This is a genomic window from Sandarakinorhabdus sp., from assembly GCF_040398665.1.
Lineage (GTDB): Bacteria > Pseudomonadota > Alphaproteobacteria > Sphingomonadales > Sphingomonadaceae > Sandarakinorhabdus.
Genome location: NZ_JBBATQ010000001.1, coordinates 433,612 through 489,331, shown reverse-complemented (window position 1 = coordinate 489,331; position 55,720 = coordinate 433,612). Strand labels below are relative to the sequence as shown.

At 66.9% G+C, this 55,720-nt stretch carries 53 protein-coding genes and 2 tRNA genes (2 of these 55 running past the window's edge); 36 read left to right on the top strand and 19 right to left on the bottom strand.

Annotated elements, in window-relative coordinates:
* Nucleotides 1-962, top strand: partial view of an acyl-CoA dehydrogenase family protein gene (locus ABWP22_RS02335; protein WP_353198311.1) — the 3' portion only. Its footprint begins 220 nt before the window's first position; the window shows 962 of its 1,182 coding nt (coding positions 221-1,182); its start codon lies off the left edge, out of view; its stop codon occupies nt 960-962.
* Between the two features lie 79 nt (nt 963-1,041).
* The gene (locus ABWP22_RS02330; RefSeq protein WP_353198310.1) at nt 1,042-2,229 is read left to right on the top strand and encodes an acyl-CoA dehydrogenase family protein; all 1,188 of its coding nucleotides are present in this window, start codon (nt 1,042-1,044) and stop codon (nt 2,227-2,229) included.
* Here ABWP22_RS02330 and ABWP22_RS02325 read toward each other — a convergent pair.
* Nucleotides 2,224-2,823 carry a hypothetical protein gene (locus ABWP22_RS02325; protein WP_353198309.1) on the bottom strand — a complete coding sequence of 200 codons (600 nt, stop codon included), beginning with the start codon at nt 2,821-2,823 and terminating at the stop codon, nt 2,224-2,226. The two genes, ABWP22_RS02330 and ABWP22_RS02325, sit on opposite strands and share 6 nt — an antisense overlap.
* Nucleotides 2,824-2,991: 168 nt before the next feature.
* On the opposite strand from ABWP22_RS02325, the gene serS reads away from it, so the two are divergent.
* The 6 genes from serS to ABWP22_RS02295 are packed head-to-tail and all read left to right on the top strand — an operon-like array spanning nt 2,992 to nt 9,557.
* A complete protein-coding gene (serS, locus tag ABWP22_RS02320; protein ID WP_353198308.1) occupies nt 2,992-4,269 on the top strand; it encodes a serine--tRNA ligase in 1,278 nt (425 codons plus the stop codon).
* A 2-nt stretch (nt 4,270-4,271) separates the two neighbouring features.
* Nucleotides 4,272-5,048: a 5'/3'-nucleotidase SurE gene (surE, locus tag ABWP22_RS02315; RefSeq protein WP_353198307.1), complete on the top strand. Its 777-nt coding sequence runs from the start codon at nt 4,272-4,274 to the stop codon at nt 5,046-5,048.
* A complete protein-coding gene (locus tag ABWP22_RS02310) occupies nt 5,048-5,950 on the top strand; it encodes a peptidoglycan DD-metalloendopeptidase family protein (protein ID WP_353198306.1) in 903 nt (300 codons plus the stop codon). The genes surE and ABWP22_RS02310 overlap by 1 nt, the downstream gene beginning before the upstream one ends.
* Before the next feature lie 60 nt (nt 5,951-6,010).
* A complete protein-coding gene (rimO, locus tag ABWP22_RS02305; RefSeq protein WP_353198305.1) occupies nt 6,011-7,339 on the top strand; it encodes a 30S ribosomal protein S12 methylthiotransferase RimO in 1,329 nt (442 codons plus the stop codon).
* Entirely contained in the window at nt 7,336-8,724 is a 1,389-nt protein-coding gene (locus ABWP22_RS02300; RefSeq protein ID WP_353198304.1) for a leucyl aminopeptidase family protein, read from the top strand. Before rimO ends, ABWP22_RS02300 begins: the two co-directional genes overlap by 4 nt.
* Nucleotides 8,721-9,557: a C40 family peptidase gene (locus ABWP22_RS02295; protein WP_353198303.1), complete on the top strand. Its 837-nt coding sequence runs from the start codon at nt 8,721-8,723 to the stop codon at nt 9,555-9,557. Before ABWP22_RS02300 ends, ABWP22_RS02295 begins: the two co-directional genes overlap by 4 nt.
* 31 nt (nt 9,558-9,588) lie before the next feature.
* On the opposite strand, the gene ABWP22_RS02290 is transcribed toward ABWP22_RS02295, so the two are convergent.
* Nucleotides 9,589-10,380, bottom strand: a complete 792-nt coding sequence (locus ABWP22_RS02290; RefSeq protein WP_353198302.1) for a class I SAM-dependent methyltransferase — start codon at nt 10,378-10,380, stop codon at nt 9,589-9,591.
* A gap of 102 nt (nt 10,381-10,482) precedes the next feature.
* Between ABWP22_RS02290 and ABWP22_RS02285 the strand changes: the two genes are divergently transcribed.
* Nucleotides 10,483-10,680 (top strand): hypothetical protein, encoded by a 198-nt coding sequence (locus ABWP22_RS02285; protein ID WP_353198301.1) that lies wholly within the window; start codon nt 10,483-10,485, stop codon nt 10,678-10,680.
* On the opposite strand, the gene ABWP22_RS02280 is transcribed toward ABWP22_RS02285, so the two are convergent.
* Complete coding sequence (locus ABWP22_RS02280) at nt 10,658-11,077, bottom strand: acyl-CoA thioesterase (RefSeq protein ID WP_353198300.1); 420 nt, start codon at nt 11,075-11,077, stop codon at nt 10,658-10,660. The genes ABWP22_RS02285 and ABWP22_RS02280 overlap by 23 nt on opposite strands.
* Nucleotides 11,061-13,118 carry a S9 family peptidase gene (locus ABWP22_RS02275; RefSeq protein ID WP_353198299.1) on the bottom strand — a complete coding sequence of 686 codons (2,058 nt, stop codon included), beginning with the start codon at nt 13,116-13,118 and terminating at the stop codon, nt 11,061-11,063. The genes ABWP22_RS02280 and ABWP22_RS02275 overlap by 17 nt, the downstream gene beginning before the upstream one ends.
* Nucleotides 13,119-13,233: 115 nt before the next feature.
* Here ABWP22_RS02275 and ABWP22_RS02270 point away from each other — a divergent pair, with 115 nt between their 5' ends.
* The 4 genes from ABWP22_RS02270 (at nt 13,234) to ABWP22_RS02255 (ending at nt 16,655) form a co-directional block, all read left to right on the top strand.
* Complete coding sequence (locus tag ABWP22_RS02270) at nt 13,234-15,051, top strand: aminopeptidase P family protein (protein ID WP_353198298.1); 1,818 nt, start codon at nt 13,234-13,236, stop codon at nt 15,049-15,051.
* A gap of 76 nt (nt 15,052-15,127) precedes the next feature.
* Nucleotides 15,128-15,679, top strand: coding sequence for a glutathione peroxidase (locus tag ABWP22_RS02265; protein ID WP_353198297.1), 552 nt, complete (start codon nt 15,128-15,130; stop codon nt 15,677-15,679).
* Between the two features lie 390 nt (nt 15,680-16,069).
* A tRNA-Thr gene (locus tag ABWP22_RS02260) sits at nt 16,070-16,144 on the top strand.
* A gap of 76 nt (nt 16,145-16,220) precedes the next feature.
* Nucleotides 16,221-16,655, top strand: a complete 435-nt coding sequence (locus ABWP22_RS02255) for a hypothetical protein (protein ID WP_353198296.1) — start codon at nt 16,221-16,223, stop codon at nt 16,653-16,655.
* A 49-nt stretch (nt 16,656-16,704) separates the two neighbouring features.
* Here the strand turns inward: ABWP22_RS02255 and ABWP22_RS02250 are convergent, their stop codons facing one another.
* Nucleotides 16,705-17,841 carry an NAD(P)/FAD-dependent oxidoreductase gene (locus ABWP22_RS02250; RefSeq protein WP_353198295.1) on the bottom strand — a complete coding sequence of 379 codons (1,137 nt, stop codon included), beginning with the start codon at nt 17,839-17,841 and terminating at the stop codon, nt 16,705-16,707.
* Nucleotides 17,842-17,915: 74 nt separating this feature from the next.
* Here ABWP22_RS02250 and ABWP22_RS02245 point away from each other — a divergent pair, with 74 nt between their 5' ends.
* On the top strand, nt 17,916-18,809 hold the full coding sequence (locus tag ABWP22_RS02245; protein WP_353198294.1) for a polysaccharide deacetylase family protein: 894 nt from the start codon (nt 17,916-17,918) through the stop codon (nt 18,807-18,809).
* 39 nt (nt 18,810-18,848) lie between these two features.
* On the opposite strand, the gene ABWP22_RS02240 is transcribed toward ABWP22_RS02245, so the two are convergent.
* From ABWP22_RS02240 to ABWP22_RS02230, 3 genes are all read right to left on the bottom strand, one after another.
* Complete coding sequence (locus ABWP22_RS02240; RefSeq protein ID WP_353198293.1) at nt 18,849-19,619, bottom strand: IclR family transcriptional regulator domain-containing protein; 771 nt, start codon at nt 19,617-19,619, stop codon at nt 18,849-18,851.
* A gap of 101 nt (nt 19,620-19,720) precedes the next feature.
* Nucleotides 19,721-21,241: an aminomethyl-transferring glycine dehydrogenase subunit GcvPB gene (gene gcvPB / locus ABWP22_RS02235; RefSeq protein WP_353198292.1), complete on the bottom strand. Its 1,521-nt coding sequence runs from the start codon at nt 21,239-21,241 to the stop codon at nt 19,721-19,723.
* Nucleotides 21,238-22,620, bottom strand: a complete 1,383-nt coding sequence (locus ABWP22_RS02230) for a PLP-dependent aminotransferase family protein (RefSeq protein WP_353198291.1) — start codon at nt 22,618-22,620, stop codon at nt 21,238-21,240. Before ABWP22_RS02230 ends, gcvPB begins: the two co-directional genes overlap by 4 nt.
* A 98-nt stretch (nt 22,621-22,718) precedes the next feature.
* On the opposite strand from ABWP22_RS02230, the gene ABWP22_RS02225 reads away from it, so the two are divergent.
* The 10 genes from ABWP22_RS02225 to ABWP22_RS02180 all read left to right on the top strand — a co-directional run bounded on the left by ABWP22_RS02225 (nt 22,719) and on the right by ABWP22_RS02180 (nt 34,186).
* The gene (locus tag ABWP22_RS02225) at nt 22,719-24,179 is read left to right on the top strand and encodes a class I adenylate-forming enzyme family protein (protein WP_353198290.1); all 1,461 of its coding nucleotides are present in this window, start codon (nt 22,719-22,721) and stop codon (nt 24,177-24,179) included.
* A 49-nt stretch (nt 24,180-24,228) separates the two neighbouring features.
* Nucleotides 24,229-25,341, top strand: a complete 1,113-nt coding sequence (gene ald, locus ABWP22_RS02220; protein ID WP_353198289.1) for an alanine dehydrogenase — start codon at nt 24,229-24,231, stop codon at nt 25,339-25,341.
* A gap of 3 nt (nt 25,342-25,344) precedes the next feature.
* Nucleotides 25,345-26,136 (top strand): SDR family NAD(P)-dependent oxidoreductase, encoded by a 792-nt coding sequence (locus ABWP22_RS02215; RefSeq protein ID WP_353198288.1) that lies wholly within the window; start codon nt 25,345-25,347, stop codon nt 26,134-26,136.
* 5 nt (nt 26,137-26,141) lie between these two features.
* The gene (locus tag ABWP22_RS02210) at nt 26,142-27,827 is read left to right on the top strand and encodes an FAD-dependent oxidoreductase (protein ID WP_353198287.1); all 1,686 of its coding nucleotides are present in this window, start codon (nt 26,142-26,144) and stop codon (nt 27,825-27,827) included.
* 3 nt (nt 27,828-27,830) lie between these two features.
* Nucleotides 27,831-29,309, top strand: coding sequence for an ABC transporter substrate-binding protein/permease (locus ABWP22_RS02205; RefSeq protein ID WP_353198286.1), 1,479 nt, complete (start codon nt 27,831-27,833; stop codon nt 29,307-29,309).
* Nucleotides 29,309-29,995, top strand: coding sequence for an amino acid ABC transporter permease (locus ABWP22_RS02200; RefSeq protein ID WP_353198285.1), 687 nt, complete (start codon nt 29,309-29,311; stop codon nt 29,993-29,995). The genes ABWP22_RS02205 and ABWP22_RS02200 overlap by 1 nt, the downstream gene beginning before the upstream one ends.
* Nucleotides 29,973-30,710 carry an amino acid ABC transporter ATP-binding protein gene (locus ABWP22_RS02195; RefSeq protein ID WP_353198284.1) on the top strand — a complete coding sequence of 246 codons (738 nt, stop codon included), beginning with the start codon at nt 29,973-29,975 and terminating at the stop codon, nt 30,708-30,710. Before ABWP22_RS02200 ends, ABWP22_RS02195 begins: the two co-directional genes overlap by 23 nt.
* A gap of 97 nt (nt 30,711-30,807) precedes the next feature.
* Nucleotides 30,808-31,752: a dihydrodipicolinate synthase family protein gene (locus ABWP22_RS02190; RefSeq protein ID WP_353198283.1), complete on the top strand. Its 945-nt coding sequence runs from the start codon at nt 30,808-30,810 to the stop codon at nt 31,750-31,752.
* Complete coding sequence (locus ABWP22_RS02185; protein WP_353198282.1) at nt 31,749-32,858, top strand: oxidoreductase; 1,110 nt, start codon at nt 31,749-31,751, stop codon at nt 32,856-32,858. The genes ABWP22_RS02190 and ABWP22_RS02185 overlap by 4 nt, the downstream gene beginning before the upstream one ends.
* Nucleotides 32,855-34,186 carry a M24 family metallopeptidase gene (locus ABWP22_RS02180; protein ID WP_353198281.1) on the top strand — a complete coding sequence of 444 codons (1,332 nt, stop codon included), beginning with the start codon at nt 32,855-32,857 and terminating at the stop codon, nt 34,184-34,186. The genes ABWP22_RS02185 and ABWP22_RS02180 overlap by 4 nt, the downstream gene beginning before the upstream one ends.
* 66 nt (nt 34,187-34,252) lie before the next feature.
* On the opposite strand, the gene ABWP22_RS02175 is transcribed toward ABWP22_RS02180, so the two are convergent.
* Nucleotides 34,253-35,887: a DUF885 family protein gene (locus ABWP22_RS02175; protein WP_353198280.1), complete on the bottom strand. Its 1,635-nt coding sequence runs from the start codon at nt 35,885-35,887 to the stop codon at nt 34,253-34,255.
* Nucleotides 35,884-37,506, bottom strand: a complete 1,623-nt coding sequence (locus ABWP22_RS02170) for a DUF885 family protein (RefSeq protein ID WP_353198279.1) — start codon at nt 37,504-37,506, stop codon at nt 35,884-35,886. The genes ABWP22_RS02175 and ABWP22_RS02170 overlap by 4 nt, the downstream gene beginning before the upstream one ends.
* Nucleotides 37,507-37,655: 149 nt before the next feature.
* Between ABWP22_RS02170 and ABWP22_RS02165 the strand changes: the two genes are divergently transcribed.
* Nucleotides 37,656-39,332, top strand: a complete 1,677-nt coding sequence (locus ABWP22_RS02165) for a DUF885 family protein (protein WP_353198278.1) — start codon at nt 37,656-37,658, stop codon at nt 39,330-39,332.
* A gap of 14 nt (nt 39,333-39,346) precedes the next feature.
* Here the strand turns inward: ABWP22_RS02165 and ABWP22_RS02160 are convergent, their stop codons facing one another.
* Entirely contained in the window at nt 39,347-40,198 is an 852-nt protein-coding gene (locus tag ABWP22_RS02160) for a transporter (RefSeq protein ID WP_353198277.1), read from the bottom strand.
* A 116-nt stretch (nt 40,199-40,314) separates the two neighbouring features.
* On the opposite strand from ABWP22_RS02160, the gene ABWP22_RS02155 reads away from it, so the two are divergent.
* Entirely contained in the window at nt 40,315-41,721 is a 1,407-nt protein-coding gene (locus tag ABWP22_RS02155) for an aminotransferase (RefSeq protein ID WP_353198276.1), read from the top strand.
* Between the two features lie 141 nt (nt 41,722-41,862).
* On the opposite strand, the gene ABWP22_RS02150 is transcribed toward ABWP22_RS02155, so the two are convergent.
* Nucleotides 41,863-43,386 carry an ABC transporter permease/substrate-binding protein gene (locus ABWP22_RS02150; protein WP_353198275.1) on the bottom strand — a complete coding sequence of 508 codons (1,524 nt, stop codon included), beginning with the start codon at nt 43,384-43,386 and terminating at the stop codon, nt 41,863-41,865.
* Nucleotides 43,383-44,132 carry an ATP-binding cassette domain-containing protein gene (locus ABWP22_RS02145; RefSeq protein ID WP_353198274.1) on the bottom strand — a complete coding sequence of 250 codons (750 nt, stop codon included), beginning with the start codon at nt 44,130-44,132 and terminating at the stop codon, nt 43,383-43,385. Before ABWP22_RS02145 ends, ABWP22_RS02150 begins: the two co-directional genes overlap by 4 nt.
* Nucleotides 44,133-44,288: 156 nt before the next feature.
* On the opposite strand from ABWP22_RS02145, the gene lnt reads away from it, so the two are divergent.
* Together lnt and metK are read left to right on the top strand one after the other, a co-directional pair.
* A complete protein-coding gene (gene lnt, locus ABWP22_RS02140) occupies nt 44,289-46,091 on the top strand; it encodes an apolipoprotein N-acyltransferase (protein ID WP_353198273.1) in 1,803 nt (600 codons plus the stop codon).
* Nucleotides 46,092-46,188: 97 nt separating this feature from the next.
* Nucleotides 46,189-47,439: a methionine adenosyltransferase gene (gene metK / locus ABWP22_RS02135; RefSeq protein ID WP_353198272.1), complete on the top strand. Its 1,251-nt coding sequence runs from the start codon at nt 46,189-46,191 to the stop codon at nt 47,437-47,439.
* A gap of 94 nt (nt 47,440-47,533) precedes the next feature.
* Here the strand turns inward: metK and ABWP22_RS02130 are convergent, their stop codons facing one another.
* Nucleotides 47,534-47,824 (bottom strand): putative quinol monooxygenase, encoded by a 291-nt coding sequence (locus ABWP22_RS02130; protein ID WP_353198271.1) that lies wholly within the window; start codon nt 47,822-47,824, stop codon nt 47,534-47,536.
* Nucleotides 47,825-47,945: 121 nt separating this feature from the next.
* Here ABWP22_RS02130 and ABWP22_RS02125 point away from each other — a divergent pair, with 121 nt between their 5' ends.
* Entirely contained in the window at nt 47,946-48,713 is a 768-nt protein-coding gene (locus ABWP22_RS02125; protein WP_353198270.1) for a hypothetical protein, read from the top strand.
* A gap of 167 nt (nt 48,714-48,880) precedes the next feature.
* On the opposite strand, the gene ABWP22_RS02120 is transcribed toward ABWP22_RS02125, so the two are convergent.
* From ABWP22_RS02120 to ABWP22_RS02105, 4 genes are all read right to left on the bottom strand, one after another.
* Nucleotides 48,881-49,300, bottom strand: a complete 420-nt coding sequence (locus ABWP22_RS02120; protein WP_353198269.1) for a DUF423 domain-containing protein — start codon at nt 49,298-49,300, stop codon at nt 48,881-48,883.
* Nucleotides 49,301-49,435: 135 nt separating this feature from the next.
* Complete coding sequence (locus tag ABWP22_RS02115) at nt 49,436-49,963, bottom strand: PEPxxWA-CTERM sorting domain-containing protein (RefSeq protein WP_353198268.1); 528 nt, start codon at nt 49,961-49,963, stop codon at nt 49,436-49,438.
* Between the two features lie 227 nt (nt 49,964-50,190).
* Complete coding sequence (locus ABWP22_RS02110) at nt 50,191-50,904, bottom strand: NAD-dependent deacylase (protein WP_353198267.1); 714 nt, start codon at nt 50,902-50,904, stop codon at nt 50,191-50,193.
* Nucleotides 50,901-51,431: a GNAT family N-acetyltransferase gene (locus ABWP22_RS02105; RefSeq protein WP_353198266.1), complete on the bottom strand. Its 531-nt coding sequence runs from the start codon at nt 51,429-51,431 to the stop codon at nt 50,901-50,903. Before ABWP22_RS02105 ends, ABWP22_RS02110 begins: the two co-directional genes overlap by 4 nt.
* A gap of 141 nt (nt 51,432-51,572) precedes the next feature.
* On the opposite strand from ABWP22_RS02105, the gene ABWP22_RS02100 reads away from it, so the two are divergent.
* The 3 genes from ABWP22_RS02100 (at nt 51,573) to dapB (ending at nt 53,875) form a co-directional block, all read left to right on the top strand.
* Nucleotides 51,573-52,160 carry a hypothetical protein gene (locus ABWP22_RS02100; protein ID WP_353198265.1) on the top strand — a complete coding sequence of 196 codons (588 nt, stop codon included), beginning with the start codon at nt 51,573-51,575 and terminating at the stop codon, nt 52,158-52,160.
* Nucleotides 52,160-52,891 carry a cytochrome c3 family protein gene (locus ABWP22_RS02095; protein WP_353198422.1) on the top strand — a complete coding sequence of 244 codons (732 nt, stop codon included), beginning with the start codon at nt 52,160-52,162 and terminating at the stop codon, nt 52,889-52,891. The genes ABWP22_RS02100 and ABWP22_RS02095 overlap by 1 nt, the downstream gene beginning before the upstream one ends.
* A gap of 162 nt (nt 52,892-53,053) precedes the next feature.
* Nucleotides 53,054-53,875 carry a 4-hydroxy-tetrahydrodipicolinate reductase gene (gene dapB / locus ABWP22_RS02090; RefSeq protein WP_353198264.1) on the top strand — a complete coding sequence of 274 codons (822 nt, stop codon included), beginning with the start codon at nt 53,054-53,056 and terminating at the stop codon, nt 53,873-53,875.
* Here the strand turns inward: dapB and ABWP22_RS02085 are convergent.
* Nucleotides 53,845-54,324 (bottom strand): DUF2244 domain-containing protein, encoded by a 480-nt coding sequence (locus ABWP22_RS02085; RefSeq protein WP_353198263.1) that lies wholly within the window; start codon nt 54,322-54,324, stop codon nt 53,845-53,847. The two genes, dapB and ABWP22_RS02085, sit on opposite strands and share 31 nt — an antisense overlap.
* 85 nt (nt 54,325-54,409) lie before the next feature.
* On the opposite strand from ABWP22_RS02085, the gene nth reads away from it, so the two are divergent.
* The 4 genes from nth to ABWP22_RS02065 form a co-directional block, all read left to right on the top strand.
* Nucleotides 54,410-55,057 (top strand): endonuclease III, encoded by a 648-nt coding sequence (nth, locus tag ABWP22_RS02080; RefSeq protein WP_353198421.1) that lies wholly within the window; start codon nt 54,410-54,412, stop codon nt 55,055-55,057.
* 36 nt (nt 55,058-55,093) lie between these two features.
* Nucleotides 55,094-55,465, top strand: a complete 372-nt coding sequence (locus tag ABWP22_RS02075) for a hypothetical protein (protein WP_353198262.1) — start codon at nt 55,094-55,096, stop codon at nt 55,463-55,465.
* 46 nt (nt 55,466-55,511) lie between these two features.
* Nucleotides 55,512-55,588 (top strand) — tRNA-Arg (locus ABWP22_RS02070).
* Between the two features lie 116 nt (nt 55,589-55,704).
* Nucleotides 55,705-55,720, top strand: partial view of a glycosyltransferase family 2 protein gene (locus ABWP22_RS02065; protein ID WP_353198261.1) — the 5' portion only. 872 nt of this gene lie beyond the right edge of the window; only the first 16 of its 888 coding nucleotides appear in the window; its start codon is at nt 55,705-55,707; the stop codon falls past the right edge of the window.

Below are 55,720 nucleotides of genomic sequence, written 5' to 3'. Positions count from 1 at the left end.
AGGATCTGGTTGCCGCCATCGCGGTGATCGAGGAGCTGGCGCAGGTGGGCCCATGCCTCGCGGGGCCGTTCATCCACACGGCCTTTTATGGCGGCATGAATCTGTCGGAGAACGGCAGCGCCGAGCAGAAAGCCGAATTTCTGCCACGCCTGGCGCGCGGCGAACTCTTTTTCGCCTATGGCCTGTCCGAACCCGACGTGGGCGGCGATCTCGCCAGCGTCACCACCCGCGCGCGGCTGGAGGGCGACGAGGTGGTGATCGACGGCGCCAAGCGCTGGTGCACCGGGGCGGACTGGTGCCATTATATCTACACGCTGGTGCGTTCCGGCCCTGCCGAGGATCGCTATCGCAACCTGTCCTTCGTGCTGATCCCCACCGATGCGCCGGGCGTGCGCATGCAGGATATCCACCACAGCAACCTGCGCTACACCGCCAGCCAGGATGTCTATTTCGATGGCGTGCGCGTGCCGGCGGCCAATATCGTCGGCGGGCCGGCGATGTGGAACCAGGGCTGGAAGTTGCTGGCGGGCCGCGCGCTGGATGTGGAGAAGCTGGAAATCACGGCGGTGGCCTTCGGCATCATGCGTGCTGCGCTCGATGAGGCGTGGGATTATGCCCAAAGTCGTGTGCAGTTCGGCAAGGCGATCAGCCAGCATCAGGCGGTGCGGCACAAGCTTGTCGTGGCGCGCACCAAATTGCAGGCGGCGCGGCACATGCTCTATCACGCTGCCTGGCTGGCCAACGAAGGCCGGCCGTGCAGCACCGAAACCAGCATGGCGAAATTGTTCGTCGCCGATGTCGGCGTGGAGATCGCACTGGCCTGCCAGCAGGTGATGGGTGCCTATGCACTGTCTGACGCCTTCGACATGGAGCGCCACGTGCGCGATCTGCTCGGCATGCCGATCGTGGGGGGATCGTCCGACATGCAGAAGAACAATCTCGCGGGATTGTGGAAATTGTGAACCAGTCTCCCCTCCCGCTTGCGGGAGGGGCCCGGGGTGGGGTGTGGCATAAAGGCAAACTTGAAAATTGAAGGTGTCCATGACGGAACAACCCACCCCCAGCCCCTCCCGCGAGCGGGAGGGGCGCAGTTTGGCACCCGCTGCCCTGCTGGCCACCATCGCCACGCGCGCGCCTGATACCGAAGCGGCCCGCCGCCTGCCCGCCGATCTCGCCGCCGAACTGGCGCAGGCCGGCCTGTTCCGCATGTTGGTGCCGCGCGCGCTCGGCGGCAGCGAAACCGATGTCGCCACCATGTTTGCCACGCTGGAAACGCTGGGCCGCGCCGATGCCGCCACCGGCTGGTGCGTGATGATCGGCGGCACCACCGCGCTGCTGTCGGCCTGGCTGCCCGACGAACATGCCCGCACCATCTGGGCCGATCCGCACGTGATCACCGGCGGCGTGTTCGCGCCGATGGGCAAGGCTGCGGTGGACGGCGATGACTATGTGGTCAGTGGGCGCTGGCCCTGGGCATCGGGCAGCGCCAATTGCAGCTGGCTGCTCGGCGGCGCGCTGATCCTGGAGGATGGCAAGCCGCGCCGGCTGGCGAACGGCGCGCCTGACCACCGCATGATGGTGATGCGCCGCGCGGATGTCGAACTGATCGACACCTGGGATGCGCTGGGCATGCGCGGCACCGGTTCGGGCGACATGGCCGCGCGCGACGTGCGCGTGCCGCAGGATCGCAGCGCCTCGTTTTTCACCGACACGCCGCGCCATGATGGCCCGCTCTATCGCTTTGCGCCGTTCGGGCTGCTGGCGCTGGGCATCGCGGCGGTGGCCAGCGGCAATGCGCTGGGCGCGCTCGATGATCTGAAAGCACTGGCCAGCGCCAAGAAGGGCCAGGGATCAAGCCGCAGCCTGGCCGAGCGCAGCGTGGTGCAGGCGGATTTCGCCGTGGCGCAGGCCGATCTCGATGCCGCACGCGCCCTGGTCCATTCCGAGGTCGCCAGCGCCTGGGCGACAGTGCTGGCCGGCGACCCGCTGGATCTGCCGACCCGCGCCCGGCTGCGCCTCGCGGCCACAAGGCTCACGCAAGTTTCCGCGCGCGTGGCGGCGAAAATGCATGAGCTGGCCGGCGGCAGCTCGGTCTATGCCAGCCACCCGCTGAACCGCCGCTTTCGCGACGCGCATGTCGCCACGCAGCATGTCATGGTCGCGCCGCCCACGCTGGAACTGGCCGGGCGCGTGCTGCTCGGCCTGGAAACCGACGCCATGCTGCTATAGCCGGTTGCGTGCGAACCGCATCTGCACGGTCACCGGCCCGGCCGGGACATCGGTTAGGGTGCTGGCAAAGGCGAGGGATTGGCCTGCTGCAATCGTCGCGGCGGGTGGCTGGATCGTCCAGTCACGCACCGCAAGTCCGCCGGCCATCAGGCTGGCGTTCAGGGGCGGCACGGCGACCGTGGCGCGGCCGGGATTGGCAATGCGGCCGGTCACTTCCAGGATGGCGCCGCCGCCCGGCAGCCGCGTGACCCGGGCGGAAACATTGACGTCCAGCCGCGACGGCGGCGGCGCGACACGCGCCAGCACATCGCCCACGCCCGGCAGCGCTTCAGGCGCGATGCGGCCGATCCACAGCCCGACCGAGGCGGTGGTGAAGGCGGTGCCCAGCACCATCGCCAGCAGCCATTTGCCCCAGCGAATCTGCCCCGCATCAGGCTGCGCCATCATGTTCGGCGGCTGCGGCGACGGCGGCGGTGGATTGCGGGCGGCGCGGACCTCCTCCTGCACGGCGGCGACGGCTTCATCCTCGTCAATCTCTTCGTCCGGCACCCAGCGCAGGCCGCAATCGGCGCATTTCAGCTTTGGACGGCGCATGACCACGTCGATCGCCAGCCGATATCTGGCGGTGCATTGGGGGCAGGTGACGATCACGTGGCCACCATAGGCCAAAGCCGCGCCAATACGGAAGCGCCGGCTTGCAGGCGCGCTTGAACACAAACCGCCGACTTGCAGGCGGCGTGCCGGCAGGGCAAAGGCTGCGACATGCACGACATCAAATATCTGCGCGCTGATCCGGATGGCTTTGCGGCGGCCCTGGCCCGGCGCGGGGTGAGCGATGCCGCTGGCGCCTTGCTGGCCGCCGACACGGCGTGGCGCGCGGCCGAAACCGCCCTGCAGGAGGCGCTGGCCCGCCGCAACGCGGTATCCAAGGACATCGGCGCCGCGATGGCCGCCAAGGACAGCGTGCGCGCCGACGCGCTGAAAGCCGAAGTGGCGGCCTTGAAGGACCAGACCGTCGGGCTGGAGGAGGCTGCGCGCGCCGCCGCAGCGGTCGCCGAAGCCGGTTTGACGTCGCTGCCCAATCTGCCGACCGCCGATGTGCCCGACGGCGTGGACGCGCATGACAATGTTGAGGTGCTGCGCTGGGGTGCCCTGCGCGCCTTCGATTTCCCGCCGCTGGAACATGATATTGTGGCCGCCAAGCTGGGCTATGATCCCGAAGCCGCAGCCCGCGTGGCGGGCGCGCGCTTTGCCGTGCTGAAAGGCCCGCTCGCCCGGCTGCAGCGCGCGCTCGGCCAATACATGATCGACGTGCAGACGGGACGGAACGGCTTTCAGGAGACGTTCACCCCCTATCTGGTCAAACCCGAAGCCGCCTTCGGCACCGGCAACTTGCCGAAGTTCGCTGATGATCTGTTCCAGACCACCGACGGCCGCTACCTGATCCCCACCGCCGAAATGAGCCTGACCAATCTGGTCGCCGGCCAGATCGTCGATGCCGCCGATCTGCCGATCCGCATGACCGCGCTGACCCCCTGTTTCCGCAGCGAGGCGGGCAGCGCCGGGCGCGACACGCGCGGCCTGATCCGCCAGCACCAGTTCGAAAAATGCGAACTGGTGACGATCTGCACGCCCGAGCAGGCCGAGGCCGAGCATGAACATATGCTGGCCAGCGCCGAAGCGATCCTGCAGGCGCTCGACTTGCCCTATCGCCGCATGCTGCTCTGCGCTGGCGACATGGGCTTTTCGGCGCGGAAAACCTATGATCTGGAAGTCTGGTTGCCCGGCCAGGGCGCGTACCGGGAAATTTCCTCGATCTCCGATTGTGGCCAGTTCCAGGGCCGCCGCATGGACGCGCGCTGGAAAGTGGCTGGCGAGAAAGGCTCGCGCGGCCCGGTCAACACCTTGAACGGCAGCGGGCTGGCGGTTGGCCGCACCTTGGTGGCGGTGATCGAAAATTATCAGCAGGCCGATGGCAGTGTCATCATTCCCGCCGTGCTGCTGCCCTACATGGCCGGCATCACCCGGCTGGAGCCCTGAACATGCGCATATTGGTTACAAACGATGACGGCATCAATGCGCCGGGCCTGGTGGCGCTGGAAGCCATTGCCGCCGAATTGTCCGATGATGTGTGGGTGGTGGCCCCGGCCGAGGAACAGTCCGGCGCCGGGCACAGCCTGACGCTGAGCCAGCCGGTGCGGCTGCGCGAAATCTCCCCGCGGCGCTTTGCGGTGCGCGGCACGCCCACCGATTGCGTCATGCTGGCGCTGGGCGCGGTGCTGGCGGATCACAAGCCCGATCTGATCCTGTCCGGCGTCAATCGCGGCGGCAATCTCGCCGAAGATGTCACCTACAGCGGCACGGTCTCGGCGGCGATGGAGGGCTGTCTGGCCGGCATAAGATCGATCGCGCTGAGCCAGGTGATGATGGATTACACCGCCGGCATGGAGGATTTTTCCACCGCCGCCGCGCACGGTGCCGGCATCATCCGCCGCATCATTGATACCGAATGGCCGGACGGTGTGCTGATCAACATCAATTTCCCGCCGGTGCTGGCGAGCGATGTGGCCGGCGTGCGGGTGACCGAGCAGGGCTTCCGCGATTATGGCAATATCCATCTGGTGAAGCGCATCGATCCGCGCGGCTTTCCCTATTATTGGCATGGTTTCGGCAAGGAAAAGCCGGCGCCGGGCCACGAAACCGATCTGAAGGCCATGCACGAAGCCTGCATCTCGGTGACGCCGCTGCATCTGGACATGACGCATTACCAGTCCCTGGCCCGGTTGAAGGCCGCATTGGCGGATCTGGCGGAAGGCTGATGCGCGCCCGCAACGCCCCGGCCTTGCTGTTGGCGGCGCTGCTGGTGCTGGCGGGCTGTTCGGGCGGTGAGCGGGCGCCGCCGCTGCGCGCCAGCATCGGGAGCCCGGCTCCGGCCGCCCCGGCACCGCGCCCCGCCCCGCCCCGCACAGATTGGGTGGCGCGCAAGGTGGTGCCGGGCGCCGTGGTGACGGCGCAGGGGCGGGTTCACATCGTCAAGCCGGGCGAGACCGGCATTGCCATCGCGCGCGCCTATGGCGTGCCATGGCGCGAGGTGGTCACGCTCAATCGCCTGAACGAGCCTTATGTGATCGCGGTCGGCCAGCGCTTGTTGCTGCCCGCCGCGGCCGCTGCGCCCAGGCCAGCCGTCACTCTGGAGGAGCGCGCCCGCGCCTTCACCATCACCATCGATGATGTGGTGACCGGCGGCCAGCCCGCCACGGCCAGGCCGGCGCGACCGGCACCTGCCTCTGCACCCACCACGGTCGACCAGCCCATGCCGCTGCCCGCCGTCACCGGCGGTGCCCCGGCGTTCCGCTGGCCGTTGCCGGGGCGGATCATCTCCGGCTTTGGGCCCAAGGCCGGCGGGCGGTTCAATGATGGCGTCAATCTGAAGGCCAGCCCCGGTGAGCCGGTGCGCGCCGCGGGTGATGGCGTCGTTGCCTATGCCGGCGATGCGATTGCCGGTTTCGGGCAGTTGGTGCTGGTGAAGCATGCCGGCGGCTGGGTGTCGGCCTATGGCCACAACGAAGCCTTGCTGGTGGCGCGCGGCGCGCGCGTGAAGGCCGGCGAAGTCATCGCCCGCGCCGGCCAGACCGGCGCCGTGGCGGAACCGCAATTGCATTTCGAATTGCGCCGCGGTCGCGCGCCGGTTGATCCGGCCAGGCTGATCGGTGGGCGCTGAGTTGCCACATTCGGTGCGCGCCTCTTGCATCGCGCCGGATTCCGGTTCATCCGCCGCGCGATGAACGAAAGCCTCGCTACGGCGCCGCGCGTCGGCATGGTGTCGTTGGGTTGTCCCAAGGCGCTGGTCGATTCCGAACGCATCCTCACCCAGTTGCGCAGCGATGGCTATGCGCTGTCGGGGGACTATGCCGGCGCCGATGTGGTGATCGTCAACACCTGCGGATTCCTCGATTCGGCCAAGGCCGAAAGCCTGGAAGCGATCGGTGAAGCCATCGCCGAGAACGGCCGGGTGATCGTGACCGGCTGCATGGGCCATGAAGCCGACGCCATCCGCGCCCGTTTCCCGGCAGTGCTCGCCGTCACCGGGCCGCAGCAATATGATCAGGTGGTCAGCGCCGTGCACGATGCGGCACCGCCCGTCCGCTCCGCCTATATCGATCTGGTGCCCGATGCCGGCCTGAAGCTGACGCCGCGCCATTATGGCTACATCAAGATTTCCGAAGGCTGCAACCACACATGCGCCTTCTGCATCATCCCCGATCTGCGTGGGCGCCTGGTCAGCCGCCCGCCAGCGGCCATCGTCCGTGAAGCTGCCGCGCTGGTGAAGAACGGCGCAAAAGAGCTGCTGGTGATCAGTCAGGACACCTCGGCCTATGGTGTCGATCTGAAACATACCACGTCGGCGCTGGGCGGGGTGGAGCGGCGCGCGCACATCACCGATCTGGCGCGCGCGCTGGGCAGTCTCGGCGCCTGGGTGCGGCTGCACTATGTTTATCCCTATCCGCACGTCGATGATCTGGTGCCGCTGATGGTGCAGGGTTTGGTGCTGCCCTATCTCGACATCCCGTTCCAGCATGCCGCGCCCGCCGTGCTGAAGGCGATGAAGCGCCCGGCCAACGAAGCCAAGGTGCTGGAACGCATTGCCAAATGGCGCGGCCTGGTGCCTGATCTGGCCATCCGCTCCACCTTCATCGTCGGCTTCCCCGGCGAGACGGAAGACGATTTCCAATATCTGCTCGATTGGTTGCAGCACGCGCAGATCGATCGCGCCGGCTGTTTCAAATATGAAGCGGTGGACGGCGCGCGGGCCAATGCGCTGCCGGGCGCCGTGCCGGAAGCGATAAAGGAAGAGCGCTGGCACCGCTTCATGGCCGTGCAGGCCGCCATTTCCGAAGCGCGGCTGGCGCAGAAGATCGGCCGCACCATCGACGTGCTGATCGACGAAGTCGACGATGAAGGCGGCGCATCGGGCCGCAGCAAATATGACGCGCCGGAAATCGACGGCATGGTGCACCTGCGCGATTGCGGCGGCGTGGCCCCCGGCGACATCATCGCCGCCACGATCGAGGATGCCGACGAGACCGATTTGTTCGGGGTACCGGCATGACGGATTTTGCCGCGCTGATCCTGGCCGCCGATGGCCAGCCGGCGGTGCCGCTGATCCCGCTGTCCACCGCCAGCCTGCCCGCGTGGCTGGCCGGCCAGGGCGAGCGGGTGCGCACCGGTGTGGCGGCGCAAGGCTTCAAGGGCGCGCCAGATACGGTGGCGATGATTGCCGGCGATGGCCCGGCCGATTGGCTGGTGCTGGCCGGGGTGCCGGAAGGGCCGCTGCGGGCACCGTTGGGCCCTTGGGCACTGGCGGCAGCCGCGCAGAAATTGCCGGGCGGCCGTTATGCGCTGGCGGGTGAACTGGGCCAGGCCGGGCTGGGCTGGGCGCTGGCGCAGCATCGCTTCACCCGTTATCGCCGCGCCGAACCATCTGCCCCGCGCGTGCTGACCACCACCAGTCTGGCCGCGATCAGTGGCGCCGTGATCGAGGCCGATGCGGTGGCCCTGGTGCGCGACCTGATCGACACGCCGGCGTGTGACCTGACGCCGGCCGATCTGGCACAGGCGGTGATCGACGTGGCGCGGCCCGTTGGTGCGGACGTGCGGGTGGTCACCGGCGAGGCGTTGCTGTCGGAGAATTTCCCCGCCATCCACGCCGTCGGTCGCGCTGCCACCGCCGCGCCGCGCCTGATCGAGCTGCATTGGGGTGATCCGGCGCACCCGCGCCTCGCCCTCATCGGCAAGGGCGTCACCTTCGATTCGGGCGGTCTGAACATCAAGCCGGGCAACGGCATGGCGCACATGAAGAAGGACATGGGCGGCGCGGCGCATGCGCTGGCGCTGGCGCGGTTGGTGATGCAGGCCAATTTGCGCGTCCGCCTGCATCTGGTGATCCCGGCCGCCGAAAATGCCATTTCCGGCAATGCGCTGCGGCCCGGCGACGTGATTGCGACGCGTGCCGGCAAGACGGTGGAGATCACCAACACCGATGCCGAAGGCCGGCTGGTGCTGTGCGATGCCATCGCGCTGGCGGCCGAGCAGAATCCGGCACTGATCATCGATTTCGCCACGCTCACCGGCGCGGCGCGGGTGGCGCTGGGGCCGCAATTGCCGGCGATGTTCGCCAATGATGATGCCCTGGCCAGCGAATATCTTGCCGCTGGCGCCAGCGTTGGCGATCCGCTGTGGCGGTTGCCGCTGTGGGCCCCCTATCACGACATGCTGAAATCCGAGGTGGCAGACATGGTCAACAGTGCCGAGGGCGGTTTTGCCGGGGCGATCACCGCCGCCTTGTTTCTGGAACGCTTCGTGCCGGCCGGTGTGCCATGGCTGCATCTCGATACCTTCGCCTGGACCCCGTCGGCCAAGCCTGGCCGGCCCAAGGGCGGCGAGGCGCTGGGCCTGCGTGCGGCCTGGGCCATGCTGCGGAGCCGCTTCGCATGAGCTGGGTACTCAAAGGGCCAGCGCAGCGCTTCGAGCCGCGCGAATGGTTCGCCGGGCCGGAGCATGTCGAACTGGCACTGGCCGGCGATGTTGCTTCGATGCGTTTCATCGAACCGCGCCAACTGGTCTGCACGGCGCCGCGGGTGATGCTGCGCGCCGCGCCGGGCGCGCAGGCTGAATCGGCAAGCGAGCTGCTGCTGGGCGAGATGTTCGAGATTGTTGATGTGAAGGATGGCTTTGCCCTGGGGCGTTGCGGCCATGATCGCTACATCGGCTGGGCACCGTTCAACGCGCTGGCGCTGCCAGGCGCGCCGGCGACGCATCGCATCACCGCCCGGCGCGCACCGCTGTTTGCCGATGCGGACATCAAGGCGGCCGTGCTTGCGGAACTGCCGTATGGCGCCCGCCTGTCCGGCCAGATCGACGGCGATTTCCTCGGCGTCGATGGCGGCGGCTTCGTGCACCGCCGGCATGTGGAAAGCCCGCCGCTGGGCCGCTTCGCAGCGGCCGCATTGTTCATGGGCGCGCCCTATCTTTGGGGCGGGCGCACGCCTGACGGCGTCGATTGCTCCGGCCTGGTCCAGGCGGTGATGGCGGCGGAAGGCATCAGCCTGCGCCGCGACACCGATCTGCAGCTTGAACAAGGCGAGAAGCTGACCTTCGCCGCCCGCGCAGCCGGCGATCTGGTCTATTTCCCCGGCCATGTCGGGCTGCTGCTGGATGGCGATCTTCTGTGCCACGCCAATGCCCACTGGATGGCGGTGGTCACCGAGCCGCTGCGCGATGTGATCGCGCGGGGCAGCGAAGTGATCGGGGTCCTGCGGTTCCGCTAACCCCTCTGCCCTTGCGGGAGAGGGGATCAGGTTACGGTTTCACGAACTTCAGGGTCATGCGGTCGCTTTCGCCGATGGCGGCGTATTTGGCGCGATCGACATCGCCCTTTTGAAAGGTGGGCGGCAGGGTCCACACACCGTCCGGATAATCCTTGCTATCCTTGGGGTTGGCGTTGATTTCCGACGATCCCGCCAGCTTGAAGCCGGCCTTTTCCGCCAGCATCGTCACATAGCTGACCTTCATGTAGCCGCTTTTCTTCATGTCGGCGTCATTGCGCGCTTCGGGCAGGCGATGTTCGACGACGCCCAGCGTGCCGCCCTTCTTCAGCGCCTTGAAGAAGGCATTGAAGGCTTCCTGATCCCAGCCGCCCATGTGCCAATTGTGCACATTGCGGAAGGTCAGCACGACATCGGCGCTGCCCGGCGCCACGATGTCGGCAACGCCTTTGCCGAAGGTGCCGATGGCAATATCGCCATGGATTGCCTTGTCGGCAAATTTCGCCTTGAACGCCTCGACGCCCTTGGCGGCATTCACCGACGCCAGCGGGTTGGCAAGGCCGGCGACATAGAGGCCATTGCCCTTCAGGCCCGGGGCAAGGATTTCGGTGTACCAGCCGCCGCCGGGTGATACTTCCACCACGGTCTGGCCGGGCTTCACCCCGAAGAAGGCCAGAGTCTGGGCTGGGTGGCGATAGGTGTCGCGGGCCTTGTTCTCGGCGCTGCGCCACGGGCCGGCGATGGCCGCATCGAACGGGGCGGCGATGGCCGGCGCCGAAATGGCGGCGACCGCAAGGGCCGTGGCAAGCGTGATGGTACGGATCATGATACGTCTCCCCTTGGATGTGAACATTGGGTAATCTTGCAGGCCACACCCTGCAAGGCGCCAGATTGCGCTGCGCTGAACAGGCTGGCAAAGACGCCACCGATGGACGCGGAAACGACATGGATGATGCTCGCCGCCGGGCTGGCGATGACGGTGATCGGCGCCATCGGCGGCGTGCTGCGGGACCGGGCGCCGCTGGCCTGGCATGCGCATCTGCCGTGGAACGGGCTGGCGTTCGGCGGCGTGGGCTGCGCGCTGGTCGCGGCGGCGCATCTGTTCACCCTGCTGCGGGCTGGATGAACGGCGCGGCAATTTCGGGCCGCACCCGCGCCAGCCGCCCGGTGGCGCGGTCAACAATGGCCCAGGTCGTCAGCGCCTTGACGCGGAGCTGACCATCCGCGCCGCTGATCTCCACATATCGATCAAAGCGCGCCCCCTTCGGCTCGCCGACCCAGGTGGTCAGGGTGAGCGTCTCGCCCAGCAGCGTGGGGCGCAGATAATCGATCTCGTGGCGCGTCACGACCCACACATAGGTGTCGCGATGGTCCGGCGGCGCCACCGCATTCCAGTGCGACGTCGCCACATCCTGGATCCAGCGCAGATAGATCGCATTATTGACATGGCCGAGCTCATCGATGTCGGCCGCGGATGCCGTCACCGTGATCGCATGGCCGCGCCGGTCAGCGGGGGGCGGCATCAGCAAGTCCGAACTGTGCGAGGATGAAGGCATATTCCTCGGCCAGCTCCTCCAGGGCCGCAAAACGCCCGGATTTGCCGCCGTGGCCGGCGCCCATGTTGGTCTTGAAGATCAGCAGATTGTTATCGGTTTTGGTGGCACGCAGCTTGGCCACCCACTTCGCCGGCTCCCAATAGGTCACGCGCGGATCGTTCAGGCCGGCGGTGACCATCAGCGGCGGATAGGCCTGGGCGGTCACCTGATCATAAGGCGAATAGCTGCGGATCAGCTCGAAATCCGCCAGCGAAGTGATCGGATTGCCCCATTCCGGCCATTCGCCGGGCGTCAGCGGCAGGCTTTCATCCAGCATGGTGTTCAGCACATCGACGAACGGCACATGCGCCACCACCGCCCGGAACAGCGCGGGCGCCTGGTTGATCACCGCCCCCATCAACTCACCGCCCGCCGAACCGCCGCTGGCCGAGATCTGGCCCGGCGCCGCCCAGCCGGCTTGATTCAATCCGCGCGCCACATCGACGAAATCGTTGAACGTGTTGGTGCGCTTGGCCAGCTTGCCATCCAGATACCATTGATAGCCCAGATCATCGCCGCCCCTGATCTGCGCGATGGCAAAGGCCATGCCGCGGTCGAGCAGGCTGAGCCGGTTGGCGGAAAAGCCCGGCGTCATGGCGATGCCATAGGCACCATAGGCATAAAGATGCAGCTTGCCGGTCCCGTCCGCCCGGAAGCCCTTGCGATGGACGATGCTCACCGGCACCTGTGCGCCATCGCGCGCGGTCACCCAGATACGCTGGCTTTCATATTGGCTGGCGTCATAGCCTGACGGCACCGCCTGCATCTTGCGGGTGATCAGCGTGCCGTTGGCGACATCATAATCATACACGGTGGCCGGCGTGACCATCGAGGCATAGCTGAGCCGCAACAGCGGTGCGTCGGCTTCCAGATTGGTGCCCAGCGAGGCGGTGTAGGCGGCCTCTGCAAACGGGATGGTGGTTTCGCTGCCATCGTCCCGGCGCAGCACGATGCGGTCCAGCCCGTCGCGGCGGCCCTGCACGGCCAGATAAGAGGCGAAGGCCGCGATGCCGGTGATGTAATCCTGATCCGATCCGGCAATCAGCGTCTGCCAGTTGCCGGGCGCGGCAATGCTGGCGGTGGCAACGCGGAAATTCACATGGGTGTCGTTGGTGCGGATGAACACGGCGTCGCTGCGCACATCGATTTCATAGGCCACGCCAGCCCGCCGCGCCCGCACCAGCAACGGCGGTGCCAGCGGATCGGCGGCTGGCACCAGGCGCACTTCGCTGGTGACGTGATCGGATGTGGTGATGATGATCCACTGGCCATCCTGGCTCTTGCCGACGCTGACCCCGAAGCCCTTGTCCTCGGTTTCTTCATACAGCACCCGGTCTTCGCCGCTGTGGCCGATCACGTGCAGCCGCGCCTTGATGCGCCGCCAATTGTCGTTGACCTCGGTCCACACGATGGCGCGCGAATCGGCGGTCCAGGTGATGGCGCCGACGCTGACCTTGGTGACGGTTTCGATGTCCGTGGCTGTGGCGATGTCGCGGATGCGGATGGTGAAGCGCTCGCTGCCATCGCTGTCGGCGGCATAGGCGATCAATCTTCCATCCGGGCTGACGCTCTGGGCGCCGAGCCGGAAATAATCATGGCCCTCGGCCAGCGCCGGTTCCGACAGCAGCAGTTCCTCCACCCCGCCGGCTTTCCCCCGTCTTAGCCAGGTGCGATACTGGTCGCCGGATCGGAACTGCCACCAATATTCGAAATCGCCATCGGGCACCGGCACAGAGGCATCATCCGGCTGCACCCGGCCCTTCAACTCGTCGTAGATGCGCTCCTTCAGGCCAGCCAACGGCGCCATCGCGGCTTCGAACCAGCCATTCTCGGCCGTGAGGTACGCCAACACATCGGCATCATCGACCTTGGGATAGTTCGGGTCTTTCAGCCAGTGATAGGGATCCGCCACGGTGATGCCGTGGTGGGTGAAACGGTGCGGGCGGGTTTCGGCGATGGGGGGCTGCATCTGGGCAAGTCTTCCGGAACGCGAGGCGGGCGGCGGGCGGCGGGCGCGCGCCCAAGCTTGAGGTGCAGGCGGCACGCGCCTATCAGAACCGGCATAGATAAAGGGTTGAACTGCCATGTCCACTGTCACCCCCCCAGCCGCTGTCATTGCCGCCCGCCTTGCCGCGCTGCGCGCCCAGCTTGCCCATGATGGCCTCGCCGGTTTTGTCGTGCCGCTGACCGACGAGCATATGAGCGAATATGTCGGCGAATATGCGCAGCGGCTGGCCTGGCTGACCGGCTTTGGCGGTTCGGCCGGCAGTGCCGCCGTGCTGCACGCGCGCGCTGCGATGTTCACCGATGGCCGCTACACGGTGCAGGTGCGCGGGCAGGTGCCGGGCGAGTTGTTCGAATATCAGGATGTCCCCGCCACCAGCGCGGCGCAGTGGTTGGCCGAGCATGCCTTGGCCGGGCAACGCATCGGTTATGATGCATGGCTGCACACGCGGGCGTGGGCGGCCGGCACCCAGACGCTGCTGGCCGCCAAGGGCGCCGAACTGGTTGCGGTGACCGCCAACCCCATCGATGCGGTGTGGCGCGACCGCCCCGCGCCGTCGCTGGCGCCAATCGAGCTGCACGAAGATGCCTATGCGGGGCGCAGCCACGCCGACAAGCGCGCCGATGTCGCTGCCTGGCTGCAGGCGCGCCATGCCGACGCGGTGGTGATCGCCGCGCTCGATTCCATCGCCTGGCTGCTCAATATCCGCGGCCGCGATGTGGCGCGCACGCCGGTGGCGCTGGCCTTTGTCGTGGTGCATGCCGATGCCAGCGTCGATCTGTTCACCGCGCCGGAAAAGATCACCGCGGCGGTGCGGGCGCATCTGAGTGCGCAGGTCCGCATCCACGCCCGCGACCAGTTCGAGCCGACCTTGCGCGCCATGGCCGGCAAGGCGGTGGTCGCCGATCCGCAAAGCTGCGTGGCGGCGATCTTCGGCGCGCTGGCGGCCGGCGGCGCCCGCATCAGCGAAGCGCGCGATCCGTGCGTGCTGCCGCGCGCCATCAAGAACCCGGTCGAAATCGCCGGCACCACCGCCGCGCATGTCCGCGATGGTGCGGCGCTCACCCGCTTTCTGGCCTGGTTCGACCGCGAAGCCCCCAGGGGCGGCCTTGATGAATTGAACGCGGCGGAGCGCTTGCGCCAGTTCCGCGCCGAAACCAACAGCCTGGAGGACCTGTCGTTCGATACCATCTCGGCGGCTGGCCCCAACGCCGCGCTGCCGCATTACCGGGTAAGCGACGACACCAACCTGCCGATCGGCCAGGACAGCATCTATCTGGTCGATTCGGGCGGCCAATATCGTGACGGCACCACCGACGTGACCCGCACTTTGGTGGTCGGCACGCCGACGCCTGAAATGCAGGATCGTTTCACGCGCGTGCTGAAGGGCCATATCGCGCTGGCACAGGCGATCTTCCCGGCCGGCACCAGGGGCGTGCAGCTCGATGCGCTGGCGCGCCAGCATCTGTGGCAGGCCGGGCTGGATTATGCGCATGGCACCGGCCACGGCGTCGGCAGCTATCTGTCGGTGCACGAAGGCCCGCAACGCATCGCCGCGGCCTGGTCGGCGCAGCCGGGCGGCGACGAACCGCTGCAACCGGGCATGATCCTGTCGAACGAGCCGGGCTATTACAAGCAGGGCGCCTATGGCATCCGCATTGAAAATCTCGTGCTGGTGGAACAGCGTGACGTGCCCGGCGCCGAGCGCGCGATGATGGGCTTCAAGGCGTTGACGCTGGCGCCCATCGATCGCCGGTTGGTGGACGTGGGCTTGCTCACCCACGATGAACGCGCCTGGTGGAATGACTATCATGCGCGTGTTGCGGCCGAAATCGGGCCGTTGCTCACCGATGATGCCGATCAGGCGTGGCTGGCCCAGGCCTGCGCGTCGCTGTAACCCTGCGTCACCCTACGCCTTCGCGGGGCTGCGACAACATGCTATGGCGCATGTGGAATTGGATGGGAGAACCGAAATGATGAAGCAGATTGCCCTTGCCGCCGCCGCCCTGACCGCGCTGGTTGCCGCCGCACCCGGCCCGCAGAGCCTGCACGAATTCAACCTGAAGACCATCGATGGCAAGCCGATGCCGATGGCGCAGTACAAGGGCAAGGTTGTGCTGCTGGTCAACACCGCATCGATGTGCGGCTTCACCCCGCAGTACGAAGGCCTGCAGCAGTTGCACGACAGCTACAAGGCGAAGGGCTTCACCGTGATCGGCGTGCCGTCGGGCGATTTCGGCGATCAGGAATATGGCAGCAACAGCGAAGTGAAGCAGTTCTGCGAAAGCAAGTTCGGCATCAAGTTCCCGATGACCGAAAAGGCCGTGGTGAAGGGCGCCAAGGCCATTCCGGTGTACAAGTGGGCGGCGAACACGCTGGGTGAATCGCAGACGCCGCAGTGGAATTTCCACAAATATCTGATCGGCAAGGATGGCAAGCTGATCGCCGCCTTCGGCACCAAGACCACGCCGACCTCGCCGGAAGTGATGGCGGCCGTCGCCAAGGCACTGACCGCCAAGAGCTAATCGACGGATTGTTCAGGGGCTGGGTGCTGATTGCGGGCCGGATCGCCCGCATCCCCCAGCCCTTTGCGTTTCCGCAAATTCGCCCGCAGCGCCGCTGCCAGCCTGTCGGCGCGGGCCTTTGCCTGTCGTTCGCTTTCCGTTGTCATCGCCGCGTTCCAGACTCAATTGCGTGTTGATACACCCGCGCGGGCTGCGCTTGTCGGATCCGGCTCGCGAGGACCGGATTCGACAGGCTGAGCCCGAGCGGGCTCTTTAAGACCTCATGTGAATGCAATCGAGTCCAGCCGATCGCAGCGCCGCATTTGGTGCCAGTGCTTGACACTGTGGCGGGGCTTGGCCATAGGGCCGCTTCCTGACGGGCGAGCCCGGCAGGCACAAGCGTGGGGCCGTGCTGCCGTAGCTCAGTGGTAGAGCGCATCCTTGGTAAGGCTGAGGTCGGGAGTTCAATCCTCCCCGGCAGCACCACCCCCCGCTCCGTCATGTCGCGTGCGTTCGCGTTTTGCCCGTTCACGTTTTGCTGGCCCATGGCATGGTGTCCGACATGTACGATCCCGCTGCCATCACCCGGATCGGTGAAGGTCTGATCGCCGCCACCTTGCCCAGGCCGGAATGGACCCATGCCGCGCACGTGGCAGCCGCTGCCCATGTGATCGCCGCGCGCCGCGATCTGGACGCCGAAGCCGACATGCCCGGCCTGATCCGCCGTTACAACGAAGCCTGTGGCGCCGCGAACAGCGACACCATGGGCTATCATCATTCGATCACGATCGCATCCATCGCTGCGGTGCGGGCCGGGCTCACGCTGGCCCCCTCGGGCGACCTGGCCACCCAGCTGGCCTGGCTGATGACCGGCATGCTGGGCGACAAATATTGGCCGGAACGGTTCTGGCGCCACGACACGCTGTTCAGCGTCACCGCCCGGCGCGGCTGGGTCGCGCCGGATCTGGTGCCCTTGCCTTTCAGTGTGCGGACTTGAACGCACGCCAACAAGCAATTCGCGGACTTGAACGCACGCCAACAAGCAATCAGCATCCGGGTCTGAACGCCGCCCAATCGACGCCCGTTGGCGGTGCCTGCCCCTGCACCAGTGCTGCCACGGCCAGGCTGGCCGCCGGGCCGCCGGAAAAGCCCAGCCACGGCACATAGTTGATGAACACGCCTGGTGCCTGCGGCAGTTCGCCGATGATCGGCAGCCAATCTTCGGTGCCGTTCACATACGCCGCCCAACTGCGCACCAGATGCAACCCCGCCAGCGCCGGCACCACCCGCGCCGCCACACCCAGGTTGCGGCTGAGATTGTCCATGTCCACCTGCGGCCGTCCGCGCGCATCAATCCGCGCGTCCCAGCCGCCGCCGATCAGCAGCGTGCCGTTCTTCGCCTGCTTCAAGGTGAGCTTGGCACCGGCGCAATAGACAAGATGCGGCACCAGCGGCGCGGCCGGCTCGGTCACGCTCACCTGGATGGGGAAGGCCTGGATCGGCAGCGTCGCGCCCACGCCCGCCGCCAGCGTGCCCGTGGCGCTGCCTGCGGCCAGCACCAGGCGGCCCGCGCGCCAGCGCCGCGCCCCGGCGACCACAGCATGACCACCGCCATCGCGGGCGATCGTCACCGCGCCGGTGCCCGCTTCGATGATCGCACCGGCCGCGACGGCGGCGCGGGCGATTGCCGGCGTCACCACCAGCGGATTGGCCTTGCCCTCGCCGGCGCAAAACGCCCCGCCCACCGCATCATGGCCCAGATAGGGCGCCAACGCCCGCAGGGCCGGTTGATCCAGCAGGTCGATCTCCAGCCCGGCGGCGCGCTCGATGGCGACCTTGGCGCGGATTTCGGCCATTTCGGCTTCGTTGTGCGCCACCAGCAGGCCGCCGCCGAAATGCACCTCCAGGTCCGCGCCGACCAGCGCTTCCAGATCGCGCCACAGCAACAGCGATTCCTTGAGCATGGTCACGGCCGGGGCGAAGCGCCTGGCCCAATCTGCCCCCAGATTGCGGAACGGATCATGCGGAATCTGCGCGTGCAGACTGCCGGCATTGGCGCTGCTGGCCTGGCCGCCGATCACGCCGGCTTCGATCAGGCGGACACCCACGCCGGCGCGGGCGAGGTGCAGCGCGGTCAGGCAGCCGGCCAGACCGCCACCGATCACGATTACTTCATCTGGCATCGCCCATGGCGGTCCTGTGCAAGAACGGCAGAGTGTTGCATCAAGCACGGACGCACACGCGGGGGAAGCGCGAGATGATCGATCAGCCCTGGAACCAAAGCGAGGCCGAGGTGCGCCGCCTGATCGGCCGGGTGCGCGCCGGCCGGTCGCTGGCGCCGGCGCAGTGGCCCGGCGGCGCCCGCGCGGCGGTGGCGCTCAGCTTTGACTGTGATCATGAATGTTTTGAACTGGGCGGCGGCGGCAGCGCCACCGGCCGGCTGGCGTGGGGCGAATTTGGCCGCCGCGTCGGCGTGCCGCGCATCCTTGATGTGCTGGCCCGCCACGATGTGCCGGCGAGTTTCTTCATGCCGGCCATGTGCGCGCTGATCGACGCGCAAGAAAGCCGGCGCATCGTCGGCGCCGGCCACGAACTCGGCCTGCACGGCTGGATTCACGAAAACAACAGCCAGCTCGATGCCGCCACCGAACGCGATCTGATGCTGCGCGCCCGCGATGTGATCGCGCCGCTGGCCGGCGGCGGCCCGCTGGGGTTCCGATCGGCGAACTGGGATCTGTCCCCGAACACCATCGAAATCGTCGCCGAAATGGGCCTGGCCTATGATAGCTCGCTGATGGCCGACGACGATCCGTATGAACTGCTGATCGACGGCCGGCCCAGCGGCATCGTCGAAATTCCGGTGGAATGGCTGCGCGATGATGCGGTCTATCTGCTGTTCAACCGCAATCCCGCCACGCGGCCGTGGACACCACCGGATCAGGTGTTCGAGATTTTCGCCCGCGAACTGGATGGCGCGATCGCCGATGGCGGCCTGTTCCAGTTGGTGATGCATCCGTTCGTCATCGGCTATCGCAGCCGCATCTGGATTCTCGAGGCCCTGATCGAACGCGCGCAGGGCCAGGTGTGGTTTGCCACGCATGCGCAAGTGGCGGCCTGGGTGGCCGGACAAGCCGGTTTGCGCAACTCTTGACTCCCTCCCCGCGAGGGGGAGGGAGCTGAAGTGCTGCAATCACAGCCCGCGGGTGATCGCCTGCGAGGCCGCCAGCAACTGCGGCAGGATCTGTTTGCGCATCTCATCCTGCGTCATGCGTGAAGAGGGGCAGCAGACGTTGAGCGCTGCCAGTACCCGGCCTTCATCGCTGCGGATCGGCACCGAAATCGATCCCAGGCCGATTTCCAGTTCCTGATCGACAATGCTGTGGCCTTCGCGCGCTGCCCGCTCGATTTCGGCGCGCAGCTTGGCCTTCGATGTCAGCGTGTGCGGCGTGAACGCCCGCAGGGTCACGCGATCGAGATAGCGCTCCAGTGCCTCGGCCGGTTCCGCCGCCAGCAGCACCCGCCCGGTGGACACGGCATGCGCCGACGCGCGCCCCCCCACCGCGATGGAGACATTGACATAGCGATCGGACCGGGCGCGGGCGATGTAGGTGACATCCGCGCCGGTCAGCACGGCGCAGAACACCGATTCATTCAACGTGCGGGCCAGCTCGTTCATCACCGGCTGCGCCACATCCAAGATGCCCATCGACGACAGCGCCGAATAGCCCAGATCCAGCACCTTGGGCTTCAGGCTGAAGATCTTCTCGTCCTTTTCGGCATAGCCTTCGCGCACCAGGGTGAGCAGCAGCCGGCGGACCGTGGCGCGCGTCAGCCCGGTTTCCTGCGCCACTTCGCTCAACGTCATGCGCGGGCGGGTGCGGGTGAAGGCGCAGATGACTTCCAGCCCGCGCGCCAGCGAATTCACATAGTCACGATCGGTCAGATCATCGATTTCGGCCACGGCCATTGCAATTCTGCCCTTCGCCCCTTGCATAGGTTGACTGCATCTTACCGGGCAATGGCCCCGCATGCCTATTGATTTCAACAATCACGGGTTTGCCGTCATTCGCCCGGCAGGCGATCCCCCTGTTTGCGCCGCCACGCTGCCCAGGTCGTGGCCCAATTCGCCGGATCATCCAGATCGCTGGCATCCAGCTTGCCCACCACCTGGTTGTGCGGTGCGCCCAGCACGCGCGCCGGATCGGCATAGGCTTCGGCGATCACGGCTTCGAGCCCGTCGATCCAGTAATCGATATCCTCTTTCGACCACATCTCGCCGGCTTCGGGGGTGAACGGCTGCGGCACGATCCATGGTTCATGGCTCAGCCAGAAGGCATCGATGCCGAAATCCGCCATGCGGTTCTGCACGTCGACCGCGCTCACCCCCGTCTCTTCGAACAAGGTCCCCAGGCTGTAGCGGGTCATCTCCAGACGCGGCAGCGCCTGTTCGGGATGCGATCGTGTGACCCCGCGCAAGCCCAGCAATCGGGTTTCCATGTAATTGTTGAGCAGCACCGACATGTCGGACGCATCGGCAAGCCCCTGCGCGCCCATCGACCTTGTCCACGCCCAGGCCTTCACCACCTGCTGCAGATTGCCCATATATTCGCGCACGCGCGCTGCCATGTGCACCGGCGTTTCCAGCGCATAGGCGCCGCCCTGCCGCGTCACCAGCGGGCCGGGCAGGAACGGCGCCAGTTCCGCCGTGCAGCCATAGGCCCCCACTGCCGGGCCGCCGCCGCCCTTGGACACGCCGAACGTCTTGTGCAGCATGAACATGCAGGCATCAAAGCCGAGATCACGCGCGCGGATTTTCGTCATCACGCCGTTGAAATTGGCATGATCATAGAATGCCAGCGCGCCGGCTGCCTTGGTCAGCCGCACCCATTCGGTGATCTCTGGATTATAAACCCCCATGTCGTCGGGATTGTTGATCATCAGCGCCGCCGTGTTCGGCCCCAGCGCCGCCTTCAGCGCATCGAGGCTGGGATAGCCATTGGCACCCAGCGGCAGGGTGATGATCCCATAACCGGCGGTCGCTGCGGTGGCGGGGTTGCACGGGTGGCTTTGCAGGCTGGTGATGATCTGCGTGCGCGTGTTTCCCTCCCCGCGCGCCGCATGCCAGGCGCGGGTGATCACCGCCTGCGTCCACGCCGCATCCGCCCCGCCGGCCGCCTGAAAGGTGAAGCGATCCATGCCCGACAGCGCCCGCAACGCCAGATCAAGGCCATGCACGCATTCGAGCAGGCCTTGCAGGGTTTCCGGCGGTTGCTGCGGATGCACGCCGGCCAGCGCGCGCGCCGCCAGTTCGCCGGCACGCGGATTATATTTCATCGTGCAGGTGCCGAACAGGCTGACCCCCAGCATGCCCATGGTTTCCTGGGACAGCCGCAGATAATGGTGCAGCACTTCCGGCTCGCTCAGCTCGGGCAGATCGGGCGGCGCGCTGCGGGCAAGACCAGCCGGCACCAACCCGTTTGCGTCGGCCAGCGGGAAATGCTGGCCGCGCCGGCCGGGCGCGCCGATGCGGTGGATCAGCGGCTCGTCCCAGCGGGCGGCGTGGAAGCGGCGCAGGCGGCTCATGCGAGCACCGCCTGCAGCGCTGCGCCCAGCCGGGCAATGTCGGCTTCGCTGTGGCATTCGGTGACGGCAAAGATCGCGCGGTGGGTGTCGATGGCGATGCCGCCGAACATGTCGTGCCGGTCGAGCAGGGCGGCATTGATGCTGGCGACATCGCGGCCCGTGCCCGCGAAGTCCGCCACCACCTCCTTGAACAGCCCGCGCGTCACCGGCACCGTCACGCCCGGCACCGCGGCCAGCGTATCGGCCAGCAGGGCGGTGCGCGCGAGGATCAGCCGGCCCAGCTCGGCAAAGCCTTCCGGCCCCAGCAGCGCCATGTAGGCGGTGGCGGCGATCGCCCACAAATAGGTGCTGTTGCCGGTCCAGTCCTTGCCCAGCTCGCGGCTGCCATAGCTGGATTGGTGGAACAGCATCAGGCCAAACCCCATCCGGCCATCCACCGTGGTCGCCAGGCTGTTGAGCAGGGTGGGATATTCCGCCGCGATGCGCGGATCATCGGCGCTGGCGATGAAGCCGCCCACCCCGCCGCCGGCATGCATGTGGATGCCCAGCGGCTGGATGGTGCCCACGGCGAGATCGGCGCCCAACGCGCCGGGCGGCGCAATCACGCCCAGGCAGGACGGATCGACCCCGGCAATCACCAGCGCGCCGGCCGCATGGGCCAGTTCGGCCAGCGCGGCGGCACTGGTCTCCAGACCGCCCATCCACGCCGGATTTTCATAATAGACTGCCGCGACATCTGCCCCGATCATCCCGGCCAGCGCCGCCAGATCGATGCGCCCGACCGCGTCACACGGCACCGCCTCCACCACCAGATGCAGGGCGGGATCAGCGGACCCGGCATAGCCATCGAGCACGGCGCGGCGCTGCGGACACATGGCGGCCGGCACCAGCAGGCGCTGCCGTCCCGTCAGCCGCAGCGCCATGCGCGCCGCTTGGCCCAGCGCTGCACCCCAACTGTAGACCGGCAGGCCGACCAGCTCCATTTGCAGCAGCGCGCCCAACTGGCTGGTGAATTCGAACCAGGCCTGGTTGCGGCCGAAATCACTGCTCGGCGTGCCCCAGACGGGCGTGAGAAATTCGCTGCGGCCGACGATTTCATCGACCACCGCCGGCACATGATGCTGCCAGATGCCGCCACCCAGAAAGCTCAAGCTGTCCGTTGCGGGGCGGTTGCGCGCCAATGTTTGCTTCAGATAGCGCGCCAGCTCGACCTCGCTGGTCAGCGCCGGCGGCAGATCGGGCAGCGCGCTCTGGCGGTGTGCGGCGGGGATCTGGGCAAACAACGGCTCGACATTGTCCAGCCCCAGCGTGGCCAGCAATTCGGCTTGGCGCGCGGCTGTGTCGTTGGGCATGAACGGGTGCGCGCGGCGGCTGGTCATCGGTCCCTCTCGCGCAGCAAATTTCTTGGCATTGGTGCGCATGTCGCACAATATGGTCTTCTTGCGCACAAGGGAAGCCGGTGTAGAATGTGGATCGCATGATGTTGCCAGACCAGTTCACGCCCTTCTCCGATCTGATTCGCGCCGGCGCCCGGCAGGGTGCCAAGCCGGCGATCCTCTGCGGCGATACCGTTCTCAGTTGGGCGGCACTCGATGCGCGCATTGACAGGGTGGCGGCAGCGCTGGGGCGCGAAGGCCTGGGCAAGGGTGACTGCATCGCCATTTCCGCCACCATGCAGCCGGATTATCTGGTGCTGTGGCTGGGTGCGCTGCGTGCCGGGCTGGCGGTCGCGCCGCTGCCGCAATCCGCCACAGCCGATACCATCGCCGCCATGGTGGTCGATGCCGATGCCGCGCTATTCTTCGACGATGCCGCACTGGCCGACCTTGATGCCTGGCTGCCGCCGCCCGGCACCGCGCCGCCAGACGTGGCGATCGGCCCCGATGATCCGTTCAACCTGATCTACAGCAGCGGCACCACCGGCCGGCCGAAAGGCATCGTGCAACCGCACCGCCAGCGCTGGGCGCATGTGCAGCGCGGGGTGACGCAAGGCTATGGCGCGGATAGCATCACGCTGGTGGCGACCCCGCTGTACAGCAACACCACGCTGGTCAGCGTGATCCCCACGCTCGGCCTGGGCGGCACCCTGGTGCTGCTGCCGAAATTCTCCGTCACGGAATTTCTCGATCTCGGCCAGCGCCATCGCGCCACCCACACCATGCTGGTGCCGGTGCAGTATCAGCGGATCATGGACCATCCCGACTTCGACCGTTTCGATGTTTCCAGTTGGCAACGCAAATTCTGCACGTCCGCGCCCTTCTCTGCCGCCTTGAAGGCGCGAGTGCTGGCGCGCTGGCCCGGCGGCCTCACCGAATATTATGGCATGACCGAGGGCGGTGGCACCTGCATCCTGCAATGCCACGCGCATCCCGACAAATTGGCCAGCGTCGGCCAGCCGGCGGCAGGCAGCGACATCCGCATCATCGATGAACAGGGCCTGGAATTGCCGCCAGGCGCCACCGGCGAAGTCGTCGGCCGTTCCCCGGCGATGATGACCGGATATCACAAGCTGCCAGACGCGACACGCGCCGCCTTATGGTACAGCGGGCAAGGCGAGCGTTTCATCCGCACCGGCGATATCGGGCGCTTTGATGCGGACGGTTTCCTCACCCTGCTCGATCGCGCCAAGGATGTGGTGATTTCCGGCGGCTTCAACATCTATCCCATCGATCTGGAACAGGTGCTGATGGCGCACCCGGCGGTGCAGGATGCCGCCGTGGTGGGCGTGCCGTCCGCGGCGTGGGGCGAATCGCCGGTGGCGTTCGTGGTGTTGCGTGAAGCCGTTGATCCGCAAGCGCTGCTCGAATGGGCCAACGCCCGGCTTGGCAAGACGCAACGTTTGGTTGGCATTGAAGTATCGACCGAGCTGCCGCGCAGCGAGATCGGCAAGGTGCTGAAACGCCAGTTGCGTGATGGCTGGCGCGGTGCCCCGGTCTAGGCCCATACTCCCCCATACCCCCTGTGCCCCATAGTCAGGACCTTTCATCATGCTCATCGGTGTCCCCCGCGAAATCAAGCGCCACGAATATCGGGTCGGGCTGACCCCCGGCAGCGTGCGCGAGTGTGTGGTGCACGGCCATCAGGTGCTGATCGAAACCGGCGCTGGTGCGGGCATCGGCGCCGATGATGCGGCCTATGTGGCCGCTGGCGCCGAAATCGCAGCGGACGCCGCCAGCGTCTTCGCCCGTGCCGACATGATCGTGAAGGTGAAGGAGCCGCAAGCCAGCGAATGGGCGCAACTGCGCGATGGGCAGATCTTGTTCACCTATCTCCATCTCGCCCCCGATCCCGATCAGGCCCACGGTCTGATCGCCTCGCGCTGCACCGCCATCGCCTATGAAACGGTCACCGATGGGGCTGGCCATTTGCCGCTGCTCGCGCCGATGAGCGAAGTGGCCGGCCGGCTGGCCATCGAAGCCGCGGGCCAGGCGCTGCGTCGCCATGCCGGCGGCATGGGTCTTCTGCTGGGCGGGGTGCCCGGCGTGAAGCCGGCGCGGGTGGTGATCATCGGCGGCGGCGTGGTCGGCACCCAGGCGGCGCGCATGGCGGTAGGGCTGGGCGCGGAAGTCACCATCATCGATCGCTCCTTGCCGCAACTGCGTCGGCTGGATGATCTGTTCGGCGGCCGCGTGCGCACCCGCACCGGCAGCCGCGCCGTGCTGGAGGAGGAACTGGCCGCGGCCGACGTGGTGGTGGGCGCGGCGCTGATCCCCGGCGCCAGCGCGCCCAAGCTGATCACCCGCGCTGATCTGAAGCTGATGATCCCCGGCGCCGTGATTGTCGATGTTGCCATCGATCAGGGCGGTTGCGCCGAAACCAGCCGGCCGACCACCCACGACGATCCGACCTATGATGTGGGTGGCATCATCCATTATTGCGTCGCCAACATGCCCGGCGCGGTGCCGAAAACCAGCAGCGCCGCGCTGAACAATGCCACCTTGCCCTATGTGCTGGCGCTGGCGGCCCAAGGCCTGGGCGCGCTCCACACCGATGCGGGCCTGCGCGCCGGGCTGAATGTGCATCGCGGGCAGATCACCAACGCCGCGGTGGCGGCGGCGCTGGGGCTGGTCCATCACGACCCGCTGTCGGTGCTGGTCTGAACCATGCATCCCGCAGTTGATCTGACCGGCAAGACCATCCTGCTCACCGGCGCGTCCAAGGGCATCGGCGCGGCCACCGCGGCGATCCTGGGCGCTTCGGGCGCGCATCTGGTGGCGCATTATGGCAGTGACCGCGCCGGGGCCGAAGCCGCCACCGCCGCCATCCCGGCCGACCGCCTGTTGCTGGTTCAGGCCGATCTGGCCGATCTGAATGCGGTCGAATCGCTGTGGGATGCGGCGCTGGCCTGGCGCGGCCGCATCGATGTGCTGGTCAACAACGCGGCGGTGATGGATTTTTCCGGTGGCATTGATGCACCGGTCGATCATTGGGACGCGGTGTGGGATGCGGCGCTCACCGTGAACGTGAAGGCCCCGGCCCGGCTGATGCGCCGCGCCGTGCAGCATTATCTTGAAGCCGATGGCGGCAAGGATCAGGGGGGCGCGATCATCTCCATCGGCAGTTGGGCGGCGCAGCGCGGGGTCACCAACCCCGCCACCATAGCCTATGGCGCATCAAAGGCGGCGATCCGCGCCGCCACCCAGTCCATCGCCCGCGCCTATGCACGGCAGAAAATCCTGGCCTATGTCATCACGCCGGGCGTCGTGCGCACCCGCCTGTCCGAACAGTTCGCGGCCACCAATGGCGGGGAAGCCGCGGTATCCGCCACGCTGGCCAGCGGCGAATGGGTGACGCCGGATGAGCTCGGCCGACTGGTGGCCTTCCTGGCGTCGGGTGCGGTGCCGCAGCTTTCGGGCGCGACGCTCGATGTCAACGGCGCGAGCTATATCCGCTGATGCGGGTGAGCCTGCCTGGGGTGGAGCGCGCCGGCGCCGGCTTTGGCCTGCAATTTGCTGGCCGCACCATCCAGGCCTTTCCCGGCGAGACGCTGGCCGCGGCGCTGCTGGCGGCGGGTGAACTGGCGCTGCGCCGTACAGCCGGTGGCGATGATCGGGGCATTTATTGCGGCATGGGCGTGTGCGGCGAATGCAGCGTGCTGGTCGATGGGGCGCCGCGCCGCGCCTGCATGACGGCGGCCGAACCGGGGCAGCAGGTGGAACCGCTGCCGGCGCGCGTGGTGGCCCAGCCGCAACCCATACAGACGCTCACCCATCACAGCTGCGATCTGCTGGTGGTGGGGGCCGGCCCGGCCGGATTGGCGGCCACGCTGGCGGCGCGCGCGGCCGGCCTGTCGGTTATTCTGGCCGATGAACGCGCCAAGCCCGGCGGCCAATATTTCAAGCAGCCCGGTGAGGGCCTGACCATCGATGCGACCGCCATCGACCGGCAGTTCGCCGCTGGCCGCACGCTGATCGAACAAGCAGTCGCCAGCGGCGCGGCGATCTGGCGCGGCTGCATGGCCTGGCACGCCGCGCAGGATGGCGATGGCGATGGCGTGGCGGTGGCGGTCACCACGCCGGATGGCCCGGCGCAGGTGCGTGCCCGCCGGCTGGTGGTCGCGGCCGGCGCCATGGAACGGCCGTGGCCGGTGCCGGGCTGGACGCTGCCCGGCGTGATGACCACCGGCGCGGCGCAAACCCTGCTGCGCGGCAGTGCGGTGGCGCCGGGTGCGCGCGTGCTGGTCGCCGGCAATGGCCCGCTCAATCTGCAATTGGCCTGTGAGCTGCTGGCGGCGGGCGTTACCGTGGTGGCCGTGGTGGAACAGGCGCCGCGGCCCGGCCCTGCTCAAATCGGCGCGCTGGCGGCGATGCTGACGAGCCATGCCGGGCTGGCCCTCATGGGCGCGGCACAACTGGCAAAGCTGGTGCGGGCCGGCGTGCCCTTGCTGTTCGGCCATGACGTCACGCGCATCGCCGGCGCCACCCGCGTCGAAGCGGTGGCCATCGCGGCGCCCGGTGGCCCCGAACGCTGGTTCGACATCGACGCCGTGTGCATCGGCGCCGGTTTCCAGCCGCAGGCCGAGCTCCCGCGCGCCCTGGGTTGCGCCATGGCCAGCGATGGCCTGTCCGTGCAGCGCGATGACAGCGGGCGTACGTCGCTGGAATGCGTGTTCGTCGCGGGCGATGGCGGCGGCCTCGGCGGCGCGGTGGCGGCGCAGGCGCAAGGCCGGCTGGCCGGGGCGGCGGCCGCGCGCGACCTGATCGGCACGCTGCCGGCTTCCCTGGAACGGCAGGACGAACAGGCCCGCCGCGATCTGGCCCGCGCGCAGCGGTTTCAACGCGGGTTGTGGCAGATGTTTGCACCGCTGGCCGGGGCCGCCCCGCGGACGACATCCGAAACCCTGCTCTGCCGCTGCGAATCCGTCTCGCTGGCGCGCATCGAAACGCTGATCGCGGCGGGGGAGCGCGACATCGGCAGCATCAAGCGCGCCACGCGGGCCGGCATGGGCCGCTGCCAGGGGCGATATTGCGCGCCCCAGTTGGCCGTGCGCATGGTCGACGCCGGAAACCCGACCGAATTGTTCGCGCCGCGCCCGCCGTTCAAGCCGGTCACCATCGCCGCCATCGCTGCCCGGGACGGGGGCTGAGCCATGCTGCGCCGGCTGATCGCCCTCATCCTGTTGTTGTTCGCCCTGCCCGCCGCTGCGCGCGACCTTGCCACGATCAAGGCCAGCGGTGTGCTGCGCGTTGGCGTCAATCCGAATTTCCCGCCGATGAGCAGCTTTGGTCCCGGTGGCCAGTTGCAGGGTTTCGACGTGAATGTGGCGCGGGCGCTGGCGCAGCGCCTGGGCGTGCGCGCCGAACTGGTGCCCACCGAGGCCGCGAGCCGCGTGCCCTTCCTGGTGTCGGGGCGCATCGATGTGTCGCTGGGTGCGCTCACCATCACGCCGGAACGCCGCGCGCTGATCGATTTTTCGGTGCCGCTGCACAGCGAAGCCATGGGCGTGATCACCACCGCGGCCACGCCGGTCACGCGCTGGCAGGACCTGAACCGCAGCGATCTCACGCTGGTCAACATGCGCGGCAACCAGTCTGTATCGGTGCTGGCCGAAAAACTGCCGCGGCCAAAACGCCTGCTGGTCGATGGCAATGCCGATACTATTCGCGCCATTGCGCAGGGGCGTGCCGACGCGCTGGTGGAAAATGTCGATTTCTTCATCGGCTTCACGCGGCTGTATCCGGATGTCGCGTGGCGCGTGCTGCCGGAACCGATTTTCACCGCCTGGTGCGGGATTGGCCTGCCCAAGGGCAATGAGCCCTTGCGGGCCGCCATCGATACCGCGCTGATCGCCCTGCACCGTGATGGCAGCATTGATCGGCTGTGGCGCGGTGCCTATGGCGCGGCGATGACGGTGCCGCCCGGCCCGGAACAATTGCGCCCGGTGGCGGCCAGCACCGGCGGCGGCCGTTATCGTTTCGATTGGCAGCCGGTGATCGCGGCGCTGCCCTATCTTGCCGGCGGTGCCTTGATCAGCCTGCAGATCGCCGGCATCGCCTTTGGTTCCGGCGCGGTGCTGGGCCTGGTGCTGGCGCTGGCCCGCCACAGCGGCCCGGCCTGGGCGCAGCGCGCGGCCGGCGCCTATGTGTCGGCCATCACCAACACGCCTGCGCTGGTGCAGATTTTCCTGCTTTATTATGCGCTGCCCGATGCCGGCGTGCTGCTGCCGGCGTTTGTCGCGGTCACGCTCGGCCTCACGCTCAACGCCGCGGCCTATCTTGCCGATATCCTTCGCGGCGGCATCGCGGCGCTGCGCGCGTCAGAGCTTGAGGCCGCCGCCGTGCTCGGCCTGTCGGCGCGCGATCGGCTGCGCTTTGTCATGCTGCCGGCCATCGTCGCCGCCGTCTATCGCCCGCTGGCCAATTTCTTCATCGTGCTGGTGCTGGGCAGTTCGATGGCGGCGCTGTTCGGGGTGGAGGAACTCACCGGGCGCGCCATCAATATCTCCACCGCCAATCTGCGCACCATCGAGACGTTCGCGGTCACCGGCCTGATCTACATCTTGCTCACCCTGATCGCGTCGGGCGCATTGGCCCTGTTCGGTCGCCACGTGCTGAAACTGCAACGCTGATGGCGGGAGCCGATGCCTTTTTCACCGCCGATACGGCACTGTTTCTGGTGCAGGCGCTGGGCCGCACGCTGTTGATGACCCTCATCGGGTGCAGCATCGGGCTGGCGTTGGGCGGCGCGCTGGCGGTGCTGCGCGGCAGCCGCGCGCCCTGGCTGGCCCCGGCGCGGGGCTTGGCGGCGCTGTACATCGAAACCTTCCGGCGGCTGCCGTTCCTGGTGATCCTGATGCTGGTGCTGTTCTGCGTGCAGGCCTTCGCGCCCGATCTGGCGCTGATCGGGGTCGCCACGATTGCTGTCACGCTGGCGGCTTCGGCCTATCTGTCCGAAATTGTCCGCGCCGGCCTTGAATCGGTGCCGCAGGCGCAGCGCGATTCGGCCGCCATGCTCGGGCTGTCGTGGCTCGATACACTGCGGCTGGTGATGCTGCCGCAGGCCTGGGGCGTCATCCTGCCGCCGGCCGCCGCCTTCATGGTGATGTTCATCAAGGATACGGCGCTGGCCAGCCAGATCGGCGTGGTCGAACTGGCCTTTGCCGGCAAGATCCTCGTCAACAAGGGCGTGTCGCCGGTGCTCGGCTTCGGTGCCGTGCTGATCCTCTATGCGCTGCTGAGCTGGCCGCTGGGCCGCGCGGCCAAGGCCCTCGAAACCCTGCTGGAGAACCGCCGTGGCGCTGCTCACCATCGCTGACCTGGCCGCCGGCTATGGCGGCGCGCCCATATTGAACGGCGTCAGCCTGAGCGCTGAACGTGGCGACATCATCAGCCTGATCGGGCCATCGGGATCGGGCAAATCCACCCTGCTGCGCGTGCTGATGGGCCTGACCCCGGCCAGCGGCGGCCAGGTGATGCTGGACGGCGTGGCGGTGGATTATGCCAGCAAGCCGGCACTCACCGCGCTGCGCCGGCGCATGACCATGGTGTTCCAGCAATATAATCTGTTCCAGAACATGACCGCACTGGCCAATGTCTGCCTGGCGCCGGTGCGGGCGTTGGGCGTGCCGGAGGCGCAGGCCGAAGCGCGCGGCCGCGAATTGCTGGCGCGCGTCGGCCTGGCCGATCATCTGCACAAATATCCGGCGCAACTGTCGGGCGGGCAACAGCAGCGTGTGGCGATCGCCCGCGCACTGGCCATGCAGCCGGACATCTTGCTGCTCGATGAAGTCACTTCGGCGCTCGATCCCGAACGCGTGGGCGAAGTGCTCGATACGGTGCGCGATCTGGCGGCCACCGGCATCACCATGGTGATCGTCAGCCACGAAATGGCCTTCGTGCGCGAAATCTCCAGCGCCGTGGTGATGATGGATGCCGGCCGGGTGATCGAGCGCGGACCGCCCGCCGCAATGTTCACCACGCCCGCCCAGCCGCGCACCCAGGCCTTCATGCGCGCCATCATTCGTCATTGAACATGCCAACACGGCGCTTTTCCGCGGCAGTTCTGTTCGCTATGCTTCCATTTGTGCGAAAATCGACGGTTTTCGAGCTTCAGACAGGGATTTTGCCATGACCAAGGCCTTTCGCGGCAGCCATTCAGTGATCGTCACCCCCTTCAACGACAGCGGCAGCGATCTCGATCTCGGCCGGCTGCATGCGTTTCTGGATTGGCAGCTGGAATCCGGCGTGCCCGGCGTGATCATCCTGGGTACCACCGGCGAATTCCTGACCATTTCCGATGATGAACGCCGCCGGCTGGTGGACGCGACCGTCAAGCATGCCGCCGGCCGCTATCAGGTGATGGTCGGCACCATGAACGCCTATACCGCCAGCGCCGTGCGCTACAGCCGCGAAGCGCAGGATCTGGGCGCCGATGGCCTGATGATCATCCCGCCTTATTATTACACGCCCACCGATGATGAAATCTTCAACTATTACAAGGCGATCTGTGCCGACGTGCAGTTGCCGATCATGATCTACAACAACCCGTTCACCTCCAACCGCGACATGAAGGCGGCGCTGGTGGCGCGGTTGACGGCGGCCTTCGAACAGGTGCGCTACATCAAGGAAGCCAGCCAGGACATCGCCCGCGTCTTCGAGATCATCGAGGAAACCCATGGCGTGATGAACGTCTTTGCCGGCGAAAAGCCGGTGGAAAGCTTCCTGCTCGGCGCCGTCGGCTATGTGAACCCCTATGGCAATTATCTGCCGTATCAGACGACCCGCATGTGGACGCTGCTGGAAGAAGGCCGCATCAAGGAGGCTGCGCGCATCCAGCATCTGGTGCACAAGTTCGACAAGATCATCGCCGAAGGCCACCCGACCTATGGCCACCAATGCTATTCCAAGGCGCTGGCCGCCGCACAGGGCTATCCCGTGGGCGACGTCCGCGATCCGCTCACCAAATTCGCCGCCCTGGGCGAGGAAGGCCGGACCAAGGTGAAGGCCATCCGCGCCGTGTTCGACGAGATTGACGCTGCACTGATCGAGATCGACGGGCGCGCCGCGGCATGAATGTGCCCGCCCAGAGTCCGGCATTGTTCACGCCATTCACCTCCCGCGGCGTGACCTTTCCCAACCGCATCATCCTGTCCCCCATGTGCCAATATCGCGCCGTCGCTGGCGTGGCGCAGCGTTGGCACACGGCGCACCACGGCCGGCTGTCGCTGTCCGGGCTGGGCGGCGCGATCTTCGAAGCGACGGCGGTGCTGCCGGAAGGCCGCATCACGCCGGGGTGCCTTGGCATCTGGAGCGATGATCATCTGCCCGGCCTCAGCGCCCTGACCGCGCTGTACCGGGATCAAGGCGTGCCGGTCGGCATCCAGCTCGCCCATGCCGGGCGCAAGGCGACCGCCGCCACGCCGTTCGATGGCGCGCGGCCGCTGCCGGCCGATCATCCCGATTGGTGGGCCAGCGTCGCCCCCAGCGCGATACAATTTGGTGAGGGCTGGCAGGTGCCGCAGGCGCTGGACGCTGCCGGCATCGACGCGGTGATCGCCGCCTTCGTCGCCGCCGCCCGCCGCGCCGTCGCGGCCGGCTTCGATTTCATCGAACTGCATGGCGCCCACGGTTATCTCGCCGGCAGCTTCCTCTCGCCGCTCAGCAACCAGCGCGACGACGCGTTCGGCCAGGATCGCGGCCTGTTTGCCGAACTGCTGGCTCGCGCCGTGCGCGCCGCCATTCCTGAAACCATGCCGTTGTTCTGGCGCACGTCGGCGGTCGATACCGGCGTGACCATCGACGACACGGTGGCACTGGCCCTGCGTCTCCACGCGGTGGGCGTCGATGTGGTCGATTGCTCGTCGGGCGGCACCAGCGGGCCGTCCGGGGTCACCGGCAGCCCGCCGGCGCCCGGTTACATGGTGCCTTTGGCTGCCGCGGTGAAAGCCGCCGGCGTGCCGAGCATGGCCGTGGGGCTGATCATGGACGGCTTGGTTGCCAATGGCGCCATCGCCGATGACGCGGCCGATCTGGTGGCTGTGGGCCGCGAGCTGCTGGCCGATTCGGGCTTCGTGCTGCGCTGCGCGCGCGCGCTTGGCCTGGCGCAGCCGTATCATGTGCTGCCGCTGGGCCTGCATTTCTATCTGGAGCGCCGCAAGTACGAGGGGATGAGGCCATGAAGACATTGTTTGCCGCGCTGCTGCTGGCGGTTGCCGCGCCCGCCATTGCGCAAGATTACCAGCGCCCCGGTGTGCCGCCCCTGCGGGATCGCGTTGCCACACACGATCGCCTGGTCAAGGCGCGGCTCGATCGCGTGGTGCCGCGCATCATGCGCGAGGTCGGTGTGGACATGTGGATCCTCGTCGCCCGCGAGTATAATGAAGACCCGGTGGTCAAGGCCATGCTGCCCGCCACCTGGGCCTCGGCGCGGCGGCGCATGGTGCTGATCTTCTTCGACAACGGCACCAGCGTCGAGCGTTTCGCCATCGCCCGCTATCCGGTCGGTGATCTGTTCCCGTCGGCCTGGAACCCGGAGGCGCAGCCCGATCAATGGGCCCGCGTCGCGCAACTGGTGGGGGAACGCAAACCAAAGCGCATCGCCGTCAACATCAGCCGCGATTTGGGCCTCGCCGATGGCCTCAGCGCTGGCGAACATCGCCAGCTTGTCGCCGCGCTCGGCCCGCTGGCCAGTCGCATCGAAAGCCATGACCGGCTGGCACTGGGCGTGCTGGAAACCCGCACACCTGAAGATCTCGACGTCTATCAGGGCATCATGCGCGTCGCCCATGCGCTGATTCCGGAAGGCCTGTCGGAAAAGGTGATCACGCCCGGCGTCACCACCACGCAGGATGTGGTGTGGTGGTATCGCGAGCGGCTCGCCGATCTGCGCCAGGATGCCTGGTGCCAGCCATCGGTGGACATTCAGCGCGCCAACGCCGCCGCCGTCACGCCGGGCCGGCAAACACTGCCCGAAAACAATGTGATCATGCCGGGCGATCTGCTGCATGTCGATTTCTGTGCCGGCATGATGGGCCTGAAAACCGATACGCAGATGCTGGCCTATGTGCTCAAACCCGGCGAAACCGAGGCGCCGGCAGGCCTGAAGGCCGGCATGGCCGCCGCCAACAAGGTGCAGGATGCGTTGACCTCATCGTACCGCACGGGCCTGACCGGCAATCAATTGCTCGCCGCCGCGCGCGCCAAGGCCATCGCACAGGGCCTGAACCCGGTGATCTACACCCACGCCATCGGCCAGCACGGCCACGGCGCCGGGCCGTGGATCGGCGCCTGGGAACGGCAGGACATCATCCCCGGCCTCGGCGAATATCGCATCTATCCCGATACCGCCTGGTCGATCGAGCTGGCGGCGTTGCACAAGGTGCCGGAATGGGGCGGCAGCGACGTGCGCTTCCCGTTGGAAGTGGACGGCTTCTTCAACGGCAAGGACTGGCGCTGGATCGATGGCCGGCAAACGGAACTGCTGCTGATCCCGCGCGGGGGGAAGTAGGGGCAACAGGGTTGAACAACTCCCTCCCCCTTGCGGGGAGGGAGTCGCCTTCTTCGCTTCAAGCCCTCACGGCATCGGCGGCGCATTCCGGAAGCGCTTCACCTGCGTGTCATCGCCCAGCAATTCCCAGCGCGTCAGCGCGATCGGGATGATGCCGCTGGCGATGAAGCGATCGTGGAACCGGCCAAGGTTGAAGGCCTGGCCGTCGCGGTGGCCGACCTCGGCCACCAACTGTTCCAGCTGCAATTTGCCGAAATAATAATTCAGCCCCAGCCCCGGCTGCCGCACATAGAGCGCCATGTCGAAGGCGGCGGTGTCGTCGGTCTTTTCCATCCAGTAGGGCGTGCGCTCCGTCAGGCTGGTCAGCGCCTGGTCCAGGCTCCATTCACCGGCCTGCAGCTTCAGTTCGGGCGCCAGCCGGGCGGCGCGATTGGCCTGCAGGATATAGTGGATTTCGCGCGCCTTGGGGCGGGCATCGAGCCAGCCGGCCTGCAGCATCATTTCTTCCAGATAGAAGGCCCAGCCCTCCATCCGCTGCGAATCGAGAAAGCCGACCGGCGCCTGGCCGCGGATCGGGCGCGGATCGCGCCGCCGCCACATGGAATCAAAGATATGGCCGGGCAGATTGTGCGCCCGCAAGCTGCGCGGGTCGCGGTCTTCGGCTTCGCGGAAGAAATTGCGGCGGATCGGCAGATCGAAAGGCCCGCCGGCGGCCGGATCCTGATTCTGCGGCATCACGTAGGGGCCTTCGGGCGGCGGCACGACCAGCCAGTCGGGCACGGTCATCAGATCCCTGGCCTTGATATAGGCCAATATATCTTCATCCGCCTCGCGCCGGATGCGCTCGAAATCCGCCAGCGTGGTGACGGCCGGCAGCATCGGCGTCCCGCGATGCTCCTGCTCCTCGATCTTCAGGAAGGTGACGCTGCGTTCCCATTCGCGCTCCCCCAGCACCAGCATTTCCGCCGAATTCCACGGGTAATAGAGCACATGCGCCAGATACCAATCCATCGCCGGCCGGCCGATGCCGGCGCTGGCTGGCACCTTGGGGTGCATGGATTCCAGCCAGTCGGCAAAGCTGCGTGAGGCGGCTTCGGCGGCGCGCGCCGCCTTGGCCAGCGCCGGATCGGATTTGGCCAGATCAGCCGCCATGCGCGCATAGAGCCGGGCTTCGATGCGGTGATGCGCCAGCCCCAGCGTGATCAGATCGCCCTTCATGTCGGTCAGCGCGGTGCGCGCCGCGGCCAGCGCGGCCGGCACGCTGGCCAGTTTCGCTGCCAGATCGGCGCGTGCGGCCTTGTCTTTCAAGGGAAGTTTCGGCGGCGCCCAGGCCGTGGCCACCTTTGGCCCCCAGCCGATATTCAGCGTCGCCCACCACGATGGATCGCGCTGCCACTGGCGCAGATGGCGATGCTGGAACAGCACGGAACGGATCTCGCTGAGCGTGATCATCCAGTCCACCCGCTCCGCCACCGGCCAGCTGCTGTCGTCCATCGCCTCCAGCCGCGCCAGCGCCGCCTGCGCCACCGCTTCGCGCCGCGTCATGGCGGCCGGCGTGTGATCGGCGACATGCGCCTGCGAAGTGAAGGCGATGTCGCTGCGGAACTGCTTGTGGAGCGCGACCAAATCGGCGTGAGTCGCCGCCAGCGCCGGGGTCGCCAGCAGCAGCGAGACCGCAGCAAGGCCAAGCAGCCGCCTCATGGCGTGATGCCCATCGCGGTCACTTCATCGGTCGCACCCAGCCATTGCCAGCGGATCAGGCTGAGCGGGATCATGCCGAAATCGCCGAAGCGATCATAGAAGCCCTTCACGCTGAACGTCCCGCCCGGCAGCCCGGCCTGTTCCTGTTCGGCCAGTTCGGCGAACAGCCGTTCCACCTGCGCCTTGCCGGTGATGTAGCTGGGGCCATAGCCGGGGAAGCGCAGATAGAGTGACTGTTCAAAGCCGAGCAAAGGCAGATCGGGGCTCATCCAGCCATTGGGCGTGCGACCGACCTGCATGGCCATTGCCGCCTTCAGATCGATCTGATTGGCCTGCGCATAGAGGGACGCCAGCCCGCGTGCCGCGCGCTGGGCCTGCATGATCCATACGACTTCGCGGCTGCGCGGCTCGTTGTCGAACAGGCCGGCGTCCAGCATCATCGCTTCCATCGCGGTGGCATTGCCTTCGGATCGGCTCAACCAGATGTTGTAGAGCAACGGCTCGCGCCGGATCGGCGACGGGTTCGGGCGCTCCTTCATCTCCGCCAGATCCCACCAGTGATAGAAATGCGCGAACAGGCTGTTCGGCGAGCGCCCTTGTGCGATCGCGAAGAAATTCTGCTTGTCGGCCGGCAGCCACGTGCCGATGCGCTTGACCAGTTCCGGCTTCATGTAGGGGCGGATGGTTGCCACGCCGGTCTTGTCCATGAACGCGATGAAATGGTCGATGTCTTTCAGGCTCTTGGCGTCCCATTCGGCCTGGCTGGCCGGGCTGGTCAGCGCGGGCAGCGCCTTGTGGTTGTTCTCCTCCAGGCGCAGGCCACTATGGGCGCGCGCCAGTTCGCGCTTCAGGATCGCCACCTCGTCGGACCAGGTGTAGGGCGACAACTGCACATGCTTCAGGAACCAGTCGTAGGCCGCGATGCCGACGCCCGATGGCCCGGTCTTCTTCGGCGCCTCGGCCTTCACCCAGGCGATGAAGCTCTCCGTGGCCGCCAGCGCCCCAGCCGTGGCCTTTTCCAGCGGCTTGTTGCCCTTCACCTTGGCTTGCAGATCGCGCAGCGCATCGGCCTGTTCGACGAGCGAAACGCTGCTGGCGTTCCAAATGTCGGCGGCATTGCCGGTCAGGTTGCCGCGCGCCTGGGTCAGCAGCGGCGGGATCGTCGCCAGTTCGCCGGCCAGCTTCGCCGCATCGGCCTTGCTGAGCGGGAAATCATATTGCCAAAGCTCGATCGGCGCGACATGCACCGGGCCTTCGTGCGCCGGCGTGTCGCTCTGCGCGATCCACACGCTGGCATACCAGGCGGGGTCGCGCTCCCAGGGCTTCAGCGTTTCCAGGAAGAATTTCAGTCCGTTCAGTTCGGCCTGCACCAGTTCGCGATCGACCTTGTCGGCCACTGCCCAGCCCGTTGTGTCGATGGCCTTCAGCTTAGCCTGATATTGCACGAGGCCCGCAGCGCGCGCCGCGTTGGCGGCCGGCGTGTAATCGGGCACACCCGCCACGGTGGCATTATGGAAGCGCCGCCAATCGGCGAACAACGCGTGCAGCTCCGCCGGCGTGCTGGCCAGCGCCGGTGCGGCCGCCACCAGCGTCGCGGCGATTGCGATCAGGAATTTCATGCAGCTACCCCCAGGTTCGGCTTCGCAGTTGTTCGCATAGAATACATTGGTTCGCCAAGCGCGCAAATCTATTGACGTCCGCCGGGCTGCCCGGCAGGCTGATGCCGAGACTTTCGGATGGGACATTCGGGCAGGATAAGGGGACGGGCATGACGCGGCAAATGGCAATGATGGCTTCGGCGCTGGCACTGGTGCTGGGCGCGCCGGCCGCCTTGATGACGGCCGCCCCGGTGCAGGCGGCGACCGCCGCGCCGGCCGGCCCGCCGCAGGGCCGCGGTGATTACAAGGTGCTCAACGCGGTTTGGGCCGAATTCCTCGCCTGGCGCGACGCGCGCGAGGGCGCCAGCGTGCCCGATTACACGCCGCAAACCATTGCACGCCAGAGCCGCGAGCTGAACGGGCTGATGGCACGCGTGCAGGACATGAATGTCGCCAGTTTCAGCCGCGCCGAACAGGCCGATTGGCTGGCGGTGCGATCGAAGATGGCGCAGCACATGTTCTGGCTGCAGGTGTCCAAGCCGTTTTCGCGCGATCCCGGCCATTATGTCGATCAGATGCTGTATCCGCCGATGACCGAACTGCCGGTGAGCGGTGCCGAAAAGGATCGGCTGGTCGCCCGGCTGCGCCTGATCCCGCAGCTTGCCGAACAGGGCAAGCGCACGCTGACCGAAGCCGCCGCCGATTATGCCGACCTGGCGCTGTACAATCTCGAACATGCCGATGGCGTCGGCCACAACCACCCGTGGCGGCCGGTGCCGCCGGCCGGCGTGATCGGCTGGTTCGACGACATGGCGGCGCGCGCCAAGGACAAGCAGCCCGATCTGCTGCCCGACATCATGGCGGCGCGCAGTGCGGCGCTGGGCTTTCGCGATTGGCTGAAGGCCGCCCGGCCGAAGATGACCGCCAAGGCCGGCGTAGGGGAGGCGCGCTTCAACTGGTATCTGAAGAACGTCAAGCTGCTGCCCTACAATGCCGATCAGCTTTATGTGCTGGGCGCGCGCGAATCGCAGCGGCTGTGGGCGATCCACGCGCTGGAGGAGCATCGCAACCGCAAGCTGCCGCCGCTGCTGCCCGCGGCCAGCAAGGAAGAATATGAGCGCCGCCGCGCCGACACCAAGGCGGCGATCACCCAGTGGCTGAAGGACGAGGATATCATCACCATTCCCGATGATATCGGCCCGCTTTATGTCAACGTGCCGTGGATCGAGCGTCCGGGTGGCCGCAATTTCTGGGAGGAAATCCAGTATCGCGATGCCAGCCCCGATCTGTTCCACGCCACCATCCCCGGCCACGCCTTTGACGGCAACATGGGCAAACGCGACAAGCACCCGATCCGGTCCCGCATCGGCGATGGCGTGCGCGCCGAAGGCTGGGGCGTCTATCTGGAGGAGGCCAGTCAGAAGCTGGGCTTCATGGCCGGCCGCCCACGGGTGCGCGAGCTGATCGATATTTTCGGCATCTTCCGCGCCGTGCGCGTGGCTGGCGACATCGATCTGCAACTGAACCGCAAGGGCGTGAAGGACGTGGTGGCCGAATGGCGACAGAACACGCCGATGCTGGATGAGAATGTCGCGCGGGTCGATGCCGAAATCTATCTGCGCCGCCCGCCCGGCTATGGCATCGGTTACACGGTCGGCATGATCGAGATGCAGAAGCTGCTGGCCGACGTGCGCTTCCAGGAAGGCGAAAAGTTCGAGCTGAAGCGCTTTCACGACCGGGTGATGACCATCGGCCGTATCCCGTTCAGCCTGATCCGGTACGACATGACCGGCCGCGACGACGAGGTGAAGAATTTCTGGCGGATGGACCCGCTGCCGCCGGCATGAACCTTGTCCGGCGTTCAGAAACGCGCGGCCACGCCCAGATACGCCACCAGCCCGGGCGTGGCTGCGTTCAGCCCGATGTTGGCGCCGATATCCAGTTGAAGGGTGGGATGTACCAGCCAGGCCAGCGACATATCGTAACTGGCCTGACGGATGGTGCCGGTGGGATCGAAATTCTGGCTGGTCCACAGCTCGTTGTACAAGGTGACCGCGCCGATCTGCCGGGCAATGTTGATCAGCCCGGTCACGCCGGCATGCCGGCCCCGCCCATCGGCATCAGCCAGGAAATCCAGCTGCGGCCCCAGCGTGACGGTCCACCCGCCCGGCACATTGATGTTGATCGGCACGGCCACGCCGGCCTCCACCTTGCCATTGCTGATGCCCGCGGGCGCTGTTGGCAGCTTGATGAACGGCAGCAACGCCACCTGCACGCTTTGCATCGCACCTGTCAGGCGGTGTTTGTAGCGCAGGGTGGCATCGCCAATGCCGGCGCGGCGATCCACCCGCCCCGCGGCATCACGATTGCGTACCTGCACGAGGGGCGTCCAGTTCAACTGGATGTCGCTATGGCTGGTCAGGCCGAATTTCACCGTGGTGTTGGCCGCCACCAGCTGATCGGTGCGGTTGCCGCCCGATGTGGTGGACAGCCAGGCCAGGCCGTCGGCTTCGATCTGGATCAGGCCGCGTGGCACCGTGCAGGCGAAATTGGATTTGGTCGGGCGGTCGGTGCAGATCGGCGCATCGGCGCTCGATGCCGTCGGCACGGTTTGGGTCACGCCATGCGCCACCGTTTGGGATCTGGCTGTCTCCGGCGCGATCAGCGCCAGCATGGCCAGAATGGCGTGGCCGGATCGACAGGCACCGATCATTGCATCGCATTCCTGATTGCCAACCGAAACTTCCCGTTTCGGGCGCGCGCAAAGGCTTGCCAATCCGCACGGCACGCTTCTAGCTTGCACCCTCTGCATTGGAAAGGCTTTGCCCGATGAACCGCCCGCTCAGCGCCGCCGACCTGATCGCCATGGATCAGGCCCATGTCTTCCACCCGTTCACCATGGCCGCCGACCATGAAGATCATGGCCCGGCGGCGATGATGGTGGCGGGCCAGGGCGCGCGGCTCACCGATGTGCACGGCCGCGACTATATCGATGCGCTGGCCGGCCTGTGGTGCGTCAACGTCGGTTATGGCCGGCCGGAACTGGCCGAAGCCATGCGGGTGCAGGCCGAGCGGCTGCCCTATTTCCACGGCTTTTCCAGCATGGCCAATGATGTCGTGGCGCAATTGTCGGCGCGGCTGGTGGCCATGGCGCCAGCGGGCATGAAGAAGGTGTTTTTCGGCAACAGCGGATCGGATGCCAACGACACCCAGGTGAAGATCGCCTGGCTGTACCACGCCGCCAAGGGCAAGACGGCCAAGCGCAAGATGCTGGCGCGCACCCGCGGCTATCATGGCGTGACCGTTATGACCGCCGGGTTGACCGGGCTGACCGGGCTGCATGATGGCTTCGGCTTGCCGTTGCCCGGCGTGCATCATGTGATGGCGCCGCGCCGGATCTGGGAAGGCCATGGCCTGTCCGAAGCCGAATTCACCCAGAAACTCGCCGATGATCTGGAAGCCACCATCGCCCGCGAAGGCGCCGATACGATTGCCGCGATGATCATGGAGCCGTTGATGGGCGCCGGCGGCGTGCACGCGCCGCCTGCCGGTTATTACCAGGCCATCCAGCCGATCCTGAAGAAGCACGACATCCTGCTGATCGCCGATGAAGTGATCTGCGGCTTTGGCCGGCTGGGCGCCATGTTCGGTTGCGAAGTGTTCGGCATCGAACCGGACATGATCACCGTGGCCAAGGGGCTGACCTCGGCCTATTTCCCGCTGTCGGCGTGCATCGTTTCCGATGGCGTTTGGCAGGTCATGCGTGCCGCCGAAGGCCGATTCGGCGCGTTCGGCCATGGTTACACCTATTCGGGCCACCCGGTGGGTGCGGCGGTGGCGATGGCCAATCTGGATATCATTGATCGCGAGAATCTGGTGGCACAGGCCGCCGTGACCGGCAGTTACATGCAGGAGGCGCTGCGCGCGGCGTTCGGCAACCATCCGCTGGTCGGCGATGTGCGCGGCCAGGCGCTGATCGGCGCGGTCGAGTTCATTGCGGGGCGCGATGGCGAAGGCCGGCCGCTGGCGTTCGATCCGGCGCTGAAAGTCTCCGCGCGCATCGTGAATGCAGCGCGCGCCCGCGGCGTCATCGGCCGCGCCCTGCCGGCATCGGACTCGGTCGCCTTCTCGCCGCCGTTCGTCATCACCCGCGATGAGATCGACACGGTGGTAGCGGTGTTCCGCGAAGCGGCCGACGAAGTGATGGGCCAATTGCGCGCGGCGGGGCAGTTCTAACCTCCCGACAAGAAACCCGTCATGCTGGCGTAGGCCAGCATCCACCGTGGGACCCGGACTTGTGTTGGCACCGGCGGCCCCAGCGGCACACTGGATGCTGGCCTTCGCCAGCATGACTGAATCGTGCGAACAAGGTCCAGCTTACAACCCCGTCTTCGCCTTCAGCCACTTTGCCGCCTGTGCCGGACTGCGCTTGTCCTGCGGCCGGTCGGCCTGCCAATTGGCTTCGCGCATCGCCTCGACCGGGATGCGGCCTTCGTAACGCGCCAGTCGTGCCACCAGCGCGTCGCGGCCGGGCGCCACCAACAGCAGCGCATCATAGGCCGGCAGCGCTTGCGCGTCGTCGGTGATCAGCACCAGATCATTGCCCACGAGTGTCCCATCGCTGCTGTAGGCGGTGATGATATCGGCCGAACCATCGTTCAGCGCCGCCATCATCAGCACCGGCGTAAAGGCGCGGATGCTGGCAAAGCCCAGGCCATAGCTGCGCTGCAACGCCGTCCATTCGGCGCGCGATTGAAACTCCAGATCGGTGGCCAGCCGCAATTTGCCGGACACGCGCGCCAGATCGCTGATGGTCTTCACCCCCAGCCGCACCGCATCCGTGCGGCGCATGGCCAGCGCATAGGCATTTTCAAATCCCAGCCGCGCCGCCACCGTCACGCCGTATCGCGCCTTCAGATCACGGGCGAGGATCGGCAGCATCACATCGCGTGGTGGTGTGTCGGTACGGCCCAGCGCCTGGGTCCACAGCGTGCCGCTGTAATCGATGCTGATATCGATGCCGCCAGCCGCAACGCTCTGAAACGCGATGCCCGATCCCAGGCCGGAACGGATGCTGGCCGGTTGGCCGATGCTGGCGAGATCGTCGGCAATCAGCTCGGCCAGGATATACTGTTCGGAAAAGGTCTTGGTGCCGATGGTCACTGCGGGCGTGGCAGAGGCGGGGCGCGCCTGCCACCACCAGCCGGTCACGCCGCCGGCGATCAGCGCCAGCAGGATCAGGCCCTGCGCCGCCGGGCGCCAGCGCCGCTGCGCAATGCCGGCCTGGCACCAGCCGAGCGCGCCATCCACCAGCAAGGCGACCCCGGCCGCCGCGACGCACCCCAACAGCACCTGCTGCCAATCCTGCAACTGCAAACCGGCAAAGATCAGATCGCCCAGGCTTTTCTGCCCGACCATGGTGGCCAGCGTCGCGGCGCCGATCGTCCACACTGCCGCGGTGCGCACGCCGCCCATCACCACGGGTGCCGCCAGCGACAGCTCCACATGGAACAGGCGTTGCCAGTCGCTCATGCCGATGGCCCGCGCCGCGTCGCGCACCCCATCGGGCACCGCCGCCAGCCCGCCGGCCAAACCGCGCAGCAGCGGCAGCAGCGCATATAGCGCCAATGCCAACAGCGACGGCAACAGCCCCAGCGACGGTACGGCCAGGCCTGTCACGTTCCTCAGCAGCACCAGCAGCGGAAAGAACAGCGCCAGCAGCGCCAGCGCCGGCACCGTCTGCACCACGCTGGCAAAGCCCATCACGCCGCGCCGCAGCCACGGCCGCGCCGGCATCAGCAGCGCCAGCGGCACTGCCACCACCAGCGCCAGCAGCAGCGCCGCCGCGCTGATCGCCAGATGCGCCGCCAGCGCCGAGGGCAGCGCTGCCAACCCGCTCATGTCAGGCGCGCCCCCATCCCGTGCAGCAATTCCGCTTGCGCCAATGGCCCGGCCACCAGCGCCTGCACCGCCGGGTGCGGATTGGCCGCCACCTGTGCCGGCGGCCCGCAGGCGACGATGGTCCCGGCATCGAGCACCAGCATCAGATCGGCCCGCAGCAGCGCATCCACCAGATCATGGGTGACAAGAATGGTGGTCAGCCCCTGCGCGCGGTGCAGCGCCACCAGCCGATCGGCCAGCGCCGTCCGGGTTTCGGGATCGAGCGCACCGAACGGCTCATCGAGCAGCAGCAGCCGCGGGCTTACCGCCAGCGCCCGCGCCAGCCCGACCCGGCTGGCCTGCCCGCCGGACAAGGCCCCTGGAAACCGATCCGCCAGATGCACCGGCAGATCGACCATTTCCATCAGTTCGGCGGCGCGCGCCAGCCGACGTGCCTTGTCCCACCCCATCAGCCAGGGCACCGCAGCGATATTGTCAGCCACGGTCCAGTGCGGAAACAGCCCGCCACCCTGCACGGCATAGCCGATGCCGCGGCGCAGGCTTTCCTTGTCACGCCCCGCCACATCCACACCATCGATGCGGATCGTGCCGGTATCGGGCTGCACCATGCGGTTGACCAGGCGCAGCAGGCTGGTCTTGCCGGCTCCCGATCCACCGACCAGCGCCACCAGCGCGCCGGGCGGAATCGCCAGATCGATACCGCGCAGCACCGGCCGGCCGCCCAACGCCAGCGTGACACCGTCCATTTGCAGGGCAGAAGTGCCGAGGGCAGGCGCCTTCGCCCCCCGATCATTGCTTGATGGTTCCCGCCCCATGACGGCCTTGTGGCACAGGCCGCCGCTGCGCCCCAGCCCCAAAACGCCACTGGCGCGGGGGCGCGGCTCAGGCTAACCCATGGTGTCATGCCAAATCGTGTTGCCTTTCCGCTCGCCCTTGTCGCTGGTTGTCTGGCTGCGCTGGGCTTTGCGCCGCTCAATCTGTGGCCGCTGGCAATCGCCGCACTGGCCGGGCTGTTGTGGCTGGTGTCCCGCGCCCGAGGGCCATGGTCGGCGGCGCTGATCGGCTGGTTGTTCGGCACCGGCATGTTTGCCTTTTCGCTGAACTGGATCGCCACCGCCTTCACCTTTCAGGCCAAGATGCCCCCGGTGCTCGGCTGGGTCGCCGTGGTCGGCCTGGCGATGTATCTGGCGCTGTTCGTGGCGGTGCCGGCCGGGCTGGCGGCGATTTTGCGCACACCGCCGGCGCGGGTATTGGCGCTGTGCGCGCTGTGGATTCCGGCAGAATGGGCGCGTGGAATTCTGCTCACCGGCTTTGCCTGGAATCCGATTGGCGCTGTCTGGCTGCCTGTGGGTGGGGTGGCGCAACTTGCCGCCATCGTCGGCGCCATCGGCCTGTCCCTGATCGCCCTGCTGGCGGCTGCCGGGCTGCTGTGGCTGGTGGTGGGGCCCGACCGCCTTGCCCGCATCAGCGGCGGCGGCATGATCGGGGCGACCTTCGTGGCCGGGCTGATCGGCAACGCCGGGGTCTTGGAAACCGGCTTTCTCGGCCCGGCGCTGGTCGTGGTGCAATCCGGCATCGGCCAGGGCGAGCGTTATGATGCCGCCGCCGTGGAGGCGCATCTGGCCACCCATCTCGATTTGACACGAGCCGCGCTGTTGCGGGTGGAGGCCAATTCGCGATCCGATCTGCCGGATGTGTCGATTCGCGAAACCCAGATCGGCCAGGCTGAAGGCGTGGATACGCCACTGCGGCCCGGCGTCGGCAAGGTGACGGGCCAATTGCAGAATGATGTGGCCGCTGGCCTGACCGTGCCGCCTTCGACCGAAATCGGTAACAGCAACCGCTCCAGCCTCGAACTGCTGGAAGGGGCTGCCGGCAACACGGGTGAAGACCAGGTGGCCGGGCCCGGCGGCAATCCGCAGATCGCGCGGCGCCGGCCGGTGGCGACCACGCCGGCGCTGGTGTTGTGGGCCGAAGGGGCCATCGACAGCCTGATCGAGGAAGACGCCGCCACCCGCGCCCGGATCGCGAGCGTGCTGCGCCCCGGCGATCTGCTGCTGGCCGGCGGCACGGGCGTAAGGCGGGAAGGCGGGAAGGCCCGCTATTCCAACACCCTGTTCGTGATTGATGCAGCCGGCCGAATTCGCGGCCGCTATGACAAGGCGCATCTGGTGCCGATGGGCGAATATGTGCCGTGGCGCGAATTGCTGGAACCGCTGGGCATTGCCCGGCTGGTGCCGGGTGACAGTGATTTTGCCTCTGGTCCCGGGCCGCGCACGCTGTTGCTGCCGGGTTTTCTGGGGGTGGCCCCGGTGATCTGCTATGAAATCGCCTTTCCGCAAGCGGTGGTGCAGGCCTCCACCCGCCCGGCCTGGATCGCCAACGTGTCGAACGATGCCTGGTTCGGCGCCTGGGGCCCGCCGCAGCATGTGGCGCAGGCCCGGCTGCGCGCCATCGAGGAAGGCCTGCCGATCGCGCGAGCCACCCCCACCGGGCAGACGGTGGTGATCGACGGCCACGGCCGTGTGCTCAATCAGGTGCAGAATGACGTGGCCGAAGCCATCGTTACCACCATGCCGCCGCCGCTGCCGGCGCCGCCGTTCACGCGCGGAGGGCCCGTGCTGGCGTTTCTGGGTGCGGTGCTGCTCGCGGGGCTGGCGCTGCTCTTGCAGCGCCGCACCCTGGGGCGGCTCGATCTGGCCTGATCATACGCAATTCGGGATATAAACTTCTCGTTATATGACTTGCGCGGCTGCGGATGCCTGCGTATGACGGCGGCGCGTAACAATAGTAGGTAAGATCATGGGCCGCTCCACCTTCCTGTTCACCTCCGAGTCCGTGTCCGAAGGCCATCCCGACAAGGTGGCGGACCAGATTTCCGATGCCGTGGTCGACCTGTTTCTGTCGCGCGATCCCGAAGCCCGTGTGGCCTGCGAAACGCTGACCACCACGCAGCGGGTGGTGTTGGCTGGCGAAGTGCGCGGCCGCGGCATGATCGACACGGCCGGCAATTGGGAACCGGGCGCCCAGGAAGATATCCAGCGCGCCGTGCGCGAAACGGTCAAGCGCATCGGGTACGAACAGGATGGGTTCCACTGGCAGAACCTCACCTTTGAAAACCATCTCCATCCGCAATCTTCCGATATCGCGCAGGGCGTGGACAGCGCCGGCAACAAGGAGGAAGGCGCCGGCGACCAAGGCATCATGTTCGGCTATGCCACCGATGAAACGCCGGATTACATGCCGGCCACCCTCTATTATTCGCATCGCATCCTCGCCCGCATGGCCGAAGATCGTCACAGCGGCGCGGCACCGTTTCTGGAGCCCGACGCCAAGAGCCAGGTGACCCTGGCCTATGAGAACGAAGTGCCGGTGCGCGCCGCCGCGCTCGTCGTGTCCACCCAGCACGCGATCGATTATTGCACCCCCTGGGAAAAGGACGGCAAGCAGGGTGGTGATGCCGCCAAATATGCCGAACTGCGCGATTATGTGCTGGGCGTGTTCACCGATATCCTGCCCGCCGGATTCATCACGTCCGAAACGGCCATTCACATCAATCCCACCGGCAAGTTCGAAATCGGCGGCCCGGATGGCGACGCTGGTGTGACCGGGCGCAAGATCATTGTGGATACCTATGGCGGCGCTGCCCCGCACGGCGGCGGCGCGTTCAGCGGCAAGGATCCGACCAAGGTCGATCGCTCAGCGGCCTATGTCTGCCGTTATCTGGCGAAGAATATCGTTGCGGCCGGGCTCGGCCGGCGCTGCACGATCCAGCTTTCCTATGCCATCGGCGTCGCCGAGCCGCTGTCGATCCATGTCGATCTGCACGGCACAGGCAAGGTTCCCGAAGCCGCCGTCGAGGCGCTGCTCGGCGATCCGACACGGCTGGGCTTTGCGCTCACGCCGCGTGGCATCCGCACGCACCTCAAGCTCAACCAGCCGATCTATCAGCGCAGCGCCGCCTACGGCCACTTCGGCCGCACGCCCGATGCCGAAGGTGGCTTCAGTTGGGAAAAGCTCGATCTGGGCGACGCGCTGAAGGCCCTGCTCTGACCCATCTCACCTCCCCCGACCCCGCCCGTTGAACTGCGCTCGACTGCGGCTCAGGGGAGGGGTCGGGAGTGGGGAATGACAGCGCAAACCTGCCTCAAACCACCCCGTCCAGATATTCCACTTCCGGCCGCCCGGCCAGGGCACCGGCCAGCGCCGGGCCGGCGGCCTTGAAATGTGCGCTTTCGCCATGCGCCTTCAACGCATCGGCATCGGCATACACTTCCAGCACCTTGTAGGTGAGCGGATCGGCCTTCGACCTTGTGAGCTGATAGGCGTGGTTGCCCGGCTCATTGGCGCGCACCGCGGCCTGCAGTGTGCGGAACGCCGCCTCGAATGCGTCGGCCGTGCCGTCCTTGATCTTCAACGTGGCGATAACCCCGATCATGTGCGTCTCCTGATTGCGCCGTCACGCTGCCGCATGCAGGGCCAATCCCCAAGCTGGCAAAATGATGGACGCCGCGCAGACGTAACGATAGTCTCCACCGGACAATTCGGGGGGATCGATCGTGGCATCATTGGCAAACAGGTTGGACGAGGCTGATCTGGTCCGCCAGGCGCGTGTTACGGGCGTGATGGCGCTGATCTTTGCGGCGGCCTTTTCCTTTCAACTGGCGATGGGCCGCTCCAGCTTCGGCGCGCCGGCAGTGGTGCATGTCCACGGCCTGATCTTCTTTGGTTGGGTGGCGCTGTCGCTGTTGCAGGCCGGGCTGGCCGCCAGTGGCCGCATCGCGCTGCACCGGCAGCTTGGCTGGCTGGGGCTGGTGTGGATTTTCGCCATGCTGGTCGCCGGCGTTGCGGTGACGCTGGCGGTCGCGCAATCGGGGCGCACGCCATTCTTCTTCCAGCCGCAAGTCTTCATGGTGCAGAATCCGGTCACGCTGCTGGTCTTCGCCGGCCTGGCGCTTACCGCCATTGCGCGGCGGCGTGACACCGGCTGGCACCGCCGCCTGCACATCTGCGCACTGGCCGCGGTGATGGGCCCGGCCTTCGGCCGCCTGCTGCCGATGCCGTTCCTCACGCCCTTCGCGATGGAAATCGCTTCCGTGCCCGGCCTGCTGTTTCCGGCCTGGCTGGCCTGGCGCGAAACCCGCGGGGGCGCGGCGCTGCACCCGGCCTGGGTGGTCGGCCTGCTGGCGCTGCCGATCGCGCTCATCGCCGGCTGGCTGTTCGCCCATTCCACCGCCGCCGCTAGCCTTTACACCGCGGCCGTTGCCGACACACCGGGCGCGGCCATCGCCGGCCTCGCCTTCGGCGCGCCACCCCCGGGGATGTGAACGGTTGGAGTATCCGTTGTGATCAAGCCACGTTTTGGGTCCACGGCCGTTTTGGTTCAGGGCCCAAGGCGTCTGTGGACGCGTGGAGGCCGCGATGCGCTTTGCATCGCAATCGACGAGGTTCGTCCGACCGGGCGATGACGGTGATCCAAGTTGGTCGGAAAGCGCTAACCTTCGAATCGTTTCAGCGCGTCACCGGCATAAGCGATCACGGTCAACCACAGCCAGCCAAACAACATGGCAGTGCCGCCGGCCGGGGCCAGCGCCGCCACCCAGCGCGGTGCGCCCATGGCCAGCAGGTTGAGATCCATGGCGAAGATGAAGCTGCCGACGCTCACCGCCCAGGCGCCGCTGTGCACCAGGGGCGAATTGCGCCAGCCGAGCAACCCGAACACGGCCGCGACGTGCGGCAACTGGAACATCACCCCGGTCATGATCCAGTCCCGCGCCTGGCCGTCCTGGATGCCGTGCGCGGCGAAGGTGCCGAAGGCCAGGGCGATCACGGCATTCAGGCAGGCAAAGGCCGGCAGATAGCGCGGCCGGGGACTTGGGTCTGGGCGGGGCGGGCTGGCGGGGGTGCTGGTCATCGTGGTGACCATCGCGTGCCGATGGACAAAAGAAAAGCCCCCGCGTCACCGGACGCGGAGGCTTGATCGTGATGGGCGACGTATCAGGCCGCAGCAAAGCGGCACCATGTCAGGCCGCGACAACGCGGCACCATGTCAGGCCGCGACAACGCGGCGGCGGCGCAGGGTGGCCCCAACCAGGCCAAAGCCGGCGATCAACATTGCCCAGCTCGACGGTTCCGGGATGGCGCCGATGGTCAGCACACCACGACCGAAAAAGGAAAATTCGGGCGCGACGTAGAAGCCATAGCTGTCACCCTGAGCCACGTTGAAACTGAATGTACCAAAATTCTGACTATAGGCCAGGAGATCGGGGTCCGAGAGCGCGACAAAAACATTGTTGATGAAATAGCCGGCTGGATCGAAGTTGCTGCCATCGATGTCCAAGGTCAGATAGCGGAACTGGCCTGAAATGGTTCCCGCCGCCAGCGCCGTGGTGGTGTAACTAGTCAGATTGCCCTCGGTTTCGTCATTTGCGCCGAAAAGATCGAAGCGACCCGGAGCGATCTCTATCACGAACCCGTCCCCCCCCTGGCTGTTGCCCAGAGTGAAGGTTGCTGCGGCAGGAACCGCAGCCCCAAGGGTGGCGGCGACAGCAACGAGCATGGACACGGATTTCATCATAGTTTGGACCCCCGGATTCGATCGGCAAGACATCATGGCGCAGCAGACTCTGCCCCAAAATGGTTAATCATGTCTGATTAACGTTACTTCAATTATTTGTAAACATTCTGGCTGATCCGGAACCGGTCACCCCTCCGGATGCTGTTTCCTGCCCTCAAATGTCCCCGGCTTCCCGCCACCCGCGTCCACCAGACACCATCGAATCCGCGCCGGCGAACGGCCAAGGATCATGGCCGCGCAGCAAGCACCGCCTCCACCCACGCCGGCACCAGCGTGCCCGCCGGACCTTGGCGGGCTTCATCGAACATCGGGGTGCCGGCCGACGGCTCCAGATTGAGTTCCAGTGTGCGCGCGCCGGCTTCCCGCGCCCACTGCCCAAAGCCGGCCGCCGGATAGACCGCGCCCGATGTGCCGATGGACACGAACAGATCACAGGCGGCAATCGCCGCCGTGATGCGATCCATGTGGTAGGGCATTTCGCCGAACCAGACGATATCGGGGCGCAGGCTACCACCGGCGCGGCCACAGGCCGGGCAGGGCGGATGGTCGATCAGCCGGCCCGTGAAGCGATTCGCTGCGCCGCAGGCCAGGCACAGCGCGCTCAGCAGCTCGCCATGCATGTGCAGCAACCGCTTCGATCCGGCGCGGTCGTGCAGATCATCGACATTCTGTGTCACCAGCAGCAGCTCACCCGACCACGCCGCATCCAGCCGGGCCAGCGCCAGATGCGCGGCGTTGGGCTGCACCTGCGCCAGAAAGGCGCGGCGATCATCATAGAAGCGCTGCACCAGTTCCGGATTGCGGCGGAACGCCTGCGGGGTGGCGACATCCTCGATCCTATGGCCTTCCCACAGGCCATCGGCGGCGCGGAAGGTGGGCACACCGGATTCAGCCGAAATGCCGGCACCGGTGAGGATGACGATGTTGCGGATGCGGCTCATGTGACAGGCTCCAGCAAGGCGACCGGATCGGGCCACCAGATGCGACGCACCGGCTGGCGGCTGCCGTCGGGGGCGGTTTCAAGCCATTCCATCACGTCTTCACCGCCCACCTTTGCGTAAAATCCGCGCGCGGCGGTGTTGGCGCTGTAGACGAACAGATCGAGGCCCAACCCCGGCGCTTCGGCCAACGACAGACCTGCCGCCGCCGCCAGCAGGCGCCGGCCCAGCCCCTGGCCCTTCAGGCCGGGGCGCACATGCAGATTGTCGACATGCGTGCCCCACTGCGGGTCGGCGGCAAGGAACAGGCTGACAAAGCCGGCCAGCCCTTCCGCATCCCCGGCCAACAGCACGCGCAGTGCCGGATCGGGCGGGGCGTATCGCCGGGTCCACACCTGCAGGCGATCGGCCGCCACATCGTTGGCCAGCCAGTCAGCGGACAGAATATGCGGATAGGCCTCTCGCCAGCTTGCCGCGTGCAAGGCGGCAATCGCGGGCGCGTCGGCGGGTTTGGCGAGGCGGAAGGTCATTGCTGCGACCATAAGGGCGAAGCGCAAAACCCGGCAAGCGCCACTGATGCAGCCGGTGCGACCTGAGCTGCAATACCGTGTTGGCCCTTATTGCCGACGGTGCACGATCCGGGTTCTCATGCTGTGCAGAAGGGAACGGATATGCCGAACCGCGGCGCCAGCCTTATCAGCCGCGAAGTGCTGCCGTTTGCCATGGCGTTGCTGACCCTTGCCGGACTGGCCCTGCTGATCGATGCGGCGCTGCACTTTTTCGGGCTGGTGTGGGTGGGCCGCTGGCTGGGCATCCCCGGCACGGTGCTGATCCTGGCGTCGTTCGCCTATTCGCTGCGCAAACGGAAAATCACCACGCGCAGCAAGCCGATGGATTTGTTGCGCCGGCACGAGCGCATGGCCTGGGCCGGGTCGCTGCTGGTGCTGGTGCATGCCGGCATTCATTTCAACGCGGTGCTGGCCTGGTTGGCGCTGCTGGCCATGGCGGTGAATATCGTCAGCGGGCTGACCGGGAAATTCCTGCTGGACCGCGCCCGCACACGGTTGGTGACCGCCCGGACCCGCCTGGCGGACAGCGGAATGGATGCCACCCAAATCGAGGAGCGCCTGTACCGCGACAGCCTGACCTATGATCTGGTGCGCAAATGGCGGGTCGTGCATGTGCCGATCACCCTGGCGTTTGCCGTGCTGGCGACCGCCCATCTGGTTTCGACGGCGCTGTTCTGGGATTGGCAGTGATGCCGCGGCCGGGCATATTTATCATTGCGGCGGCGCTGATCGGGATCATCGTGCTGGCCATCCTGCACCCGCAACCGATGCTGGCACCCGGCCCGGTGATGCCCGCCCATGCCGCCATCGCCAGGGATTGCTTTGCCTGTCATCAGCCGTTCCAGGGGGCCGCAGCACCGCGCTGTATCGCCTGCCACGCCCCGGCGCGCATCGGCCTGTTCACCACCAGGGGCACAGCGCTGGCCCACAAAAAGGCCGCGTTCCACCAGCAATTGGCCAACCCGGATTGCATGGCCTGCCACAGTGATCATGCCGGGCCGGCGTTGACCGGCCACAGCCCGACGATGTTCAATCATGCGCTGCTGCAGCCACAGGCCCGCGGCCAGTGCGCGACGTGCCACACCGCGCCGGCCGGGCCGCTGCACCGCCAGATGGGCAGCACCGGCTGCGCCAGTTGCCACGGCACCAACGCCTGGCGGCCCGCCAATTTCGCCCACGATCGGCTGTTCCGGCTGGATGGTCCGCACAATGTTGCGTGCGTCACCTGCCATGTCGGCGGCAATCTGCAACGCTACACCTGCTATGGCTGCCACGAACATCAGCCGGCGCGCGTGCTGGCCGAACATCGCGAGGAAGGCGTGCGCGGCAATCTCGACAAATGCGCCCGCTGCCACCGCAGCGCCCAAGGTGAAGGCGAGGGGGACGAAGGGCGTGAAGGCGGGGAAGACAGGGGTTCGTGAAGCGAGACCAGCAGCTGGCGAAGCGCTGCAAGCCGTTGCTGAATACCGCCCGTGAAACGCGCGTACATCCAGTGGCGGTTTGACTGGCAGATGCTGGTGCCCGACTGAACCGCCGCATGCCGGCGGTTGCGCCCGTCCCGGCAAGACGCCACTATGCGCGCCATGAACCGTAACGCAATCAAGGTGGGCGTGCTGGGCGCCGGCGGCCGCATGGGCCAGGCGATCATCGCGCAGCTGGCGGATTGGCCCGCCCCGGCCGGGCAACCACCGCTGATGCTGTCTGGTGCCGTCGAACGCGCCGGCCACCCCAGCTGCGGCCGCGCCGCCGGGCCGGGGCACCCCGAAACCCTCACTGTCTGTTCCAACATCGGCGCCATCGCGCACAAATGCGATGTGCTGATCGATTTTTCGGCACCGGCGGCGTTGGCCGTGTCGCTGGAGGCCGCGCAGGAAGGTGGTTGCGCCCTGTTGATCGGCACCACCGGGCTGGAAGCCGTGCACCATGCCGCCATCGATGCGGCCGCCCGCCACATCGCCGTGCTGCAGGCTGCCAACACCAGCCTGGGCGTGACGCTGCTCGCCCGGCTGGTCGAGCAGGCGGCGCGCGCGCTCGGGCCGGAATGGGATATCGAGATTGCCGAACTGCACCACCGCATGAAGGTGGATGCGCCGTCGGGCACCGCACTGGCGCTGGGCGAAGCGGCGGCGCGTGGCCGCGGCATCGATCTGGCCAGCCACCGCACCAGCGGGCGCGATGGCATCACCGGCGCGCGGATCGAAGGCCAGATCGGCTTTGCGTCGTTGCGCGGTGGCAGCGCCGCCGGCGATCACATGGTGCTGCTGGCCAGTGATGGGGAACGCATCGAATTGTGGCACCGCGCCGAGGACCGCGCCATCTTTGCGCGCGGCGCGCTGAAGGCGGCACAGTGGCTGGCGGGCAAGCCGGCCGGCCGTTACGCCATGGCCGACGTGCTGGGGCTCTGATTGCGATAGCGCGCCAGCGCCTCGCGGATCACGGCACCGACCTCGCGGCGTTCCGGGGCTGATAGGAAGCCGCCTACCACCACGCGGCGACCATGGGCGGCCAGGAACAGCAACGCGTCGCCCAGTGGCGTTTCCTCGATCTGCACCTGCGTGTACCAGGGTTCGAAGGTGACCACCCTGGTTTCGCCCCACGGCGACACCCGCGTCAGGATCAACTTATCCTGCGCCAGCACCAGGCGCTCGTGATTGCCGCCTGATCGGAAATTGCTGCGCAGCGCCCAGGCGAGCAGCGCGACATCGGCGACCATGAACGGGATCACCGGCCACAGGCCCAGCACCAGGAACCGGATGCTGCCGATCAGGAACAGCCCGCCCACGGCCAGCACCAGCCAGCGAGCATGGTCGCGTGACAGGGATCGGTTGGGCCGGAGGGTGAGATCGAGCAGCACAGGTCGGCTTTACGCCGCAGCCCCTTTACGCGCCATGGCTTTTGCCGGCATCCAGCGTCGCATGACCAAGCTTGCACGTCGGCAGATGACCGTGGCGGAAATCGCCGAATTTTTCGAACGATTGGCGGTCGCCAATCCGGAGCCGGTGACCGAACTGGCCTATGCCAATGGCTATCAACTGCTCGTCGCCGTGGTGCTGTCGGCGCAGGCGACCGACGTGGGGGTCAACAAGGCAACCAAGCGCCTGTTCGAAACGGTGCACACACCGCAGCAGATGATCGACCTGGGCCAGGATGGCCTGAAAAGCCACATCCGCACCATCGGTCTGTTCAATGCCAAGGCCAGGAACGTCATCGCCCTTTCGCACCGGTTGGTGAACGATTTCGGCGGCGACGTGCCGGACAATCGCGACTCGCTGGAAACGCTGCCGGGAGTCGGCCGCAAGACCGCCAATGTGGTGGTGAGCGTGCTGTTCGGCCAGGAAACCTGCGCCGTTGATACGCATGTGTTCCGCGTCGCCAACCGCACCGGCATGGCGCCGGGCAAGACGCCGCTGCTGGTGGAAAACGCCATCATGAAACGGGTGAAGCCACCATGGCGCCGCCACGCCCACCACTGGCTGATCCTGCACGGCCGCTATACCTGCACGGCGCGCAGCCCGAAATGCGCGGTGTGCCCGGTCAATGATCTCTGCCAGTTCCGCGCCAAGATGGACGCGCCTGCTCCCGGTTAAGCGGCGGTTCAGCGCGCACGGAACAATCTGTCCCCCATGGTCCGTTCCGCCCTTGGTCCGTTCGTGCTGCTGCTGGTCTCGGCTGCCGCGGCCGCGGCGGCAGACCCCGTCCCTTCGGCAGAAACGAAAATCTGCCTGCCACTGGGCAGCCTGCGCCAAACCATTGTACGCAATGATCACAGCATCGATTTCGTGCTGCGCGATGGCAGTGTCTGGCGCAACACACTGCCCAATCGCTGCCCGCAATTGGGCATCGAACGGGCCTTTTCCTACCAGACTTCACTCAGCCAATTGTGCCGGCAGGATGTGATCAGCGTGGTCCTTCAAACCGGTGGACAGATGCTCGCCGCACGCTGCGGCCTCGGCCCGTTCGAGCGCCAGCCCGCAGCGCCGCCAACAGCCAGATGAATCAGGCTGGCCTCGGCCGGCAACCGCTGCTAACACCCGTCGCCAAGCACCCGTAGCTCAGCTGGATAGAGCGCTGCCCTCCGAAGGCAGAGGCCACAGGTTCGAATCCTGTCGGGTGCACCATAAAATCAATGACTTACTGCAGCGATAATGTTGCTGCATGGAATCCTGATGGAAAGTTGGGGTTCAAACTGCTGGCGAACCGTGCGCTTTTGAGGGCGCTCTGCTGAGTCGTCGCAGTGCTTGTTGCTTTGC

Coding starts and splice junctions, on each gene's coding strand:
- surE (WP_353198307.1), top strand. CDS start 4,272: ATGCGCATATTGGTTACAAACGATGACGGCATCAATGCGCCGGGCCTG.
- ABWP22_RS02265 (WP_353198297.1), top strand. CDS start 15,128: ATGATGAAGCAGATTGCCCTTGCCGCCGCCGCCCTGACCGCGCTGGTT.
- nth (WP_353198421.1), top strand. CDS start 54,410: ATGACCGTGGCGGAAATCGCCGAATTTTTCGAACGATTGGCGGTCGCC.
- ABWP22_RS02110 (WP_353198267.1), bottom strand. CDS start 50,904: ATGAGCCGCATCCGCAACATCGTCATCCTCACCGGTGCCGGCATTTCG.
- ABWP22_RS02270 (WP_353198298.1), top strand. CDS start 13,234: ATGTCCACTGTCACCCCCCCAGCCGCTGTCATTGCCGCCCGCCTTGCC.
- metK (WP_353198272.1), top strand. CDS start 46,189: ATGGGCCGCTCCACCTTCCTGTTCACCTCCGAGTCCGTGTCCGAAGGC.
- ABWP22_RS02215 (WP_353198288.1), top strand. CDS start 25,345: ATGCATCCCGCAGTTGATCTGACCGGCAAGACCATCCTGCTCACCGGC.
- ABWP22_RS02105 (WP_353198266.1), bottom strand. CDS start 51,431: ATGACCTTCCGCCTCGCCAAACCCGCCGACGCGCCCGCGATTGCCGCC.
- ABWP22_RS02280 (WP_353198300.1), bottom strand. CDS start 11,077: ATGCCGCCCCCCGCTGACCGGCGCGGCCATGCGATCACGGTGACGGCA.
- ABWP22_RS02285 (WP_353198301.1), top strand. CDS start 10,483: ATGGACGCGGAAACGACATGGATGATGCTCGCCGCCGGGCTGGCGATG.
- ABWP22_RS02245 (WP_353198294.1), top strand. CDS start 17,916: ATGATCGATCAGCCCTGGAACCAAAGCGAGGCCGAGGTGCGCCGCCTG.
- ABWP22_RS02165 (WP_353198278.1), top strand. CDS start 37,656: ATGACGCGGCAAATGGCAATGATGGCTTCGGCGCTGGCACTGGTGCTG.
- ABWP22_RS02160 (WP_353198277.1), bottom strand. CDS start 40,198: ATGATCGGTGCCTGTCGATCCGGCCACGCCATTCTGGCCATGCTGGCG.
- ABWP22_RS02130 (WP_353198271.1), bottom strand. CDS start 47,824: ATGATCGGGGTTATCGCCACGTTGAAGATCAAGGACGGCACGGCCGAC.
- dapB (WP_353198264.1), top strand. CDS start 53,054: ATGAACCGTAACGCAATCAAGGTGGGCGTGCTGGGCGCCGGCGGCCGC.
- lnt (WP_353198273.1), top strand. CDS start 44,289: ATGCCAAATCGTGTTGCCTTTCCGCTCGCCCTTGTCGCTGGTTGTCTG.
- ABWP22_RS02255 (WP_353198296.1), top strand. CDS start 16,221: ATGTACGATCCCGCTGCCATCACCCGGATCGGTGAAGGTCTGATCGCC.
- ald (WP_353198289.1), top strand. CDS start 24,229: ATGCTCATCGGTGTCCCCCGCGAAATCAAGCGCCACGAATATCGGGTC.
- gcvPB (WP_353198292.1), bottom strand. CDS start 21,241: ATGAGCCGCCTGCGCCGCTTCCACGCCGCCCGCTGGGACGAGCCGCTG.
- ABWP22_RS02330 (WP_353198310.1), top strand. CDS start 1,042: ATGACGGAACAACCCACCCCCAGCCCCTCCCGCGAGCGGGAGGGGCGC.
- ABWP22_RS02200 (WP_353198285.1), top strand. CDS start 29,309: ATGGCGGGAGCCGATGCCTTTTTCACCGCCGATACGGCACTGTTTCTG.
- ABWP22_RS02290 (WP_353198302.1), bottom strand. CDS start 10,380: ATGATCCGTACCATCACGCTTGCCACGGCCCTTGCGGTCGCCGCCATT.
- ABWP22_RS02145 (WP_353198274.1), bottom strand. CDS start 44,132: ATGGACGGTGTCACGCTGGCGTTGGGCGGCCGGCCGGTGCTGCGCGGT.
- ABWP22_RS02115 (WP_353198268.1), bottom strand. CDS start 49,963: ATGATGAAATCCGTGTCCATGCTCGTTGCTGTCGCCGCCACCCTTGGG.
- ABWP22_RS02205 (WP_353198286.1), top strand. CDS start 27,831: ATGCTGCGCCGGCTGATCGCCCTCATCCTGTTGTTGTTCGCCCTGCCC.
- ABWP22_RS02225 (WP_353198290.1), top strand. CDS start 22,719: ATGATGTTGCCAGACCAGTTCACGCCCTTCTCCGATCTGATTCGCGCC.
- ABWP22_RS02175 (WP_353198280.1), bottom strand. CDS start 35,887: ATGAGGCGGCTGCTTGGCCTTGCTGCGGTCTCGCTGCTGCTGGCGACC.
- ABWP22_RS02310 (WP_353198306.1), top strand. CDS start 5,048: ATGCGCGCCCGCAACGCCCCGGCCTTGCTGTTGGCGGCGCTGCTGGTG.
- ABWP22_RS02170 (WP_353198279.1), bottom strand. CDS start 37,506: ATGAAATTCCTGATCGCAATCGCCGCGACGCTGGTGGCGGCCGCACCG.
- ABWP22_RS02180 (WP_353198281.1), top strand. CDS start 32,855: ATGAAGACATTGTTTGCCGCGCTGCTGCTGGCGGTTGCCGCGCCCGCC.
- ABWP22_RS02295 (WP_353198303.1), top strand. CDS start 8,721: ATGAGCTGGGTACTCAAAGGGCCAGCGCAGCGCTTCGAGCCGCGCGAA.
- rimO (WP_353198305.1), top strand. CDS start 6,011: ATGAACGAAAGCCTCGCTACGGCGCCGCGCGTCGGCATGGTGTCGTTG.
- ABWP22_RS02300 (WP_353198304.1), top strand. CDS start 7,336: ATGACGGATTTTGCCGCGCTGATCCTGGCCGCCGATGGCCAGCCGGCG.
- ABWP22_RS02325 (WP_353198309.1), bottom strand. CDS start 2,823: ATGCGCCGTCCAAAGCTGAAATGCGCCGATTGCGGCCTGCGCTGGGTG.
- ABWP22_RS02275 (WP_353198299.1), bottom strand. CDS start 13,118: ATGCAGCCCCCCATCGCCGAAACCCGCCCGCACCGTTTCACCCACCAC.
- ABWP22_RS02100 (WP_353198265.1), top strand. CDS start 51,573: ATGCCGAACCGCGGCGCCAGCCTTATCAGCCGCGAAGTGCTGCCGTTT.
- ABWP22_RS02150 (WP_353198275.1), bottom strand. CDS start 43,386: ATGAGCGGGTTGGCAGCGCTGCCCTCGGCGCTGGCGGCGCATCTGGCG.
- ABWP22_RS02250 (WP_353198295.1), bottom strand. CDS start 17,841: ATGCCAGATGAAGTAATCGTGATCGGTGGCGGTCTGGCCGGCTGCCTG.
- serS (WP_353198308.1), top strand. CDS start 2,992: ATGCACGACATCAAATATCTGCGCGCTGATCCGGATGGCTTTGCGGCG.
- ABWP22_RS02120 (WP_353198269.1), bottom strand. CDS start 49,300: ATGACCAGCACCCCCGCCAGCCCGCCCCGCCCAGACCCAAGTCCCCGG.
- ABWP22_RS02095 (WP_353198422.1), top strand. CDS start 52,160: ATGCCGCGGCCGGGCATATTTATCATTGCGGCGGCGCTGATCGGGATC.
- ABWP22_RS02185 (WP_353198282.1), top strand. CDS start 31,749: ATGAATGTGCCCGCCCAGAGTCCGGCATTGTTCACGCCATTCACCTCC.
- ABWP22_RS02190 (WP_353198283.1), top strand. CDS start 30,808: ATGACCAAGGCCTTTCGCGGCAGCCATTCAGTGATCGTCACCCCCTTC.
- ABWP22_RS02230 (WP_353198291.1), bottom strand. CDS start 22,620: ATGACCAGCCGCCGCGCGCACCCGTTCATGCCCAACGACACAGCCGCG.
- ABWP22_RS02155 (WP_353198276.1), top strand. CDS start 40,315: ATGAACCGCCCGCTCAGCGCCGCCGACCTGATCGCCATGGATCAGGCC.
- ABWP22_RS02075 (WP_353198262.1), top strand. CDS start 55,094: ATGGTCCGTTCCGCCCTTGGTCCGTTCGTGCTGCTGCTGGTCTCGGCT.